46 protein-coding genes (2 of these 46 only partly in view) are annotated in these 57,671 nt (G+C 70.2%); 22 read left to right on the top strand and 24 right to left on the bottom strand.

Annotated elements, in window-relative coordinates; all coding sequences use genetic code 11:
* Positions 1-365: the 5' portion of an AIM24 family protein gene (locus tag OHS57_RS29555; protein ID WP_328583846.1), read on the bottom strand. 313 nt of this gene lie to the left of the window's left edge; 365 of the gene's 678 nt are visible here — the first part of the coding sequence; its start codon is at positions 363-365; its stop codon lies beyond the left edge, outside the window.
* 84 nt (positions 366-449) lie between these two features.
* On the opposite strand from OHS57_RS29555, the gene OHS57_RS29550 reads away from it, so the two are divergent.
* From OHS57_RS29550 to OHS57_RS29535, 4 genes are all read left to right on the top strand, one after another.
* The gene (locus OHS57_RS29550; RefSeq protein WP_328583845.1) at positions 450-1,184 is read left to right on the top strand and encodes a peptidyl-tRNA hydrolase; all 735 of its coding nucleotides are present in this window, start codon (positions 450-452) and stop codon (positions 1,182-1,184) included.
* Between the two features lie 112 nt (positions 1,185-1,296).
* Positions 1,297-2,106, top strand: coding sequence for a DUF4142 domain-containing protein (locus tag OHS57_RS29545; protein WP_198533430.1), 810 nt, complete (start codon positions 1,297-1,299; stop codon positions 2,104-2,106).
* A 135-nt stretch (positions 2,107-2,241) separates the two neighbouring features.
* Positions 2,242-3,558 carry a DUF692 domain-containing protein gene (locus tag OHS57_RS29540; protein ID WP_328583844.1) on the top strand — a complete coding sequence of 439 codons (1,317 nt, stop codon included), beginning with the start codon at positions 2,242-2,244 and terminating at the stop codon, positions 3,556-3,558.
* Positions 3,559-3,738: 180 nt separating this feature from the next.
* On the top strand, positions 3,739-5,397 hold the full coding sequence (locus OHS57_RS29535) for an alpha/beta hydrolase (protein ID WP_328583843.1): 1,659 nt from the start codon (positions 3,739-3,741) through the stop codon (positions 5,395-5,397).
* Between the two features lie 36 nt (positions 5,398-5,433).
* Here OHS57_RS29535 and hemQ read toward each other — a convergent pair whose 3' ends face one another.
* Positions 5,434-6,150, bottom strand: a complete 717-nt coding sequence (hemQ, locus tag OHS57_RS29530; RefSeq protein WP_041992062.1) for a hydrogen peroxide-dependent heme synthase — start codon at positions 6,148-6,150, stop codon at positions 5,434-5,436.
* Between the two features lie 4 nt (positions 6,151-6,154).
* The gene (hemG, locus tag OHS57_RS29525) at positions 6,155-7,609 is read right to left on the bottom strand and encodes a protoporphyrinogen oxidase (protein WP_328583842.1); all 1,455 of its coding nucleotides are present in this window, start codon (positions 7,607-7,609) and stop codon (positions 6,155-6,157) included.
* A 141-nt stretch (positions 7,610-7,750) separates the two neighbouring features.
* Here hemG and OHS57_RS29520 point away from each other — a divergent pair, with 141 nt between their 5' ends.
* Both OHS57_RS29520 and OHS57_RS29515 read left to right on the top strand, forming a co-directional pair.
* Positions 7,751-8,671, top strand: coding sequence for a DUF4349 domain-containing protein (locus tag OHS57_RS29520; protein WP_328583841.1), 921 nt, complete (start codon positions 7,751-7,753; stop codon positions 8,669-8,671).
* A gap of 51 nt (positions 8,672-8,722) precedes the next feature.
* The gene (locus tag OHS57_RS29515; RefSeq protein WP_328583840.1) at positions 8,723-10,102 is read left to right on the top strand and encodes an FAD-dependent oxidoreductase; all 1,380 of its coding nucleotides are present in this window, start codon (positions 8,723-8,725) and stop codon (positions 10,100-10,102) included.
* A gap of 7 nt (positions 10,103-10,109) precedes the next feature.
* Here OHS57_RS29515 and hemE read toward each other — a convergent pair whose 3' ends face one another.
* Positions 10,110-11,183 (bottom strand): uroporphyrinogen decarboxylase, encoded by a 1,074-nt coding sequence (hemE, locus tag OHS57_RS29510; RefSeq protein WP_328583839.1) that lies wholly within the window; start codon positions 11,181-11,183, stop codon positions 10,110-10,112.
* Positions 11,184-11,274: 91 nt separating this feature from the next.
* Between hemE and OHS57_RS29505 the strand changes: the two genes are divergently transcribed.
* The 5 genes from OHS57_RS29505 to OHS57_RS29485 all read left to right on the top strand — a co-directional run bounded on the left by OHS57_RS29505 (position 11,275) and on the right by OHS57_RS29485 (position 18,119).
* Positions 11,275-11,967, top strand: a complete 693-nt coding sequence (locus OHS57_RS29505; protein WP_041992051.1) for a DUF3000 domain-containing protein — start codon at positions 11,275-11,277, stop codon at positions 11,965-11,967.
* Between the two features lie 201 nt (positions 11,968-12,168).
* Positions 12,169-12,828, top strand: coding sequence for a response regulator transcription factor (locus tag OHS57_RS29500; protein ID WP_041992049.1), 660 nt, complete (start codon positions 12,169-12,171; stop codon positions 12,826-12,828).
* Positions 12,829-12,904: 76 nt separating this feature from the next.
* Positions 12,905-14,179, top strand: coding sequence for a ribonuclease D (locus tag OHS57_RS29495; protein ID WP_328583838.1), 1,275 nt, complete (start codon positions 12,905-12,907; stop codon positions 14,177-14,179).
* Positions 14,180-14,775: 596 nt separating this feature from the next.
* Entirely contained in the window at positions 14,776-15,996 is a 1,221-nt protein-coding gene (locus OHS57_RS29490) for a thiolase family protein (RefSeq protein WP_041992046.1), read from the top strand.
* Positions 15,993-18,119: a 3-hydroxyacyl-CoA dehydrogenase NAD-binding domain-containing protein gene (locus OHS57_RS29485; RefSeq protein ID WP_041992043.1), complete on the top strand. Its 2,127-nt coding sequence runs from the start codon at positions 15,993-15,995 to the stop codon at positions 18,117-18,119. Before OHS57_RS29490 ends, OHS57_RS29485 begins: the two co-directional genes overlap by 4 nt.
* Before the next feature lie 68 nt (positions 18,120-18,187).
* Here OHS57_RS29485 and OHS57_RS29480 read toward each other — a convergent pair whose 3' ends face one another.
* A complete protein-coding gene (locus tag OHS57_RS29480) occupies positions 18,188-19,294 on the bottom strand; it encodes a hypothetical protein (protein ID WP_041992040.1) in 1,107 nt (368 codons plus the stop codon).
* Positions 19,295-19,451: 157 nt separating this feature from the next.
* Here OHS57_RS29480 and OHS57_RS29475 point away from each other — a divergent pair, with 157 nt between their 5' ends.
* Entirely contained in the window at positions 19,452-19,835 is a 384-nt protein-coding gene (locus OHS57_RS29475; protein ID WP_107070121.1) for an NTP pyrophosphohydrolase, read from the top strand.
* Here OHS57_RS29475 and OHS57_RS29470 read toward each other — a convergent pair whose 3' ends face one another.
* The 9 genes from OHS57_RS29470 to ngcE form a co-directional block, all read right to left on the bottom strand.
* The gene (locus tag OHS57_RS29470) at positions 19,836-21,299 is read right to left on the bottom strand and encodes an amino acid permease (RefSeq protein ID WP_041992037.1); all 1,464 of its coding nucleotides are present in this window, start codon (positions 21,297-21,299) and stop codon (positions 19,836-19,838) included.
* Between the two features lie 203 nt (positions 21,300-21,502).
* A complete protein-coding gene (dxs, locus tag OHS57_RS29465) occupies positions 21,503-23,416 on the bottom strand; it encodes a 1-deoxy-D-xylulose-5-phosphate synthase (protein WP_041992034.1) in 1,914 nt (637 codons plus the stop codon).
* 345 nt (positions 23,417-23,761) lie between these two features.
* Complete coding sequence (locus tag OHS57_RS29460; RefSeq protein WP_041992030.1) at positions 23,762-25,051, bottom strand: sugar ABC transporter permease; 1,290 nt, start codon at positions 25,049-25,051, stop codon at positions 23,762-23,764.
* A complete protein-coding gene (locus OHS57_RS29455; RefSeq protein WP_041992027.1) occupies positions 25,048-25,836 on the bottom strand; it encodes an ATP-binding cassette domain-containing protein in 789 nt (262 codons plus the stop codon). The genes OHS57_RS29460 and OHS57_RS29455 overlap by 4 nt, the downstream gene beginning before the upstream one ends.
* Before the next feature lie 212 nt (positions 25,837-26,048).
* Entirely contained in the window at positions 26,049-27,155 is a 1,107-nt protein-coding gene (locus tag OHS57_RS29450; RefSeq protein ID WP_041996982.1) for an ABC transporter substrate-binding protein, read from the bottom strand.
* A gap of 134 nt (positions 27,156-27,289) precedes the next feature.
* Entirely contained in the window at positions 27,290-28,489 is a 1,200-nt protein-coding gene (locus OHS57_RS29445) for an ROK family transcriptional regulator (RefSeq protein WP_041992024.1), read from the bottom strand.
* 280 nt (positions 28,490-28,769) lie between these two features.
* Entirely contained in the window at positions 28,770-29,690 is a 921-nt protein-coding gene (locus OHS57_RS29440; protein ID WP_041992021.1) for a carbohydrate ABC transporter permease, read from the bottom strand.
* Complete coding sequence (locus OHS57_RS29435; RefSeq protein WP_041992018.1) at positions 29,690-30,613, bottom strand: carbohydrate ABC transporter permease; 924 nt, start codon at positions 30,611-30,613, stop codon at positions 29,690-29,692. The genes OHS57_RS29440 and OHS57_RS29435 overlap by 1 nt, the downstream gene beginning before the upstream one ends.
* A 90-nt stretch (positions 30,614-30,703) precedes the next feature.
* Positions 30,704-32,152 (bottom strand): N-acetylglucosamine/diacetylchitobiose ABC transporter substrate-binding protein, encoded by a 1,449-nt coding sequence (ngcE, locus tag OHS57_RS29430; RefSeq protein ID WP_041992015.1) that lies wholly within the window; start codon positions 32,150-32,152, stop codon positions 30,704-30,706.
* A 538-nt stretch (positions 32,153-32,690) separates the two neighbouring features.
* Between ngcE and OHS57_RS29425 the strand changes: the two genes are divergently transcribed.
* Entirely contained in the window at positions 32,691-36,548 is a 3,858-nt protein-coding gene (locus OHS57_RS29425; protein ID WP_328583837.1) for a GH92 family glycosyl hydrolase, read from the top strand.
* 86 nt (positions 36,549-36,634) lie between these two features.
* On the opposite strand, the gene OHS57_RS29420 is transcribed toward OHS57_RS29425, so the two are convergent.
* The 6 genes from OHS57_RS29420 to OHS57_RS29395 form a co-directional block, all read right to left on the bottom strand.
* Entirely contained in the window at positions 36,635-37,204 is a 570-nt protein-coding gene (locus OHS57_RS29420; RefSeq protein WP_052457161.1) for a TetR/AcrR family transcriptional regulator, read from the bottom strand.
* Positions 37,205-37,207: 3 nt separating this feature from the next.
* A complete protein-coding gene (locus OHS57_RS29415; protein WP_328583836.1) occupies positions 37,208-38,761 on the bottom strand; it encodes an MFS transporter in 1,554 nt (517 codons plus the stop codon).
* Between the two features lie 143 nt (positions 38,762-38,904).
* Positions 38,905-39,375, bottom strand: a complete 471-nt coding sequence (locus OHS57_RS29410; protein ID WP_328583835.1) for a hypothetical protein — start codon at positions 39,373-39,375, stop codon at positions 38,905-38,907.
* 58 nt (positions 39,376-39,433) lie between these two features.
* On the bottom strand, positions 39,434-40,789 hold the full coding sequence (locus OHS57_RS29405; protein WP_328583834.1) for a serine hydrolase domain-containing protein: 1,356 nt from the start codon (positions 40,787-40,789) through the stop codon (positions 39,434-39,436).
* 89 nt (positions 40,790-40,878) lie between these two features.
* Entirely contained in the window at positions 40,879-43,590 is a 2,712-nt protein-coding gene (acnA, locus tag OHS57_RS29400; RefSeq protein ID WP_041996967.1) for an aconitate hydratase AcnA, read from the bottom strand.
* A gap of 236 nt (positions 43,591-43,826) precedes the next feature.
* A complete protein-coding gene (locus OHS57_RS29395; RefSeq protein WP_328583833.1) occupies positions 43,827-44,252 on the bottom strand; it encodes a nuclear transport factor 2 family protein in 426 nt (141 codons plus the stop codon).
* Between the two features lie 87 nt (positions 44,253-44,339).
* Here OHS57_RS29395 and OHS57_RS29390 point away from each other — a divergent pair, with 87 nt between their 5' ends.
* Both OHS57_RS29390 and OHS57_RS29385 read left to right on the top strand, forming a co-directional pair.
* Positions 44,340-44,906: a TetR/AcrR family transcriptional regulator gene (locus OHS57_RS29390; RefSeq protein ID WP_328583832.1), complete on the top strand. Its 567-nt coding sequence runs from the start codon at positions 44,340-44,342 to the stop codon at positions 44,904-44,906.
* Positions 44,907-45,016: 110 nt separating this feature from the next.
* On the top strand, positions 45,017-45,649 hold the full coding sequence (locus tag OHS57_RS29385) for a hypothetical protein (RefSeq protein ID WP_328583831.1): 633 nt from the start codon (positions 45,017-45,019) through the stop codon (positions 45,647-45,649).
* Here the strand turns inward: OHS57_RS29385 and OHS57_RS29380 are convergent.
* The gene (locus tag OHS57_RS29380; protein WP_328583830.1) at positions 45,646-46,854 is read right to left on the bottom strand and encodes an MFS transporter; all 1,209 of its coding nucleotides are present in this window, start codon (positions 46,852-46,854) and stop codon (positions 45,646-45,648) included. The genes OHS57_RS29385 and OHS57_RS29380 overlap by 4 nt on opposite strands.
* Before the next feature lie 38 nt (positions 46,855-46,892).
* On the opposite strand from OHS57_RS29380, the gene OHS57_RS29375 reads away from it, so the two are divergent.
* Positions 46,893-47,465 (top strand): CGNR zinc finger domain-containing protein, encoded by a 573-nt coding sequence (locus OHS57_RS29375; RefSeq protein ID WP_328583829.1) that lies wholly within the window; start codon positions 46,893-46,895, stop codon positions 47,463-47,465.
* 86 nt (positions 47,466-47,551) lie between these two features.
* Positions 47,552-47,962 (top strand): PPOX class F420-dependent oxidoreductase, encoded by a 411-nt coding sequence (locus OHS57_RS29370; RefSeq protein WP_041991989.1) that lies wholly within the window; start codon positions 47,552-47,554, stop codon positions 47,960-47,962.
* A 78-nt stretch (positions 47,963-48,040) separates the two neighbouring features.
* On the opposite strand, the gene OHS57_RS29365 is transcribed toward OHS57_RS29370, so the two are convergent.
* On the bottom strand, positions 48,041-49,282 hold the full coding sequence (locus tag OHS57_RS29365) for a carbohydrate-binding protein (RefSeq protein WP_041991988.1): 1,242 nt from the start codon (positions 49,280-49,282) through the stop codon (positions 48,041-48,043).
* 291 nt (positions 49,283-49,573) lie between these two features.
* Here OHS57_RS29365 and OHS57_RS29360 point away from each other — a divergent pair, with 291 nt between their 5' ends.
* The 4 genes from OHS57_RS29360 (at position 49,574) to OHS57_RS29345 (ending at position 55,285) form a co-directional block, all read left to right on the top strand.
* Positions 49,574-51,577, top strand: a complete 2,004-nt coding sequence (locus tag OHS57_RS29360) for a hypothetical protein (RefSeq protein ID WP_328583828.1) — start codon at positions 49,574-49,576, stop codon at positions 51,575-51,577.
* A gap of 7 nt (positions 51,578-51,584) precedes the next feature.
* Positions 51,585-53,063 carry a branched-chain amino acid ABC transporter substrate-binding protein gene (locus OHS57_RS29355; protein WP_328583827.1) on the top strand — a complete coding sequence of 493 codons (1,479 nt, stop codon included), beginning with the start codon at positions 51,585-51,587 and terminating at the stop codon, positions 53,061-53,063.
* Positions 53,064-53,388: 325 nt separating this feature from the next.
* Complete coding sequence (locus tag OHS57_RS29350; protein ID WP_041991983.1) at positions 53,389-53,589, top strand: DUF4236 domain-containing protein; 201 nt, start codon at positions 53,389-53,391, stop codon at positions 53,587-53,589.
* A 166-nt stretch (positions 53,590-53,755) separates the two neighbouring features.
* Positions 53,756-55,285, top strand: coding sequence for a helix-turn-helix domain-containing protein (locus tag OHS57_RS29345; protein ID WP_041991981.1), 1,530 nt, complete (start codon positions 53,756-53,758; stop codon positions 55,283-55,285).
* 94 nt (positions 55,286-55,379) lie between these two features.
* Here the strand turns inward: OHS57_RS29345 and OHS57_RS29340 are convergent, their stop codons facing one another.
* Positions 55,380-56,033 carry a TetR/AcrR family transcriptional regulator gene (locus tag OHS57_RS29340; RefSeq protein ID WP_041991978.1) on the bottom strand — a complete coding sequence of 218 codons (654 nt, stop codon included), beginning with the start codon at positions 56,031-56,033 and terminating at the stop codon, positions 55,380-55,382.
* A gap of 155 nt (positions 56,034-56,188) precedes the next feature.
* Between OHS57_RS29340 and OHS57_RS29335 the strand changes: the two genes are divergently transcribed.
* The gene (locus OHS57_RS29335; protein WP_328583826.1) at positions 56,189-57,181 is read left to right on the top strand and encodes an alpha/beta hydrolase; all 993 of its coding nucleotides are present in this window, start codon (positions 56,189-56,191) and stop codon (positions 57,179-57,181) included.
* Positions 57,182-57,209: 28 nt separating this feature from the next.
* Here OHS57_RS29335 and OHS57_RS29330 read toward each other — a convergent pair whose 3' ends face one another.
* Positions 57,210-57,671: the 3' portion of a nuclear transport factor 2 family protein gene (locus OHS57_RS29330; RefSeq protein ID WP_328583825.1), read on the bottom strand. Its footprint extends 21 nt past the window's final position; the window shows 462 of its 483 coding nt (coding positions 22-483); its start codon lies beyond the right edge, outside the window — the gene reads right to left on this strand; it ends in the stop codon at positions 57,210-57,212.

The raw sequence follows: 57,671 nt of genomic DNA, 5'->3' as shown, positions 1-57,671 counted from the left end.
TTTATCTCGTACGACAGGGTCGGGTCGAAGCACAGCACGTTGCGGCCGTTGATGGTCAGCGCGTCGCCCTGCTCGATGTCGACGATGAAGCAGTTCTCGGCCTCGTGCGCGAACCACGCCTCGCCCTGGCCCTTGACCGCCATCAGCGGCAGCCCCTCGCCGGTGACGGCACGCTTCAGCATGCCGCCGATGCCCTGCCCCTTGCGTTCGAACTGCAGATTGCCGCGGAAGGCGATCATCGACCCCTGCCGCGCGTGCATCTCGCCGTTGACGGCGTATTTGACCGATTTGGCGTTCTGCAGGGTCATCCCTGGGACGCTCGCCTGCTGCGCCATGTTCTCTGTGGCAAAGAGATCGCTCTTCATGCCGTGCATCCTGGCCCGGAGGCACCCATTCCGCCAAGCCGTTCCGCCGGGAAGGTGCGCCGCGCCCCCTGCGAGACTGGTGGGGTGAGCAGCGACAGCACAGACAGCCCCTTCGAAGACGCGCGATCCGAGCGCGACGCGGCCCCGCAGTACGTACTGCCTCTGGTGGTCCACCTGGAGAAGCCCGCACCGCCGACCCGCACCGACGCCCTGGAGACGGCGGCCCGCGCGGTGCTCGCCATGCTCAGCGACGAGCGCGCGCTGGGCGAGGGCGAGTGGGCGCAGGCCGTACGGGACTGGCAGGACGCCAGGATCCGCAAGGTGGTACGGCGCGCTCGCGGCGCCGAGTGGCGGCGCGCCTCGGCGCTCCCGGGCCTCACCGTCACCGGACCCGACCGGACCGAGGAGGACCGCTCGGCGGCCGAGGTACGGGTCTTCCCGCCGGTCCCGCTGGACGGCTGGCCCAAGGAGCTGGCCAAGCTCCAGGTCTCCGGCACGGAGCTGGACGACCCGCGGCCGCCCCCGGCGCCCGACCTGACGGGTCCGGTGCTGTGGCTCAATCCGCAGCTGGACATGTCGGCGGGCAAGGCGATGGCCCAGGCCGGGCACGGCGCCCAACTCGCCTGGTGGGAACTGTCCGAGGCGGACCGCAAGGCCTGGCGGGAGGCGGGCTTCGCGCTCGCCGTCCGTACGGCGGACGTCCAGCAATGGCTCCGACTGACCGGCAGCGGGCTACCGTTGGTCCGCGATGCCGGTTTCACGGAGATCGCCGCGGGCTCGGCGACGGTGGTCGCCGACCATCCGGCGCTGCGCCGCTGAACATTCGCGCCGGGCGTTACGTATCTCCCAATGCCGTCAAGCAGGTTGACCGGCCGCGCGGTCGGCGGTTGATTCCACGGTGTCACATATCGGTTCGGGAGGCAGCACATTGTTGCGACGTATCAACGGCACGGCGCTCATCATCGCGGCACTCGTCGCCACGGTCGGGGCGCTGGCTTTCCCCGTGTGGTCCTACGCGGACCGTTCGGGGACCGGCCAGGCGAATGTCGCCGCATCGACCGTGCAGACCAAGTGGGGGCCGCTGACGGCGGCCGACCGTGACTTCCTGGTACGGGTCCGGCTCGCCGGACTGTGGGAGCTGCCGGCCGGGCAGCAGGCCATCCAGCGGGCGCCGAGTCAGGCCATCAAGGACTGCGGTGACCATCTCGTCGTCGGCCACACCGACCTCGACAAGCGGGCGCGCAGTGTCGCCGCCCAGCTCGGGGTCGAGCTGCCCAACCAGCCGAACCCGCAACAGCAGGGCTGGCTGCGGGAGTTGTCGGCGGCCAAGGGCGTGGACTACGAGCACAAGTTCGCCGACCTGCTGCGCAACGCGCACGGCAAGGTCTTCATGGTGATCGCGAGCATCAGGAACAGCACCAGGAACACCCTGATCCGCGACCTGGCGACCGATGCCAACCAGACCGTCCTCGACCACATCACGATGCTGGAGAAGACCGGTTTCGTGAACTTCGACTCCATCGCCGACGAGGCCGCGGGGCTGACGACCGCGAGCCCGACCGGGCCGCCGCCGCCCAACGGCGATCTGCCGCCCGCGCCGAAGCCCGCGACGCCGACCGGCGAGGACGAGTCGTTCACCTCCCGGCCCTCGCCGCAGCCCGGCGTACCGACGGCCGTCAACACCGACCGGCCCGCGCCGCAGGAGGCGTCCAGGAGGCCGATGGACATGCCGATGCCGTGACACTCCGGCTGACGCCGGGGCGGCGGCCGGCCCGGCGGGGCAAGCTCAAATCAACCTCTGAGCTTGCGCCGCCGCCGGTTCGGCGCCGCCCGGCCGGGCCATCACCCCAGGAGCACGCAAACGGGGGAGGAAAACATGAAAGGCACCCACGGCACACCGGAGCTGGGGATCGGCATCGGCTGGCGCCCGGAGATCGCGGACGCCGTCGAGGCACTGGACGGGGTCGACTGGGTCGAGGCGGTCGCCGAGAACCTCTGCGCCGACCATCTGCCGGACTCGCTCGTCCGACTGCGCGAGCGGGGCGTCACCGTCGTCCCGCACGGCGTCTCGCTCGGGCTCGGCGGCGCCGACCGGCCCGATCCTGGGCGGCTGGCCGATCTCGCCGAACGGGCGCGGGCGCTCGGCTCGCCGCTGGTCACCGAGCACATCGCGTTCGTCAGGGCCGGCGGCGCGCTGACCGCCTCGCCCGGCCTGGAGGCCGGTCATCTGCTGCCCGTACCGCGCACGAAGGACGCGCTGCGGGTGCTCTGCGAGAACGTGCGCATCGCCCAGGACTCGCTGCCGGTGCCGCTCGCAGTGGAGAACATCGCCGCGCTGATCTGCTGGCCCGACGAGGAGATGAGCGAGGGCCAGTTCCTCGCCGAACTGGTGGAGCGCACCGGCGTCCGGCTGCTGATCGACGTCGCCAATCTGCACACCAACCACGTCAACCGCGGTGAGGACCCGGCGACCGCGCTCGACGAACTGCCGGTCGAGGCCATCGCGTACGTCCATGTCGCCGGCGGTGTCGAGCGCGACGGGGTCTGGCACGACACCCACGCCCACCCCGTCACCCGGCCGGTGCTCGACGTACTGGCCGAGCTGCGCTCCCGTACCGCGCCGCCCGGCGTGCTGCTGGAGCGCGACGACGACTTCCCGCCGGCCGCGGAGCTGGCCGCCGAACTCGACACCATCCGCGAGACGGTCGCGGCAGGACCCACGCCCACGGGCGGTCGCGTACCGCCGCGCGTCACGGCGGCGTGGGCCGGCGGCACGGACGATGAGGGGGCCCGGCAGCGGCTCGCCCTGCGGCAGACCGCCCTGCTCTCCGCGCTGGTCGATGGCGGGCCCGTACCCGAGGGCTTCGACGCGCACCGGCTCGGTGTGCAGAGCCGCGCGCTCACCGCCAAACGCGCCGACGTCGTCGCCAAGATCGCCCCGGAGCTGCCGGAGATCCTGGGCGACGGCTACCGCCCCGCGTTCCTCGGGTACGGCGCACACCGCCCGCTGCGCGGCGGTTACCGGCGTGACGCGCTGGACTTCGCCGAGCATCTGCTCACCGAGGGCCTTCCGGCGGACGCGGCGGCGCGCCGCAGGCTCGACCTGTGGTGGCGGGAGCGCGCCGCTGCCCGCCCGCCGCGCCGGGCCACCCGGCTGGCACGCGCCGCCCGCGCGGCGCTGGTCAGGCACTGACCGCGCCGTCCCGGCACACCACGGCCCGTTCCGCATCCCGGGAGCGGCCCTTGGAGTGGTCCGGTGCCGCGTCGGGGTCACAGCGCCCGACACCTGGCACCGGTCCTTGGAAAGATCACTTCGGCCGCCCACGCTCGCCTTCCGCATGCACGCAGGACATGCACGCTCGAAGGGAAAGCGATGAGAGCAGCAGTCAAGTACGGGGCTCTGGCCACCCTCGGCTCCCTGGTCCTGTCGGCGCTCGTCGTCGCACCGGCGAGCAACGCGGCAGGCTCGGACACACGCGCCGCCGGTACGCACGGCGCGGGCACGGCGGCGGGCGCCGGTACGACGACCGCCGAGAGGTACGGCGTCGCGCTGGCGGCCGAGCGCGCCGCCGCCGCCGGGATCACGTTCGGCACCTGCCCCAAGAACGAGATGCTGCCCCCGCCCATCACCTGCGGCACGGTCAAGGTCCCGCTCGACTACGCGGCGCCCGATGGCCACACGATCGCGCTCACCGTCAGCCGGGTGCGCGCCTCGGGCAAGCCGCAGGACCGGCAGGGCGCCTTCGTCTTCAACCCCGGCGGGCCCGGCGCCTCCAGCATGTACTTCCCGATGGCGGCGGTCATGCCGGAGTGGAAGCGGATCGCCGCCGCGTACGACATCGTCGGCTACGCGCCGCGCGGCGTCGGCCACTCGGCCCCGCTGTCCTGCGAGGACCCCGCCGACTTCGCCAAGGCGCCGACCCAGTCGCCCCGGCATCCTTCGGAGTCGTACAAGCGGGAGCGGATCGCCGAGGCCAAGGCCTACGCCCAGGGCTGCGCCGACCGCGCGGGCGCCGCGCTGCCGTTCTACACGTCGCTGAACAACGCACGCGACCTCGATGTGCTGCGGGCCGCCCTCGGTGAGCAGAAGCTGACCTTCATGGGCTCCTCGTACGGGACGTACTTCGGCGCGCTCTACGCGACGCTCTTCCCGTCCCATGTCCGCCGTATGGTCTTCGACTCGGCGGTCGACCCGGACCCCCGGCAGATCTGGTACCGCAACAACCTCGACCAGTCGCGCGCCTTCGAGCAGCGCTGGGCCGACTTCCGCGCCTGGGTCGCCAAGCACGACAAGACGTACCACCTGGGCACGGACGCGGCGGCCGTGCAGAAGAGCTACGAGCAGGTGCGGGCCCGGGTGGCGCAGGAACCGGCCGGCGGGAAGGTCGGCCCCGGCCAGCTCCAGGCGGCGATGCTCGGGGCGGGTTACTACGACGACTACTGGGCGATGCGCGCCACGGCGCTCTCCGAGTTCGTCAAGGGCAACGAGCAGCCGCTGATCGAGCAGGCGAGTCCGCAGCCCGCGGCGGCCGTCGACAACGAGAACGGCAACGCGGTCTACACGGCGGTCGAGTGCAACGACGCGCCGTGGCCGACGGACTGGCACGTCTGGGACCGCGACAACACCGCGCTCGCGGCGCGGGCGCCGTTCGAGACGTGGGACAACGCGTGGATGAATCTGCCGTGCGCCTACTGGCCCGCTCCCCGGCAGCAGCCGGTCGACGTCCGCACCTGGCCGGGCCAGTTGCCGCCGACGCTGATCCTGGCGGCCGAGCGGGACGCGGCGACGCCGTACCCGGGCGCGCTCGAACTGCAGAAGCGGCTGGCGGGTTCCGTGCTGGTGACGGAGCGGAACGCGGGCACGCACGGCATCGCGGGCGGCAGCAACGCCTGCGTCAACACGTACGTGGAGGACTACCTGCTGACCGGACGGACGCCGGTGCGGCGCGCCGAATGCGCGCCGCACGCGGAACCGAACCCGGTGTCGCTGGACGGCCGGTCGGGCGGCCGGAAGCTGCCGCCGGTCGTCTGATCTTCCGGGAGTCGGACAGGTGGCCGGGCCGGCCGGTCAGGCCAGTCCCGCCACCAGGTCCGCCACCGACTTGCGGCGGCCCGTGAAGAACGGGATCTCCTCACGGACGTACTTACGGGTCTCGGAGCCCCGCAGATGGCGCATCAGGTCGACGATGCGGTACAGCTCGTCCGCCTCGAAGGCCAGGATCCACTCGTAGTCGCCGAGTGAGAACGACGCCACGGTGTTGGCCCGTACGTCGGGGTAGTCGCGGGCCATCTTGCCGTGCTCGGCGAGCAGCGCGCGGCGGTCGGCGTCCGGCAGCAGGTACCAGTCGTAGGAGCGCACGAACGGGTAGACGCTCACGTAGTCGCGGGGCTGCTCGTCGGCGAGGAACGCCGGGATGTGCGACTTGTTGAACTCGGCGGGGCGGTGCAGCGCCATGTTCGACCAGACCGGTTCGAGGGCGCGGCCCAGCTTGGTGCGGCGGAAGCGGTTGTACGCGTCCTGCAGCTCGTCCGAGGTCTCGGCGTGCCACCAGATCAGCACGTCGGCGTCGGCGCGCAGCGCGGACACGTCGTACGTGCCGCGCACGGTGACGTCCGCCTTCGCGAGCTGGTCGAACAGGGCCTGGACCTCGGCGGCGTGGTCGTCGCGGTCCTCGGGCAGCGCGTCGCGCAGCTTGAAGACGGACCACAGGGTGTAGCGGATGACCTCGTTGAGGTCCTTGGCCTTCTTGCCCGCGTTCGGGGACTTGTCCGGTGCAGCAGTCATGCGGCTATTCTCCCGTGCCCCGGCCGGTGCCCGGCGCCGGGGTGAGCGTGGCGATGATCTCGTCGGCGGCCCGGCGGGCGCTCGCGACACAGGCGGGGATACCGACGCCGTCGTAGGCCGCGCCCGCGACCCGCAGTCCGGGCAGCGCGCCGACCGCGGCACGCACCCGGGCGATCCTGGCCTGGTGTCCGACGGGGTACTGCGGCAGCCCGCCGGTCCACCGGGTCACCAGCGAGGCGACGGGTTTGACGGTGAGCCCGGTCGCCGCGCCGAGGTCGTGCACGGACAGGTCGACGAGTTCGGCGTCCTCGCGGTGCAGCTGCTCCTCCTCGCCGTAGCGCCCGACGGAGGTGCGCAGGACGAACAGGTCGGGGGCGGCCTCGGCGACCCAGCCCCATTTACGGGTGGAGAACGTGGCCGCCTTGATGGTGTGTCCGTCCACGGGCGGTACGAGAAAGCCGCTGCTGTCCGGCAGCGCGGCCAGGTCGGCGCGGCGGAAGGCCATGGTGACCAGCGCCATCGACGCGTACTCGATCGCGGCGAGTTCGGCCGACGCGGTGGGTGACGCGTCGGCGAGGAGCGCGGCGGCGGACCAGGCGGGGGTCGCCAGGACCACCCCGTCGGCGCTGAGCAGCTCCCGGTCGGTGCGCACCCGCCAGCCGTCGGCGGTGCGCGCGAGGCCGAGGACGGGGGTCTCCAGCAGGATCTCGCCGCCGGCTGCCCGTACGGCGTCGGCGACGGCGCCCGGCAGCCGGCCGATGCCGCCCCGGATGCCGGCGAAGACGGGGGCGCCGACCTGCTGGGGCCCTGCGGCGGCAGCGGCCTTGGCCTGGATGTCGCGTACGCCCGCGAGCAGCGAGTCGTGGTCCTGGACGGCGGCGAAGAGCTGTGGCACGGCGGCCTTCATCGAGATCCGGTACGCGTCGCCCGCGTAGACCCCGCCGAGCAGCGGCTCCACGAGCCGGTCGACGACCTCACGGCCGAGCCGCTCGGCGACGTAGTCACCGACGGAGACGTCGTCACCGACCTCGGTGCGCGGCAGCCCGGGTTCCGCCGCGATCCGGGCGAGTCCTTCGGCGGACAGCAGCCCGGCGAGCGCTTCGGGGTCCCCGGGGACGCCCATCACATGGCCCTTGGGCATCGGCCGCAGCTCGCCCCGGCTCCAGATGGCGGATCCGGCGGCGGTGGGCGGCTGGAGCAGGTCACCGAGCCCCACCTCGCGCGCGAGGCCGACGGCCTCCGGGCGGCGGGCCAGCATCGACTCGGCGCCGAGGTCGACGGGGGCGCCCTCGATCTCGCCGGCGCGCAGCTTTCCGCCGAGCCTGTCGGTGCCCTCCAGCAGCGTCACCCGTACCCCGGCGGTGACCAGCCGGTGCGCCGCCGCGAGCCCGGCGATGCCGCCGCCGGCCACCACGACATGCCTGGCGCGCTTACCAGGCTGCTCCGTTCCCGTGTCCATGGCCTCCACTCTCTCAAACCGCTCCGACATGCCGTGACCGAGTCCTGACCGTGACTGCTTCGAGACCGCGGAACGGCAACCCGCTCGGCGGTCCGTTACGTCGAACCGGCACGACGCACGATCGTTCACAGGGGGGCCGACATGCGCGCAACACCCGCTATCGCGGCAGTACTTCTCACCGCTTCACTCGCTCTCGCCGGTTGTTCGGCCGACGCGGACTCGGGCAGCGCCGACAAGGCGGCGAACAGCGCCGCCCGGCCTCGGGAGGGCGCGCCGGGCGCCGCGGCGCAGGCCGACGGCACACCGCGCGAGCAGCAGAAACAGCAGCAGGCGCCCGCGCGCTCCGCGACCTACGTCATCAGGACCGCGGAGCTGACCGTGCAGGTCGCGGACACGGAGAAGGCGCTCGCCACCGCCCGTACCACCGCCGTGGGGGCGGGCGGGCTCGTGCAGAACGAGTCCACCGAGCGGGACTCGACCAATCATGTGACCTCCACCATCGTGCTGCGGGTCCCGCAGGAGTCGTACGACGAGGTGCTGGACGAACTGGCCGGCACCGGGCGGCTGGTGGCGCGCAGCTCCGACGCGAAGGACGTCACCGACCAGGTGGTCGACGTCGATAGCCGGGTCTCCTCGCAGCGCGCCAGCGTGGCGCGGGTGCGGGAGTTGATGGACCGGGCCACGAAGCTCAGCGATGTGGTCGAGCTGGAAGGGCAGTTGAGCAGCCGTCAGGCCGATCTGGAGTCGCTGCTCTCCCAGCAGGCGTCGCTCAAGAACCGTACGAGCATGGCGACGATCTCGCTGAACCTGTCCCAGAAGCACGCGGTGGCGGCCAAGGAGAAGGCGGAGGACGATCCGGGCTTCCTGGACGCCCTGGGCGGCGGCTGGGACGCCTTCACCGGCACGCTGCGCTGGATCGGCGTCGTGATCGGCGCCGTGGCACCCTTCGCCGTCGCACTGGCGGTGCTGTACCTGCTGTGGCGGCTGGTGCGCGGCCGGCTGCCCCGCCGTACCGCGCCGGTCCCCGCCGCGCAGCCGCGGGAGGCCGCCGAACAGGAATGACGGCGTGAGCGCGTAGCGTTCGGTGGCAGACACCGGACGGAAGGAAACGGCATGGCGGCGGAGCGCTTGGTGGTCATCGGCGGTGACGCGGCGGGCATGTCCGCCGCGTCACAGGCCCGCCGGCTGAAGGGGCCGCAGGAGCTGGAGATCGTCGCCTTCGAGCGCGGCCACTTCACGTCGTACTCGGCGTGCGGGATCCCGTACTGGGTGAGCGGTGACGTCCGGGGTCCTGACGACCTGATCGCCCGTACGCCCGAGGAGCACCGCGAGCGGGACATCGATCTGCGGACCCGTACCGAGGTCACGGAGATCGACGTGGCGGGGCAGCGGGTCCGCTCCCGCGACCTGGACGGGGGCGGCGAGGGCTGGACGGGCTTCGACAAGCTGGTGATCGCGACGGGCGCCCGGCCGGTGCGGCCCGCGCTGCCGGGGATGGACGCGCCGGGCGTGCACGGCGTCCAGACGCTGGACGACGGCCAGGCGCTGCTGGACACGCTCGCCGGTTCCGGCGGCGGCCGCGCGGTCGTCGTCGGTGCGGGCTACATCGGCGTGGAAATGGCGGAGGCGCTGCTCAAGCGCGGGTACGAGGTCACCGTCGTGCACCGCGACGAGCAGCCGATGTCGACCCTCGACCCGGACATGGGGAAGCTGGTCCACTCGGCGATGGACGCGCTGGGGATCACCACGGTGGGCGGCGCGTCCGTCGCGGCGATCAGGACCGGCGACGACGGCCGGGTGCGCGCGGTGGCCACCGAGGACGCCGAGTACCCGGCGGACGTGGTGATCCTCGGTCTCGGCGTCGAACCGCGCACGGAACTGGCCCGCGAGGCCGGACTGCCCCTCGGGCCGAGCGGCGGGCTGCTCACCGATCTGGCGATGCGGGTGCGGGGGCACGACAACATCTGGTCGGGCGGCGACTGTGTGGAGGTGCTGGACCTGGTGTCGGGCACGACCCGGCACATCGCGCTGGGCACCCACGCCAACAAGCACGGCCAGATCATCGGGTCGAACGTGGGCGGCGGCTACGCCACCTTCCCCGGGGTGGTCGGCACGGCCGTCAGCAAGGTGTGCGACCTGGAGATCGCCCGCACCGGGCTGCGCGAGAAGGACGCCCGCGCGGTGGGGCTGCGGTTCGTGACGGCGACCGTGGAGTCCACCCACAGCGCCGGCTACTACCCGGGCGCGACGCTGATGACGGTGAAGATGCTCGCCGAACACCGCACCGGCCGGCTGCTCGGCACCCAGATCGTCGGCCACGAGGGCGCGGCGAAGCGGGTGGACATCGCGGCGGTCGCGCTGACCGCCGGGATGACCGTGGAGCGGATGACGACACTGGACCTCGGCTACGCGCCGCCGTTCTCCCCGGTCTGGGACCCGGTGCTGGTGGCGGCGCGCAAGGCGGTGACCAAGGTGCGCGAGGCGGGTATGTGACGTCCCGTCAGTGCGCGGTGCGCGTGTGGACGTATTCGGTGAGCCGGGTCAGCGCGTCCGGGTCCATCGTGGGCAGCACGCCGTGGCCGAGGTTGAAGACATGGCCTTCGAGCCCGGCCGCCGCTTCGAGCACCTCGCGGGTCTTCTCCTCCACCACCTCGGTGGGGGCGTAGAGCACGGTCGGGTCGAGGTTGCCCTGGAGCGCCTTGCCGGGCCCGACCCTGCGGGCGGCCTCGTCCAGGCTCACCCGCCAGTCGACACCGACGACGTCGGCGCCCGCGTCGCCCATCAGCTTGAGCAGTTCGCCCGTGCCGACGCCGAAGTGGATGCGCGGAACGCCGTACGGGGCGATCGTGTCGAAGACCTTCGCCGAGGCGGGCATCACATGGCGCTCGTAGTCGGCGGGGGCGAGGGCGCCGGCCCACGAGTCGAAGAGCTGGACGGCGCTCGCGCCGGCCTCGACCTGCACCTTCAGGAAGGCGCCCGTGATGTCGGCGAGCCGGTCCACGAGATCGGCCCACAGCTCGGGGTCGCCGTACATCATGGCCTTGGTGCGCTCGTACGTCCGCGAGGGGCCGCCCTCGATCAGATAGCTGGCGAGCGTGAACGGCGCACCCGCGAAGCCGATGAGCGGGGTCTCCCCCAGCTCGGCGGTGAGCATCCCGATGGCTTCGGTGACGTAACTGACGTCGTCCGGGGTGAGGTCACGCAGCCGGTCCAGGTCGGCGCGGCTGCGGATCGGGTCGGCGACGACGGGACCGACGCCGGGCTTGATGTCGAGGTCGAGGCCGATGGCCTTGAGGGGCACCACGATGTCGCTGTAGTAGACGGCCGCGTCGACCTTGTGGCGCCGTACGGGCTGCAGCGTGATCTCGGTGACCAGCTCGGGCCGCGTGCAGGACTCCAGCATCGGAATCCCCTCACGCACCTTCAGGTACTCGGGCAGCGACCGGCCGGCCTGCCGCATGAACCAGACCGGGGTGTGCGGCACCGGTTCCCGCCTGCACGCCCGCAAAAAGGGCGAATTGTGACTGACGGGGGGCTTTGTCGGCTGGCCCGAGGGGCGGTCGTTGACGCTCACGCCCAGAATCTTCGCATGTACGGGTAAGCGGCAGGGCCGGGCCGGGTGTCCCTCCCTGCGCGCGGCCCTGGTTCGGCCTAGTCTTCCCCGCATGGCTGCGGCTCAGGGACAGTTTTCCGATCATTCCAACGGCGCCGGTGACAACGGCAGTACGGACAGTACGGAGGGGAGTTCCGTGCCGCCCGCCTTCCGGCTCGCGGTCGAGGCGCTCCGGGGGGCGCGGTTGCGTCCCGAGATCGAGATCGACCCGACGAAACCGCCCCAGCGGCTCGCCCCGCACGCGTACGCGCTGGAGGCGGCGGTCGTGGACGGTGACGACGATCTGGCCGACGGCCGACTCGTCCTGCTGCACGACCCGGCGGGGCACGAGGCATGGCACGGCACGTTCCGCCTGGTGACGCTCGTACGGGCGGAGCTGGAGCCGGAGATGGCGGCCGATCCGCTGCTGCCCGAGGTGTGCTGGTCGTGGCTGACGGGCGCGCTGGAGGCGCGCGGCCTGTCGTACGGGGAGGCGAGCGGCACGGTGACCCGCGCGGGCTCGCACTACTTCGGCGGCCTCTCGGAGCGCAGGCCGGCGACGCAGATCGAGATCAGGGCGTCGTGGACACCGCGCGAGGGACACGGCGGGGTGCCGGACTCGGCGGCCCATCTGGCGGCCTGGTGCGATCTGTTGTGCCAGATCGCCGGACTGCCGCCGGCCGCGTCCGGCCCCGCGCCGGGCCAGCACGAGTCCGGGGCGGGCGTGGTGTCGCTGCCTCAGCGGCGCGGCCCACAGGCCCCCTGACATGCCCTCAGCGGGGGCGTCCGCTCGTAGGATGATCGATCACGCGTCCGAATTGCCCGAATTGTTACTCACCAAATCGTGATCTTTCTCTAAAGGCGGGCGCGATTGGTGCCGAAGAGGTCTATGACCCTTCAAACACGGTTCGCCCCGGCTTCACCCCCCAGAGGCCGGCTCGTCCCGCACCTTCCCCCAGGAGGCCTGGTGTCCGTTCTCCTTGAGCAGCCCGCAAGCCTGGTCGCCTACCGCCCGAACAAGCCGACGGCCATGGTCGTCGTGGCCGACCCACGCGTCCGCTCCACCGTCACCCGCCACCTGTGGGCCCTTGGAGTGCGTGACGTCATCGAGGCTTCGTCCATCGCGGAGGCCCGTCCCCGCGTCAGCAACCCGCGCGACATCTGCGTTGCCGACGTCCACCTGCCCGACGGTTCCGGGCTGACCCTGCTGTCCGAAACCCGGGCAGCGGGCTGGCCCAACGGCCTCGCCCTCTCGGCCGCCGACGACATCGGCGCGGTACGCAACGCGCTCGCCGGCGGCGTCAAGGGCTACGTCGTGACCGGTACGCGCAACAACATCGGCCACCCCACCCGTCCCGGCGCCGCACCCATCGGCGCAGGCCAGCGCATGCACCGCCGCCCCCCGGGGGCCCCGAGCCACCCGGGCGGCTACCGCGAGCTCTCCGGCCGTGAGGTCGAGGTGCTCAGACTCGTCGCCGAAGGTCAGTCGAACAAGGCGATCGGCGTCTCCATGGGCCTGTCGGCCCTGACCGTCAAGAGCCACCTCGCCCGTATCGCGCGCAAGCTCGGCACCGGCGACCGGGCGGGGATGGTCGCCGTGGCCCTCCGTACCGGAATCATCCACTGACCACTTCTCACCCCCTGCGCCCGCCGACAGAACGCATCGTCGGCGGGCGTAGTCCGTCGACAGATACCCTTGACAGGTGACCGACGCCCAAGAGACCGCAGCAGACGCAGCACTGCGAACCACCGGGGGCGCTCCTCCGGCCGACGTCGATTCGGCGCCGATCCCCTTGTTGGAGCCCCGCGAAGGCATTCCGCCGGTGGTCGCGACCGACGAGGCACTCGCGGAGGTGATCGCCGCGTTCGCCGCCGGTACGGGGCCGCTGGCCGTCGACGCGGAGCGCGCGTCCGGCTACCGCTACGGGCAGCGCGCCTACCTCGTCCAGCTGCGCCGCGCGGGCGCCGGCACCGCGCTGATCGACCCCATCGGCTGCCCCGACCTCTCCGCGCTCGGCGACGTACTCGCCGACACCGAGTGGATCCTGCACGCGGCCACCCAGGACCTGCCGTGCCTGCGCGAAATAGGCATGACGCCCACCCGGCTGTTCGACACCGAGCTGGCAGGCCGGCTGGCGGGCTTCCCACGAGTCGGCCTCGGGGCGATGGTCGAGAACGTCCTCGGCTTCGCCCTGGAGAAGGGCCACTCCGCCGTGGACTGGTCCACACGTCCGCTCCCCGAGCCCTGGCTGCGGTACGCCGCGCTCGACGTGGAGCTGCTCGTGGACCTGCGCGACGCGCTGGAGAAGGAGCTGGACCGCCAGGGCAAGCTCGACTGGGCGCTCCAGGAGTTCCACGCCATCGCATCGGCTCCGCCGCCGCCCCCGCGCAAGGACCCGTGGCGCCGGACGTCCGGCATGCACAAGGTGCGCCGGCGCCGGCAGATGGCCGTCCTGCGCGAGCTGTGGAACACCCGCGACCAGACGGCGCAGCGGCGCGACATCTCGCCGGGCAAGGTGCTGAGCGACGCGGCGATCGTCGAGGCGTCGCTGGCCCTGCCGGTCAACGTGCACGCGCTCACGGCGCTGCCCGGGTTCGGGCACCGGATGGGCCGGCGGCAGCTCGAACAGTGGCAGGCGGCGATCGACAGGGCACGCGCCCTGCCCGACGCGGAGCTGCCCCAGCCGGGCCAGCCGCTCCAGGGCCCGCCCCCGCCGCGCTCGTGGGCGGACAAGGACCCGGAGGCGGCGGCCCGCCTCTCAGCGGCGCGCGCGGCGGTCTCGGCGCTGGCCGAGCAGCTGAACATGCCGCAGGAGAACCTGATCACGCCGGACACGGTGCGACGGGTGTGCTGGGAGCCGCCGTCGGACCCGTCGGTCGCGACGGTCGCGGAAGCCCTGACCAGCCACGGCGCCCGCCGCTGGCAGGTGGAACAGGTGGCCCCACTGCTGTCGAAGGCACTCACCCCGGAGGCGTAGTCGCCGTCCGGCGGGGGTTGCGGGTTTTGGGCTGCGCCGCGCTTATCCGGTGGCGGGTTCCGGGTCCTGCGGAGGGGGGTGTCCGGACTGCTTGTCGCATGAGCTCCTTCGCTTTACGTCCGGACACCCCCCTCCTCCGGCCCCGGCCCCCTCCCCCCGGCGGTCAGCCACACCCGCCCGCATCAGCGCGGCCGAGCGGTGCCCTGCGGGCCGAGGGAACATCCCTGGCGTGAACGCCCGGCCGCCGGCCCTTGGTGGTCGCGGCGCAGCCGATTCGGGCGGCTGGGGTGAAGGGGGTCGTGCAGGGGTGGTGTCCGGAGCGTAGAGCGTGATTTGTGGCGCATCTCGGCGGTGGCTCCGCGTCACGGGAGTACGCGCCGTAAATCATGCAGCGCAGGACACGACCCCGGAACGGCCCCCGGCACCAACAGCAACCCAGACCCGCAACCACAAACCGCGCCGGACGGCGACACCGCAACCAAGACCCGGTCACCCCCAACGCTGGGCACCGCTGTTACCCGCGAGTAGCATGGGCCGGAGCGCGCCGCACGGCGCACGCGCGCCGCACGGCGCACCCGCATCCTGGAGGAGAGATCGTGCCTCGTACCGTCAGGGACGTCGTCTTCGTCGACGGCGTCCGCACCCCGTTCGGCAAGGCGGGCCCCAAGGGCATCTACCACGAGACCCGGGCCGACGATCTGGTCGTCAAGGCGATCCGCGAGCTGCTGCGCCGCAACCCGGACCTCGACCCCGCCCGGATCGACGAGGTCGCCGTCGCCGCGACCACGCAGATCGGTGACCAGGGGCTCACGCTCGGCCGTACCGCCGGGATCCTCGCCGGGCTGCCGCAGTCCGTGCCCGGCTACTCGATCGACCGCATGTGCGCGGGCGCGCTGACCGCGGTGACGACGACCGCCGGGTCCATCGCCTTCGGCGCGTACGACGTCGTCATCGCCGGCGGCGTCGAGCACATGGGGCGCCACCCCATGGGCGAGGCCGTCGACCCCAACCCGCGCTTCGTCTCCGAGAAGCTCGTGGACGACTCCGCGCTGTTCATGGGCATGACGGCGGAGAACCTGCACGACCGCTTCCCGCAGCTCACCAAGCAGCGCGCCGACGAGTACGCCGTGCGCTCGCAGGAGAAGGCGGCGAAGGCGTACGCGAACGGGAAGATCCAGCAGGACCTGGTGCCGATCTCGATCCGGCGGACCAACCCGGAGGCCGGTGAGACCGGCTGGGGGCTCGCGACCGCCGACGAGCCGATGCGTCCGGGCACCACGCTGGAAATGCTGGCCGGGCTGAAGACGCCGTTCCGGCCGCACGGCCGGGTCACGGCGGGCAACGCGGCGGGGCTCAACGACGGCGCGACCGCCTCGATCATCGCCGCCGAGGACTTCGCGCGCGAGCAGGGCCTGCCGGTCAGGATGCGGCTCGTCTCGTACGCGTTCGCCGGCGTCGAGCCCGAGGTCATGGGGTACGGCCCGATCCCCGCGACGGAGAAGGCGCTCGCCAAGGCGGGGCTCTCGATCTCCGACATCGGCCTGTTCGAGGTCAACGAGGCGTTCGCGGTGCAGGTCATCGCGCTGCTCGACCACTACGGCATCGCCGACGACGACGAGCGCGTCAACCAGTACGGGGGCGCCATCGCGTACGGCCACCCGCTGGCCTCCTCGGGCGTGCGGCTGATGACCCAGCTGGCCCGGCAGTTCGAGGAGCAGCCCCATGTGCGCTACGGCCTGACCACGATGTGCGTCGGCTTCGGCATGGGCGCGACGGTCATCTGGGAGAACCCGCACTTCGACGGAGGCACCAAGTGAGCACGACTGCTGAGCTGCTGAAGGGCGCGGCCGAGCTGTACCCCGACGAGGTCGTGACCCAGGCGCACGTGCGCCATCTCGATCTGCCCGGGGCCGGGCGCTTCGCGCTGATCACCCTCGACAACGGCTTCGACCACACGAAGCCGACGACGATCGGCCCGCAGTCGCTGGCCAATCTGGACGCGGCGCTCGACCAGGTCGAGCGGGAGGCGGCCGAGGGCACGATCGTCGGCGTCGGTATCACCGGCAAGCCGTTCATCTTCGCCGTGGGCGCGGACCTGAAGGGCGTGGAGCTGCTGAAGCGCCACGAGGACGCGCTGGCCATCGGCAAGGGCGGCCATGACGTCTTCAAGCGGATCGCCGCGCTGCCGGTGCCGACGTTCGCGTACTACAACGGCGCCTCGATGGGCGGCGGCGTCGAGATCGGGCTGCACTGCCAGTACCGTACGGTCTCCGCCTCGACCCCCGCCTTCTCGTTCCCCGAGGTGTTCCTCGGTCTGGTGCCCGGCTGGGGCGGCTGCACGATCCTGCCGAATCTGATCGGCGCCGACCGTGCGGTTTCGGTCATCATCGAGAACGCGCTCAACCAGAACAAACAGCTCAAAGGCGCCCAGGTCGTGGAGCTGGGGATCGCGGACGCGATCTTCGAGGGCGCCGACTTCCTGGAGCAGTCGCTGCTCTGGACGGCTTCGGTGCTCAAGGGTGAGCTGGCCGTCGTACGGCCCGAGGTCGACCGGGGCGAGGCGTGGGACCAGGCCGTGGAGCGCGGCCGGTTCATCGCCGACTCGAAGGTGCACGGCGCGGCTCCCGCCGCGTACCGCGCGCTCGACATCATCGCGGCGGTCAAGGACGGCGACCTGCAGGCGGGCTTCGACGCCGAGGACAGCGCGCTGGCCGATCTGATCATGAGCGGAGAGCTGCGCGCCGGGGTCTACGCCTTCAACCTGGTGCAGAAGCGCGGCAAGCGGCCGGTGGGCGCGCCGGACAAGGGCCTGGCCCGGCCGGTCACCAAGGTCGGGGTCGTCGGCGCGGGTCTGATGGCGTCGCAGTTGGCGCTGCTGTTCCTGCGCCGTCTTGAGGTGCCGGTCGTCCTCACGGACATCGACCAGGACCGGATCGACAAGGGCGTCGGCTATGTCCACGCCGAGATCGAGAAGCTGCTGGGCAAGGGCAGGATCAACCAGGACAAGGCCAACCGGCTCACCGCGCTGGTCACCGGGGTGCTGGACAAGGCCGACGGGTTCGCCGACGCCGACTTCGTCATCGAGGCCGTCTTCGAGGAGATGAGCGTCAAGCAGCAGGTGTTCGCCGAGGTGGAGGCGGTCGCTCCGGCGCATGCCGTCCTCGCGACGAACACCTCGTCGCTCTCGGTCTCCGAGATGGCGTCGAAGCTGAAGAACCCGGAGCGGGTCGTCGGTTTCCACTTCTTCAACCCGGTGGCGGTCCTGCCGCTGCTGGAGATCGTCCGCGGCGAGCAGACGGACGACGCTTCGCTGGCGACGGCGTTCGGCGTGGCGAAGAAGCTGCGGAAGACGGCGGTGCTGGTGAAGGACGCGCCGGCGTTCGTCGTCAACCGGGTGCTGACGCGGTTCATGGGCGAGATCCAGAACGTCATCGACGAGGGCACCCCGGTCGCCGTCGCCGAGCGCGCCGTGGAGCCGCTGGGGCTTCCGATGTCGCCGCTGGTGCTGCTGGAGCTGGTCGGTCCCGCGATCGGGCTGCATGTCTCCGAGACGCTGCACCGGGCGTTCCCCGACCGGTTCACCGTGTCGGAGAATCTGGCGGCCGTCGTGAAGGCCGGCAAGCGCGGCTTCTACACGTACGAGTCCGGCGCGCCGGTGCTCGACCCGGAGGTCGCGGCGCTGCTGAAGCAGGGCGACACGGTCCTGGACGAGACGCAGGTGCGGGCGCGGGTGCTGGACGCCGTGGCGCAGGAGATCGGGCTGATGCTGGACGAGGGCGTCGTCGCCGAGGCGCAGGACATCGACCTGTGCCTGATCACGGGCGCCGGCTGGCCGTTCCACCTGGGCGGGGTCACGCCGTATCTGGACCGCGAGGGCGTGTCGGAGCGGGTGAACGGCAAGCCGTTCCTGGCGCCGGGCGTCGCCAGCGTTCCCGCGTAATCCGTTCCCGCGTAATCCATAAAAAGGGGGCCCTGCGGCGACAAGCCGCAGGGCCCCCTTTCCGCACGCTAGAAGCGGGTCCAGGCGGCCAGCGCCAGCCCCTGCTCGGCCTTCTGCCGGGCCACCCGCAGGGTCCCGTCGAGACCGATGGCCGCCAGGACCACCCGGCCCTCGGCGTCCAGGGCGAGGGCGGGTGCGCCGACGCACGGTTCGCCGGTGGGGGTCCAGTTGAGGCCCACCGACTCCTCCTCGGTCGGGTAGGCGGCGATGGTGGGCCGTCCGTCCAGGCCGCGCTGGGCGAGGATCGTGCAGTCGAAGCCGTCCACGGGGGTGCGCAGCAGGGCGACCGGGCCCGTGCCGCGTCCCGCGAGCACGGCGGGCTCGGTGCCGGGCCGCCAGGCGCGGATCGCGCCGTCGCCCGCGTCGCGCCAGAAGTGGGTGAGCCCTTCGGCGCTGGTGCGCTCGACGGTGATGGTGCCGGGTACGACGTTCGCCGCCGGCTCGTCGGTGTCGCGGATGAGCGGCTTGTCGGCGGCGGGGCGGTGCCAGCGCAGCAGCGTCCCTTCGGCGGGTACGACCACGTCGACCGCGCCGTGTCCCGCCACGGCCGCCGCGGCCTCGCCGGTCGCCGGTGTCCCTTCGGCCAGCACCCGGCCCCAGCCGCGCCAGCCGCCGGTGGGGTTCTGTCTGCGGACGGAGAGGGCGCCGTCGGTGTTGCGGACGAACAGCTGCATGCCGCCGGTCGAGTCGAGGACCGCCGACGGCAGCCCGACCTGGACGGCCTTGGCGCGGTCCTTGCCGTGCGGGTTGCTCAGCGGCAGCCAGTCACGCAGCGGGCGGCCCGTCTGGAACTGGATGGCGTAGGCGAAGTCGATGTCGTCGGGGCCGTCGGTGCGGGGGCGTCTGCGGACGCCCATCAGGTGCACGTAGCCCTCGGCGCTCTGCGAGATGGAGAGGTACGGCAGCATGCCGCGCGCTTCCAGCCGGTCGGGTCCGGTCCATTCGGGTCCACCGGGCCTGGCCTCGGTCCACCGGAGCAGGGCCTGGTCGACGGGCGAGTAGGCGCTGAGCCTGCCGTCCTTGCCGCGCAGCAGCCAGCCGGTGGTCGCCGGGAGTGTGGCGTCGGCGGCCATGGGGGGCCTGCTCTTACGGTCGGAACCGGGAGCTTTACCCATGCCGTCCTCCGGCTGCTTCGACGTCCGTGCGGACCTCATTGCCATCGCCCAACGCCACCTTCCCGAGCGCAGGAACTCGGAGGAATCTCGACGGACTGATGATACTCGCACGCGCCGGCGCGGCATCTGGCGCGTCCCGCTGTGCCAGGCTGCTGAGGTGCGGATACTGCTGATCGTCGACGCGGCGAACGTGGTGGGCTCGGTGCCCGACGGCTGGTGGCGCGACCGCCACGGGGCTGCCGAGCGGCTGCGTGACTCCCTGGTGGCCGTGGCCAAGCACGGAGTGACCGGCTTTCCTGGCCCGCTGGAGGTCGTGCTCGTCACCGAGGGCGGCGCGCGCGGGGTGGCGTCCGTGCCGGGCGTACGGGTGGAGCCCGCACCCGGCAGTGGCGACGACCGGATCGTGGAGCTGGCAGCGGCAGCGGCGACGGCCGGCCGTCACTGTGTGGTCGTGACGGCCGACCGCGAGCTGCGCCGCCGGGTGGGCGAGCACGGCGCGCGGTGCGCCGGGCCCAGAACCGTACGGCCGGCGGCCCGGTGATCAGCGGCCGGTGCGGCCGAGGCGGCTGTGCCGCCGTCCGTAGACGAAGTACACGACGAGCCCCACGGCCATCCAGATGCCGAACCTGACCCAGGTCTCGGCGGGCAGGTTGACCATCAGCCACAGCGAGGCGAGCACCGACAGGATCGGCACGAGCGGCACCAGCGGCGTACGGAACGAGCGCTCCAGGTCGGGGCGCTGCTTGCGCAGGATGATCACGCCGATCGCGACCACGACGAAGGCGAACAGCGTGCCGATGTTGACCAGTTCGGCGAGGGTGTCGATGGAGGTGAACCCCGCGACGACCGCGACGATCAGACCGAGCAGGATGGTCGAGCGGTAGGGCGTCTTGAACTTGGGGTGGACGTGCGAGAAGGTCCGCGGCAGCAGTCCGTCGCGGCTCATCGCGAAGAACACCCGGGTCTGGCCGAGCAGCAGGATCAGACAGACCGAGGTGAGCCCGACGGCGGCGCCGAAGCTGATCAGACCGGCCCAGAAGGGGTGTCCGACGGATTTGAACGCGTCGGCCAGCGGGGCGTCCACGGTGAGTTTGGTGTAGTGCTCCATGCCGGTGACGACGATCGACACGGCGACGTAGAGCACGGTGCAGATGAACAGCGAGCCGAAGATCCCGCGCGGCACGTCGCGTTGGGGGTTGTTGGTCTCCTCGGCGGCGGTGGCGACGATGTCGAAGCCGATGAACGCGAAGAACACGACAGCGGCGGCGCTGAAGATGCCCATGATGCCGAAGTTGGACGGCGTGAAGCCCGCGATCAGCTGGATGAGCGGCGAGGTCAGGCCGTCGCCGCCCTTGACGTCCTGGGCGGGCGGCACGAACGGGTCGTAGTTGGCGCCGGTGATGAGGAAGGCGCCGACGATGATGACGATCAGGACGACGGTGACCTTGACCGCGACGATGACGTTCGTGACGCGCGAGGACAGCTTCATCCCGACGACGAGGATGCCGGTCAGCACGAGCACGAGCAGCACGGCGAGGATGTCGAAGCCGAAATGCCCGCCGTGGGTGCCGGACAGGCCTGCGGGCAGATGGAAGCCCGCCGTGTCGAGCAGTGAGCGGATGTAGCCGGACCAGCCGACCGCCACCACCGCACAGCCCAGGGCGAGTTCGAGGACGAGGTCCCAGCCGATGATCCAGGCGGGCAGTTCGCCGAGTGAGGCGTAGGAGAAGGTGTAGGCGGATCCGGCGACCGGCACCGTCGAGGCGAACTCCGCGTAGCAGAGCGCGGCGAGGCCGCAGACGACGCCGGCGACGACGAAGGCGAGCGCCGTGGACGGACCCGCGTTCTCCTTGGCCACTTTGCCGGTCAGGACGAAGATGCCGGTTCCGATGATGACGCCTACGCCGAAGACCGTCAGGTCGAGGGCGGTCAGCGACTTCTTGAGCGCGTATTCAGGATCTTTGGTGTCCTCAATCGACTGCTCGACCGATTTCGTGCGGAACATACCGTTCTTGGCTGGTTCCGTGTCCTGCTGGCTAGTCACCGGCGTACCTCCGAGCGCATGGTTACCGATCATGATCGAGAGACCTTGCGCACCCGGCTACCCGTATCGTCGCCCTTCACACGGATGGGCCTGCCGGACCACCCTTACGATCTGACTACGCAAGGGGATCCGGCAGGCCCGGGGTTCGTGTCCGCGGACGACCGTCAGTCGCGGGCGGCCTCGGCGGGCGCGTCGGCGAGCCGGCCGTCGATCCTGGCGACGAGCCCGGTGACCTGACGGGCGATGTCCGGCGCCGTCAGACCGATCTCGGCCATGACCTCCTTGCGCGCCGCGTGGTCGAGGAAGCGCGGCGGGATGCCGAAGTCCCGCAGCGGTACGTCGACCCCGGCGTCGCGCAGCGCCTGGGCGACGGCGGAGCCGACACCGCCGACCCTGCTGTTGTCCTCGACGGTGACGACGACCCGGTGCTGTTCGGCGAGCGGCGGCAGCGCCTCGTCCACGGGCTTGACCCAGCGCGGGTCGACGACCGTGGTCGAGATCCCCTGCTTGTCGAGGAGCGCGGCGATCTCCAGGCACATCGGCGCCAGCGCGCCGACGGAGACCAGCAGCACGTCGGCCGCCTCGCCCTCGGGCCTGCGCAGGACGTCCATGCCGCCGATCCGGCCGACGGCCGAGACGGCCGGGCCGACGGCGCCCTTCGAGTACCGCACCACGGTCGGCGCGTCCTCGACCTGGACCGCCTCGCGGAGCTGGGCGCGCACCTGGTCGGCGTCGCGCGGGGCGGCGATTCGCAGCCCCGGCACGCACTGGAGGATCGACATGTCCCACATGCCGTTGTGCGAGGCGCCGTCGGTGCCGGTGATGCCGGCCCGGTCGAGGACGAACGTCACACCGCAGCGGTGCAGGGCGACATCCATCAGCACCTGGTCGAAGGCGCGGTTGAGGAAGGTCGCGTAGACGGCGAAGACGGGGTGGAGCCCGCCGGTGGCCAGGCCGGCCGCCGACACGGCGCCGTGCTGCTCGGCGATGCCGACGTCGTACACCCGGTCGGGGAACGCCTTGGCGAACTTCTCCAGGCCGAGCGGCTGGAGCATGGCCGCGGTGATCGCGACGATGTCGGCGCGCTCGTGCCCGAGTTTGACCATCTCCTCGCCGAAGACCGAGGTCCAGTCCATGCCGGCGGCGGCGATGGGCAGTCCGGTGTCGGGGTGGATGGGGCCGATGCCGTGGAAGCGGTCGGCCTCGTCCTGCTCGGCGGGCTTGTAGCCGCGGCCCTTCTCCGTGATGCAGTGCACGATGACCGGGCCGCCGAAGCGCTTGGCGCGCAGCAGCGCCGACTCCAGGGCCTCGATGTCGTGGCCGTCGATGGGGCCGACGTACTTCAGGCCGAGGTCCTCGAACATGCCCTGCGGGGCGATGAAGTCCTTGAGGCCCTTCTTGGCGCCGTGCAGCGTCTCGTACAGGGGCTTGCCGACGACCGGGGTACGGCCGAGGAGGTCCTTGCCGCGGGCCAGGAAGCGCTCGTAGCCGTCGGTGGTCCGCAGGGTCGCCAGATGGTTGGCGAGGCCGCCGATGGTCGGCGCGTACGAGCGTTCGTTGTCGTTGACGACGATGACCAGCGGGCGGTCCTTGGCGGCCGCGATGTTGTTCAGCGCCTCCCAGGCCATCCCGCCGGTGAGCGCGCCGTCACCGATGACGGCGACCACGTGGTCGTCCTTCTTCAGGACCTCGTTGGCCTTGGCGAGGCCGTCGGCCCAGCCGAGGACCGTCGACGCGTGCGAGTTCTCGATGACGTCGTGGTCGGACTCGGCGCGTGACGGGTAGCCGGACAGGCCGCCCTTGCTCTTGAGCTTGGAGAAGTCCTGGCGTCCGGTGAGCAGTTTGTGCACGTACGACTGGTGACCCGTGTCGAAGAGGACTCTGTCCCTCGGCGAGTCGTAGACCCGGTGCAGCGCGATGGTCAGTTCGACGACGCCCAGGTTGGGGCCGAGGTGGCCGCCGGTCTTGGACACCGCGTCGACGAGAAAGGACCGGATCTCCCCGGCCAGCTGGTCCAGCTGCTCGGGACCGAGCCGGTCCAGATCACGCGGTCCCTTGATGTGGGTCAGCAACGGCACCCGTGCCTCCTAGCGTTCGAGCTGGTCGAGCTCTGCCGATCTCTACCGATCCGCAGAGTCTAATGTTCCCGAAGGGACGCCGTTCGTCAGGCGACGCGTTTGTATGTCACACCTTCGGCTGGGAACCACCCTTCTCTCTTGCGTCCCCGCGCCCGTTGTGCCAGGCCACGACCGGGCGGGCGGCTCCCGGTCCCGGGCGGTTCAGCGCCGAGGCGGCTCGTACCGTGCGGCTCGGCCTCGGCCTGCGCACCGGCGAGGCGGGCGGGGCCTGGAGCGGGTACCCCTGGACGCAGCCGTGCCCGGCACCCTGGTGAGGGCGCCGGGCACGACCCGCGGGAACCGCGGTCAGGCGCGACCCGCGGACTTCTGGGTCTTGCGGGTGACGGCGTCGATGACGACCGTCGCCAGCAGCACCGCGCCGGTGATCATGTACTGGATCGGCGAGGCGATGCCCTGGAGGTTGAGCCCGGCCTGGATCGAGAAGATCACCAGTACACCGAGCAGAGCGTTCCAGGTGCGGCCACGGCCACCGAAGAGGCTGGTACCACCGATGACCGCCGCGGCGATCGAGTTCATCAGGAGGTCACCACTACCGGCGCCCTGGTTGGCGGCGACGATCTTGGAGGCGATGAACAGACCGCCGAGGGCGGCGAAGGTACCGGCGATGGCGAAGACCGAGATCCGGACCATCGTGACGTTGATACCGGCACGCCGGGCGGCCTCGACGCTGCCGCCGAGTGCGAAGACCTTACGGCCGTACGAGGTGCGGCGCAGCAGGAAGTCCGTGCCGACCACGACGACGATGAACAGCACGAAGGCCAGCGGCAGGCCCTTGTACTGGTTGAACAGGATCGCGACCACGAAGGCGGCGACGGCGAGCAGGGCGGTGCGGACCACGATCTCGCTGTTCGGCCTGGACGGCATGCCGGCCCTGGCTCGCTTGCGGTTGTCCGTGAACGTCATCACGAAGAACAGCACGACGGCGGCGATCGCCAGGATGTAGGCGGCTGCCACGTCCGTGAAGTAGTACGAGGTCAGCTTGCCGACGACATCGTTGCCGTTGAGGTTGATCGTGCCGTCGTCGCCGAGCACCTGGAGCATGAGGCCGTTCCAGAACAGCAGACCGGCCAGGGTAACGGCGAAGGCGGGCACACCGATCCGGGCGAAGAAGAACCCGTGGATCACGCCGGCGACGGCGCCCGTGAGGATGGCGACGATGAACGCCAGCCAGGCGTTCATGCCGTGGGTGATGCCCAGCACACCGAAGACGGCGCTCGCCAGACCGCTGACCGAGCCGACCGAGAGGTCGATCTCACCGAGCAGCAGCACGAAGACGATACCGACGGCGATCATGCCGGTGCCGACCATGGTGACCGAGATGTTGCTGAAGTTCTCGGCGGACAGAAAGCGCGAGTTGAGGCTGGTGAAGATCGCCCAGATGATGATCAGGCCGATGACGACGGGCATGGAGCCCAGTTCGCCCGCCTTGATCTTGCGGCGGAACTCCGTTATGTAGCCACCGAAGCCCTGCTCGCGCACGAGCAGCCGGGGGTCGACCGCAGTCACGGCGCCCTCGGCGGCAGCCGGCGCGTCCACCGCCCTGTGGCGCGGTGAGGAGGTCTTGTCGATACTCACTTCTGAACCTCCACGTTGCGCGACGCACGGCGGGTCACGGCGTTGTCCGTGGCACCGGTGATGGCGGCGATGATCTCTTCCTGCGAAGTGGTCCTGACGTCGAAGACGCCGTTGTTGCCACCGAGCCTGAGCACGGCGACGCGGTCGGCGACGGCCTTGACGTCGGCCATGTTGTGGCTGACCAGCAGGACGGCCAGACCGCGCTCACGCAGCCGCTCGACGAGGTCGAGGACCTGCGCGGTCTGTTCCACACCGAGGGCCGCCGTCGGCTCGTCGAGGATGACGAGCTTGGGGTTGCCGAGCATGGAACGGGCGATCGCCACTGTCTGGCGCTGACCGCCGGAGAGGGAGGCGATGGGGATCCGGACGCTGGGGATACGGATCGACAGCGTGTCGAGCAGTTCGCGCGAACGGCGTTCCATCTCGACCTCGTTGAGGACACCCCAGCGGTGGAGTTCACGTCCGAGGTACAGGTTGCCGACGACATCGAGGTTGTCGGCGAGCGACAGGTCCTGGTAGACCGTCGCGACGCCCAGGTTCTGGGCGTCGTGCGGCCGGCTGATCGAAACCGGCCTGCCTTCCCATTCGATGACGCCGTCATCGATGGGGTTGACGCCGGCGATGGTCTTCACCAGCGTTGATTTTCCGGCTCCGTTGTCGCCCACAAGGGCGAGAACCTCACCGGGATGGACCTCAAGCTGAACATCGGTGAGCGCCTGGACGGCACCGAATCGCTTGGAGACCCCTCGCAACGCCAACACGGGCGTAGCGGTCACGTGAACCATCTCCTTCGCCGCCTGACCGGCGGGGATGCCGCGCCGGGGTGAGGCGCGGTGGGTCGAGCAGAAGAGAACATACGGAACCCGCCGCGTGAGCGACGGTTCGTTGTGAAGTGTTCCGTCCGGCGCCCCGCCCCTGCTTGCGGGGCTGTTGACGGGCGAGGCGCCGGACAGGCTTCACGGGGTGGAGCAGTCCACCGGGAGAACCCGGAGAGGGACTACTTCACACCGGCCGCGTCACAAGCGGCCTTGAACTGGGGGGTGCAGATCTTGTCGACGGGGTAGATGCCGTCCTTGATCACCGTGTCGTTGATGTTCGCCTTGGTCAGCGAGACGACGGGGACGATGGTGGTCGGGATGCCCTTGTTGGTGGGGCTGTCGACCGTGTCCTTGGCGATGGGGGCCAGGTCCTGGCCCTTCGCCAGCGCGACGGCCATCTGGCCGGCGACGGAGGCTTCCTGCGGGTAGGACTTGTAGACGCTCATGAACTGCTCACCCGCGAGGATGCGCTGCACACCGGCGAGCTCGGCGTCCTGGCCCGTGACCGGGGGAAGCTTCGAGAGACCGGCCTGCTTGAGGGCCTGGATGATACCGCCGGCCATACCGTCGTTGGCGGAGTAGACACCGACGATCTTGTTCTTGCCGATCGCCGTGATCGCCGCCTCCATGTTGGCGTTGGCGTTCTCCGGCTTCCACTCCTTGGTGTCGTACTCGCGGGCGATCTTCACCTTGCCGTCGAGGACGGAGTGGGCGCCCTTCTTGAACAGCGCGGCGTTCGGGTCGGTGCTCGCGCCGTTCATCATGACGATCTCGCTCGTCTTGGTGGCCTTCGAGCCGAGCTCCTTCAGGAGCGCGTTGCCCTGCACACGGCCGACCTCTTCGTTGTCGAACGAGGTGTACGCGTCGATCGGGCCCTCGGCGAGACGGTCGTACGCCACGACCGGGATACCGGCCTGCTTGGCCTTCGTGACCGAGCTGGCGATCGCCTTCGAGTCCACGGCGTCGACGATCAGCACGTCAACCTTGTTGGTGATCATGCTGTCCGCCTGCTGGTTCTGCAGCGAGGCGTCCTGCTTGGCGTTCTGGTAGATGACCTTGCCCTCACCGTTGGTGAGGTCGGAGATCCGCTTCTCGATGAGGGGCTTGTCCAGCGCCTCGTAACGCGCCGTCTGGTTCTCCGGGAGGAGCAGACCGACGGTTATGGCGTTCGAGTCGGACTTCTTCTTGGGAGCGTCGGCCTTGTCACCGGACTCCTTGGCGCTGCCACAGGCAGCGAGGGAAACAGCCATTGCGGTGGCTGCGACAGCCACGGCGGCACGACGCATGTTCGCGTTCACTTCGAAAAACCTCCCTGACGAGGCCGCGTCGTTGCGGCCGAGGTGGCTGGAAGTCAACTCGGGTCCGAGGGCGACGTCAAGGAGTAAATCCTTAACGAGATGACAACGGTGCCATTCGTTATCTAAGTGAAGGCAGGTGTATTCGCCGGCAGCGCGCTCTCCAAAAGGGTCGAATCGCCCATTTCGCTCAAGACGAGAGCCAGTGCGCCGAGCACCTCGGCCCGTCCGCCGAGAGCGCCTGGAAGCACCGAGAGCTGCCGTGCCGCGCTGGGAATCGCGTACCGCGAGACGGATTCGCGTATCGGCGCGAGCACCAGCTCCCCAGCCTCCGCCAAATCGCCGCCGAGCACCACCCGGCTGGGGTTCAAGAGGTTGCACAGATTGGCGACTCCGCTGCCGATGTGGCGTCCGACGTCCGCCACGACCCTGCGGCAGCCCGGGTCGCCCTCCCTGGCGAGCTGGACGACCCGCTCCATCGTCAGATCGACCCCGTGACTGGACTGCAGGAGGGGCAGGACGTACCGGGCGGCGGTGAACGTCTCCAGGCACCCCCGGTTCCCGCAGCGGCACACAGGGCCTGACTCGTCGAGCGTGATGTGCCCGATCTCGCCCGCCGTGCCGCCGGGCCCCCGGTAGATCTGGCTGTCTATGACCAGACCGGCGCCGACCCCGCTGGCGACCTTGATGTAGGCGAGGTCCTTGACCCCGCGACCGCTCCCCCACACCAGCTCGCCGAGCGCGCCGAGGTTGGCATCGTTGTCGACGTAGACCGGCACCCCGAGGCGGCCCGCCAGCTCGTCACTGGGGTTGATCCCCGTCCAGCCCGGCAGGATCGAGGTGGAGCCGAGGGTGCCCGACTCGACGTCGATGGGGCCGGGAACGCCCAGCCCGACGCCGATCACCTTCTGCCTGCTGACGCCGGTGGTCACGATCAGCCGCTCCACCAGCTCCTCGGCCCGGCCGAAGCCCTGCGCCGACGACGCGTCCACGTCGAGCGGTTCGGACTCCTCCGCGAGCACCTGGTGGGCGAGGTTGCCCACGGCGACCCGCAGATGGGTATGGCCGAAATCCACTCCTATGACGATGCCCGCGTCGGCGCTGAGAGCGACACTTCGCGCCCGGCGGCCCCCCGCCGACGTCGGCGTGACCTCCACGGTCCCGCTGTCCTTCAGCTCTCGGACGATATTGGAGACCGTGGCCGCCGACAGTCCGGTGCTCCGGGCGATCTCCGCCTGGGTGAGCGAGCCGGCCATGCGCACCGCGCGCACCACCCGCTCGAGGTTGGCCCGGTGCAGAGACGACTGCGACCCTGGAGTCTCCACGACTCATCCACTCCTGCCCTAGGCAGGCGGCACGACCACCGCCCCCGGCCGGGGTCGCGCCAATGAGACCCCGACGTATCTCCAACTTGTGAACCCTAAGCTCAGCCTTTCGGACAGCTCCCCGTCAAGACCTTGAGCGAGTGAGGCCACGCATGAGCGGTCTCCGGCCAGTTGACGACATCCCCCCAAACCACGACGAACCGCCCGCCGGCACCGTGACGGTGGGCGGGCGGTCCGTACCCGGGACCAGCCGGTCGGGCCTGGTCCCGTGCTCCGCTCGTTACTTCAGCGCTCCCGCGGTGAGCCCGGCGACCACCTGGCGCTGGAAGATGATGTACGCGCCGAGGACCGGCAGCATCGCCATGACCAGCCCGGCGAACAGTCCCGACCAGTCGCCCTTGTACCCCTGGCTGCTCGCCAGCTGCACGAGACCCTGGGTGAGCACCCTGCGGTCGGGGTCGGTGTTCAGCACCGTGGGCAGCAGGTACTGGTTCCACTGGCCGAGGAAGTTGAAGATCCCGACGCTGATCAGGCCGGGCTTCGCCATCGGCAGCATGACCTGGAAGAACGTACGGGTGTGTGAGGCCCCGTCGATGAGCGCCGCCTCCGCGACCGAGGTCGGCAGCGTTCTGAAGAACGAGGTGAGGAAGAAGACCGTGAACGGCAGCGAGTAGGCGATGTAGACCAGGATCAGGCCGTGGATGGTGTTCAGCAGCCCCAGGTTGCTCATCACGTAGAAGAGCGGAACGAGGGCGAGGATGATCGGGAAACTCATCCCGCCGACGAACAGGAAGTAGATGAACCGGTTCCCGGGGAATTCGAAGCGCGCCAGCACATAGGCGGCCATCGAGCCGAGCAGCAGCGTGCCGATGAGCGAACCCGCCACCACGACAATGGTGTTGAGGAAGTACTCGCTCATGTGCGCCTGGGTCCAGGCGCGTGACCAGTTGTCGAAGTGCAGCCGGTCGGGCAGCGCCCAGGGCGTGGTCAGGATGGAGTTGTCGTCCTTGAAGGACGTCATCACCGCCCACAGCAGCGGCAGGGCGACCAGGATCGCCCAGATGACGAGAACGCCGTGCGAGAAGACGTTGAGCGTCCCGCCGGTCTTGTCGCCCTTGGCGGCGGGTGCACCGGGGGCGGGCGCCGCCTGCCGCTTCTCGACGGCTTCGGCGGGCGGCGGCGGGGTGTCGGTGGTCTTCATCAGTACTCCAGCCGCTCTCGTCGGCCCACCCGCATCACGAGGCCGGCGAAGACCAGCGTCACGATGAGAAGGGCGACACCGATCGTGGTCGCATACGCCGCCTGACCGTCACGGAACGCCTTCTGGTAGACGTAGAGGATCAGCACGTTGGTGGAACTGGCGGGCCCGCCGGGGCCCACGGTCATGATCTGGACGACCGCGAAGGACTCGGCGCCCAGCGCCAGGATGCCCATGTACACCCAGCCGGACTGCACGGTGTCCCACAGCAGCGGCAGTGTGATGCGGAAGAACGTGGTGACGCGGTTGGCGCCGTCGAGCAGCGCGGCCTCGTAGAAGTCCTTGGGGATGGACGCCATGCCCGCCGAGAACAGGACCACGAAGAAACCGGTCTGGCTCCACACCAGAACGGCCATCACACACCACAGGGCGAATTTCGGGTCACCCAGCCAGTCCGGCTGGAAACTGCCGAGACCCACGCCTCTGAGCGCCCCGTTGAGCAGCCCGCTGTTCGGGTTGTACGCGAACTGGAACAGCAGCGCGACGATCGCGATCGACAGCACCTGCGGGAAGAAATAGACGATCTTGTAGAAGCCCGATCCCCGGACTCCCGCGATGGCGGCGCCCTTTCGGCGGCGGCCGCCGATGTTGACCATGAACGCGAAGAACAGCGCCAGCCCGAGAACCAGTACGGGCAGAATCAACGCGAAGGTCAGGCTGTGCTGGAACGACTTCCAGAACGTGTCGTCGTGCAGCATCCGTGTGTAGTTGCTGAAGCCGACCATCTTGAAGTCCGGGCTCAGCCCTGACCAGTCCGTGAACGAGTAGAAGATGGACTGGACGAACGGCCAGATCACAAAAATGGCGTACAGCGCCAGCGGGACGATCAAGAACCCCGCGATGAAACGGTACTTGCCGTGTTGCATGTCTCCAGACCCCGAATCTTGGGCGGGCACCGCCGTGCTGCCGTGAGGAGGAACCGGAAGCCCCGGCGGGGCTTCCGGTCACTGCCGCTCCTACGCCGGGTGCTTGTAGTGCTTGATGCTCGAGTCCTTGGCCGCCGCGTCGGCGAACTGCTGACACTTGGCGACGCATTCGGCCGGGGTCATCCGGCCGGCCATCATCTCGCCGAGCGCGCCCGTGCCGATCTTGTCCTTCTGGAGCTGGACGTACCAGTCCTGCAGCCGCGGGTTGAGCACGTTGTCACCGGCCTTGGCCAGCGAGTCGACGGCCGACTGCATGGCGGTCGACAGCGTGAGGCCGTCGGTGCCCCCGTTGAAGGCGCTGAGCGACTTCACCTTGGTGGTGAAGTTCTTGGAGGACGCCTCGCTGAGCATGATGCGCAGCTGCTCCATGCCGCCGGCGGGGTTGGCCGCCTTGGCGGGCACGATGAACGGCTCGCCGCCGCCCGCCCAGAGGGTGCCGAACGGCAGCTTGTCCGAGCTGTCCAGGCTGGACGGCGCTGCGACCTTCATCTGGAAGTCCTTGGGCGTCGTCTTCGCCGCCTCGTTCTCCACCCACGAACCGTTGGGGATGAAGAGGGCCTTGCCCTCGGTCCACGCGGTCTGCGACTGGATGTGGTCGATCCCCGGGGTGCCCTTGAGGATGTAGCCCTTCTTGAAGAGCTCGTAGTACGCCTCGAACGCGGACTTGACGGCCGGGTTCTTCCAGGCGTTCGGCTCCAGGTTGTCGATCGCGTCGAGTACCTCGCGGCCACCGATCTTGCCGATGAACGGGTAGAGCGAGAAGGGCAGGTAGTACGGGTACTTGCCCGCGTACGTCCAGCCGGCGATGCCCTTCTTCTTGGCCTTCTCGCAGAGGGCCAGCATCGCGTCCCAGTCCTCGGGGTACTCCGCGTCGAGCTTGTCCAGGGCGGTCTGCGAGTACCACACGCCGTACACGGTGTAGGCGTAATTCATGATCCAGAAGGGATCGCCGTCGTACTGGCCCATCTCCACGATGCCGGGGCGCAGGGTGTCGCGCACCTTCTTGGACGGGTCGTCGACGGACGGGGAGTCCAGCAGGGGTGTCATGTCGGTGAGCTGCTTCTGGCCGACGAGAACGCCCATGTCCATCTGTTCGGCGCCCGAGTTGTCGATCAGGTCGGGCGGCGTGCCGCCGTTGAAGCGCGGCTGCAGTGTGGACTGGATCTTCTGGGTGGAGCTGAACTTCACCTTCGCCTTCGGGTGGGCCTTGTTGTACAGCTTGACGGCGTCCGTGGCGTACTCGGTGCCGAAACCACCGTCGAACAGTACGAAGTCCAGCGGCGCCGTCTCGTTCACGCCGAGCGGGTTCTTCGCACTCGTCTTGCCCTTGTCGACCTTCTTGTCCGATCCGCTGTCGCTGCTCGCGCAGGCGGACAGGAAGCTCATCGTCGGCACCGCGATCACGCCGAGCGCGGCCGAGCGCTTGATGAGGTTGCGACGGTCAAGACCCTCGTTGTGCTGAGCGGAGGTGGATCCCATGCTCAAGTCCTCGCCTTCTTCAGGACTCAGGCGGTGTACCGGTCGCCCGTCCTTCTCTTCTGAGGCGAAGGGCCCCGCCACCGCGGTCAATTGAAGCTGGGTCGTACAGGAATGTCGTACCGATGTCGGACCGGCTTTCGCAGGAGGAACGGCCTGAAACGGCCGGTCGGGTACGAGCAGAGCCCTTCCCCCCGCCCCTGTCCCCCTCCGGGTCGTGTCCCCCTGGCCCGCCGCCACGGGATACGCGGGGCGGGTGCCGACAGGTATAGTCCACTTCCCGCCAGGTGAGCAAGATCGAAAGCAGGTTTGGGCGGCAGTCTTTCCCTAGTTGAGACCTCCCGGATATGTGAGCCGGTTGTGTACTCATTCGACCGGGTCGGTCCTGATGGAATGACCGGTTTACCACCCCCACCACGGCCAACACCCTTGACACCTCACGGCTCTTGTCCCCTACTGGTCCCTCGCGCACCACTCTGACAACGTTGTCCGACGTGGTTCCGGCCTGATTGGACGGGATCCTCGGGAGGAAAGGCTCGGTATGCAGCAGAAACCCGGACGCCGGCGCAGACAATGGCATACCGCCTCCCTGGTGGCGGCGGCCGCGCTCCTCGTGGTGAGCGCCCAGTCGGCGGCGCAGGCCCGTCCGCTGGGCCGGAGCGCGGCGGAAAACCGCACGCAGCAAAAGGAATTCAGCTCTTCGTTCGAGACGGACGAAGCCCAGCCGGACTGGCGGAACACCGTCGAAGTGGGACCCGACGGAAAGAAGCGGGCATCCGGTGTCGATGGTGCCTTCACCGCCGGAATTCCGGGCAATGTCACCGACCGGGTGACCGATGTGCGGGCCAGCGGCGAGAACACGGACGCGGGCGAGACCAAAGAGAATCTGGTCGATGTCCAGTCCGGCACCAAATGGCTGACGTTCGAGGCCACCGGCTGGGCGGAGTTCGACCTCGACGCCCCGGTCAAGGTCGCCACGTACGCGCTGACCTCGGCCAACGACCACGCCGAGCGTGACCCGAAGGACTGGAAGCTCCAGGGCTCGACCGACGGCAAGACATGGAAGGAGCTGGACGCCAAGACCGGCCAGACCTTCGCCGAACGGTTCCAGACGAAGTCCTACGACATCGCCGAGCCCGCCGAATACCAGCACTACCGCATCGACTTCACCGCCAACAACGGCTCCCCCGACGCCCTTCAACTGGCCGATGTGCAGTTCTCCGACGGCGACACCGCTCCCCCGGCGCCGCAGGACATGCGCACCCAGGTCGACCGGGGCCCCGCGGGCTCGCCGACCGCCAAGGCCAACGCGGGCTTCACCGGCACGAAGGCCCTGAAGTACGCGGGCACGCACAAGCCGGACGGCCGGGCGTACTCGTACAACAAGGTCTTCGACGTGAACACGGCCGTCGGCCGTGACACCGCGCTCTCCTACCGGATCTACCCCTCCATGACGGAGACGGACCTCAACTACCCGGCCACCAACGTGTCGGTGGACCTCGCCTTCACCGACGGCAGCTATCTCAGCGAGCTGGGGGCCGTCGACGCGCACGGCGGCGCACTCACCCCGCAGGGGCAGGGCGCGGCCAAGCGGCTCTACGTGAACCAGTGGAACCAGGTGGACGCGCGGATCGGCGCCGTCGCGGCAGGACGCACGGTCGACCGGATCCTGGTGGCGTACGACTCGCCCAAGGGCCCCGCCGCCTTCCAGGGCTGGATCGACGACATCAGCCTCGCGCCCGCGCCGCCCGAGAAGCCGCTCGCCCATCTGTCGGACTACGCGTCGACGGTGCGCGGCACCAACTCCAGCGGTTCGTTCTCGCGGGGCAACACCTTCCCGGCCACCGCGGTGCCCAACGGCTTCAACTTCTGGACGCCGGTGACCAACGCGGGCTCCAACAGCTGGCTTTACGAGTACGCGCACAACAACAACGCCGACAACCTCCCGACGCTCCAGGCGTTCAGCGCCAGCCACGAACCGAGCCCCTGGATGGGCGACCGGCAGACGTTCCAGCTGATGCCGTCGGTGGCCGCTGACACCCCCGACGCGGACCGTACGGCGCGTGCGCTGCCCTTCCGGCACGAGAACGAGGTGGCGAAGCCGCACTACTACGGTGTGACGTTCGAGAACGGCCTGAAGGCGGAGATGACGCCGACGGACCACGCGGCGGCGATGCGCTTCCGCTATCCCGGTGACGACGCCAGCATGGTCTTCGACAACATCTCCAACGACGGCGGGCTCACCCTCGACCCGGGCAGCCGGTCCTTCACCGGTTTCTCCGACGTCAAGAGCGGGCTCTCGGTCGGCGCCACCCGGCTGTTCGTGTACGGCGTCTTCGACGCGCCGGTCACCGCGAGCGGCAAGCTCACCGGTGGCGGCGGTGACGACGTCACGGGCTATCTGCGGTTCGACGCGGGCAAGGACCGCACGGTCAATCTGCGGCTCGCGACGTCCCTGATCAGCGTCGACCAGGCGAAGAAGAACCTCGCCGCCGAGATCCCGGCGGGCACCGGCTTCGGCCAGGTCGAGAAGAAGGCACAGCGGGCCTGGGACCAGCTGCTGGGGAAGGTGGAGGTCGAGGGTGCGAGCAAGGACCAGCTGACCTCGCTCTACTCCAGCCTCTACCGGCTGTACCTGTATCCCAACTCGGGCTTCGAGAACACCGGTTCGGCGTCCCGCCCGAAGCAGCAGTACGCCAGTCCGTTCTCCCCGATGCCGGAGCCCGACACCGCGACCCACACGGGCGCGAAGATCGTGGACGGCAAGGTGTATGTGAACAACGGCTTCTGGGACACCTACCGGACGACCTGGCCGGCGTACTCGCTCCTCACGCCCGACAAGGCGGGCGAGATGGTGGACGGGTTCGTCCAGCAGTACAAGGACGGCGGCTGGATCTCCCGTTGGTCGTCCCCCGGCTACGCCGACCTGATGACCGGCACCAGTTCGGACGTGGCGTTCGCCGACGCGTACGTGAAGGGCGTCGACTTCGACGCGACAGCCGCGTACGAGGCGGCGCTGAAGAACGCGACGGTGGCGCCGCCCAGTTCGGGTGTGGGCCGCAAGGGCATGGAGACGTCGCCGTTCCTCGGCTACACCTCCACCGACACGGGAGAGGGCCTTTCCTGGGCGCTTGAGGGGTATCTCAACGACTACGGCATCGCGCAGATGGGTCAGAAGCTCTACAAGAAGACGGGCAAGGAGCGGTACAAGGAGGAGTCGGCGTACTTCCTCAACCGCGCCCAGAACTACGTCTCGCTCTTCGACCACGACGCCGGCTTCTTCCAGGGCCGTGACCCGCAGGGCGCGTGGCGGGTGCCGTCCGCCGAGTACGACCCGAAGGTGTGGGGCTACGACTACACCGAGACCAACGGCTGGGGTTACGCGTTCACGGCCGTGCAGGACACCCGCGGGCTCGCCGATCTGTACGGCGGGAAGGCGGGCCTGGGCAAGAAGCTCGACACGTACTTCGCCACACCCGAGACGGCGTCACCCGACGTCGTCGGCTCGTACGGGAGCGTCATCCATGAGATGACCGAGGCGCGTGACGTGCGGATGGGCATGTACGGCCACTCCAACCAGGTGGCCCACCACGTCACTTACCTGTACGACGCGGCGGGCGAACCGTCGAAGACGCAGGAAAAGGTGCGCGAGGTCCTGTCGCGGCTGTACACCGGCAGCGAGATCGGGCAGGGCTACCACGGCGACGAGGACAACGGCGAGCAGTCGGCCTGGTACCTGTTCTCCTCGCTCGGCTTCTACCCGCTGGTCATGGGCAGCGGCGAATACGCCATCGGCTCACCGCAGTTCACGAAGGCGACGCTGCATCTGGGCAGCGGCCGCGACCTGGTCGTCAAGGCCCCGAAGAACAGCGCGAAGAACATCTACGTCCAGGGTCTGAAGGTCAACGGGAAGACGTGGAACTCCACGGCGCTCCCGCACGACCTGCTGGCGCGCGGCGGCACGCTGGACTTCGCGATGGGGCCGAAGCCGTCGGCCTGGGGCACGGGCAAGGACGCGGCGCCGGTGTCGATCACCAAGGGCGACAAGGCCCCGACGCCTCGCTCCGACGCGCTGACGGGGTCCGGTCCGCTGTTCGACAACACGTCGACGACGGAGGCGACGGTCAGTGAGCGGGTGGAGCTGCCGGTCGATTCGGCGACCCGCGCCGTGCAGTACACGCTGACGTCGGCCAAGGCGGCGGAGGCACCGGCCGGCTGGACGCTTGAGGGCTCGGCCGACGGCAAGCGGTGGACCACGGTGGACGCGCGGTCCGGGCAGAAGTTCGCCTGGGACCAGCAGACGCGGGTCTTCACGGTGGCCCACCCGGGCACCTACCGGCAGTACCGGCTCGTCCCGAAGGGTCAGTCGTCACTGGCGGAGGTGGAGTTGCTGCGCTGACGCGATGACATGGGTGCCGGCGCACCGTCGCGTGCGCCGGCACACCGACGCGCAGGTGAGAAGTGCCGTTCGGCGGCCGGGGCGAACTATCCCCGGCCGCCGAACAGTTCCTGGAGCAGCGGCAGCAACTCGTCCGTACCGGCGGCCGACAGATGCTCCAGCGTGCCGGCGCGGCGGCCGAGGATGACACCGATGAACGCCGCCGTGATCAGCTCGGCGCGCAGTGCGGCCTGTTCGTCGCCGTCCCGGGTGAAGTGCGCCCGCAGCGGGGCGACGATACGGCGGTCGAGCTCGACCGCCGCCGCCTCCTGGGCCGCCGGGTCGTCGTACGGCCGTACCGCCGCCTGCATGACGGGCCCGGGGCCCGAGCGGTCGAAGCGGTTGAGCAGACCGGCGAGCCGGTCGGGGTCGAACAGGTCGGCGAAGGTGTCCGAGGGGTTCTCGGCGCCCAGTACCGCCACGTAGAGCTGGGCCTTCCCGCCGAAGTAGCGGGCGATCATCGCCGGGTCGACGCCGGCGCGTTCGCCGATGTCACGTGCCGTGGTGCGGTCGAAGCCGCGCTCGGCGAACAGCTCTCCCGCTGCCCGCAGCAGCCGTTCGCGGCTCGCGGCCGAGTCGCGGCGGCGGGGGGACGCTGGGGACGCTTCCTTGGTCATGGATCAATCCTTACGGCCCGCGGAGGCCGTGTCACCCACCTCAGGGACATCGGCGACACCCTCCACCTCCAGCAGGTCCTCGGCCGCCCGGTCCACCCGCGTCGTGGCCCCGCCGCCGACGACCTTCGAAGAGCCGGCACCCGGCCCCGCGCCCGCGCCCCTGCGCAGTCGCGGCAGTACGAGACTGGCGAGGGCGGTGACGAGCCACATCCCGCAGCCGATGAGACCCGCGACGGTGTAGCCGCTGTTCGCCGGGAGGGCGTGGCCGGGGGCGGTGTGGGCTTCGAGCACGACGGCGCTGAGGGTGCTGCCGGTCGCGTAACCGACGTACCGGATCACCTGGTTGAAGCTGGTCGCGCTGCCGGTCTCGTGGGGCGGCACGGCGCCGACGACCAGGCCGGGCATCACGGCGAAGATCGCGCCGACGCCCAGGCCCGCGAGGGCCATGAGGACGAGGATCTCCCACATGGCGCCTCGTGCGTACGTGAGCATCACCATGGCGAACAGGACGACGACGGAGCCCATGGCCAGCGCGACGCCGGGCGCGACGCGCCGTACCAGCAGCCGGGTGATCCGGGTGGAGACGACGCTGGCGGCGGAGAACGGCAGCAGTGCCAGGCCCGCGACGGCCACGGAGGCGCCGAGGCCGTAGCCGCTGCTCCTCGGGGTCTGTACGAAGCGTGTGACCAGCGAGATCAGCAGATACATCCCGACGCCTGCCAGCAGCGCCGTGACGTCGGCGGTGAGCACGGCGGGCCTGCGCAGCAAGCGCAGATCGACCAGCGGGTGGGCGACGCGCAGTTCCAGGACCACCCAGCCGGCCAGGACGACGAGCGCGGCGACCAGGACGCCGATCAGCCGGGGCGAGGTCCAGCCCCAGCTCTCGCCCTCGCTGATGCCGAGCAGCAGCCCGGCCAGCGAAAGACCCAGGAGGACGGCGCCGAGGGAGTCGACGGGCCGGCGCGGACGGGGTCCGGGGGACGGTACGACGAGGACGGCGACGACCAGTCCGAGGGCGCTCATCACGGCGCCGAACCAGAAGGCGGCGTGCAGTCCGCCGTACTGGGCGACGAGGCCGGTGAGCGGGTAGCCGAGGCCGACACCGGCGACGGTGGTGACCGAGAGGATCGCGGCGGCCGGCCTGGCGCGCTCGGCGGGCAGGGCGTCGCGTACGACGGCTATCCCGAGCGGGGTGAGTCCGAGGCCGACGCCCTGGAGGCCCCGGCCGGCCAGCAGGAAGCCGAAGCCGAGCGGCAGGGCGGCCAGTACGGCGCCCACGGTCACGGTCGCGAGGCTCCCGATGATCACCCGCCGCCGGTGCGGGCCGTCGCCGAGCCGCCCCATGACGGGCGTCGCGAGGGCGCTGACCAGGAAGGTGACGGTGAGCGACCACTGGGCGTCGGTCAGCGATATGTGGTCGGTCTCGGCGATGGTGGGGATGAGCGGCGCGCCCAGGCTACTGACGATGGCGACGATCATGCCGATGAACACCAGGCCGGGCACGATCAGGCGATGGGGAGGCTGCTCGGCCTGCGGTGCCGGCGTCCGCTTGTCCATGTTCACGTCGGTGCTCGCTCCCACATGTCCGCAAATCCACAAGTCCACAAGCGATGTCATCGCATGATGTCTACATACGATGACATGGTTGCGCCGCCGGGTCAAAATGGGCTGAGGGGGGCGCTACGGCCTACTGAGGGGCGCTACGGCCTGGTGGGTGCGTGGGTGACCGGCAGCCCGCGCAGGGCCATGGGCAGCCGCACGGTGAACAGTCCGGTCATCCGCCGCATCGCGCACCGGGTCCCGGCCGCCGGCGGCCGTACGAGCAGCGCCAGCCGGGCGGCGGCGCCCTCGCGCACGGCACGGGCCCCCACGAGCCGGACGCAGCCACCGGTGTCGGCCGTCAGCCGCAGGGTGCCGTCGGGGGCGGTGCGGTGGTCGACCGATGCCCAGGGCAGTCCGGTCAGTCCTGCGGCCTTGTCGGCGGACAGCAGCGGCAGTGGGGCGGCGTGTGCGAAGCCGGGGGTCAGGGTGTGCACCTCGACGGGCCGGTGGGGCCGGTCGGCCGGCTCCGCCCGGTCACCCTGTACGTCGGCACCGCAGCCGCAGACCACGGGCAGCAGCACGACGGCGATCAGTAACGCGCCTGCCCGCGACCACTGTTGACGCCCCACGACACTCCCCCGCCCGACCTCCGTCCGTGCATCGGACGCGGGGAGTGCCGTTCTGGTTTCAGCGGCGCGTCAGTTCGCAGGAGTGCGAGAGGAAGTTGCCCATCAGCCCCTCGGCGTCGCCGTTCTTGTACGCGTACGCGACGCCCGTCAGCTCGCGCCCCGCGCCGTCGAGCCGTAGCGCGAGCCCCAGCCGGGGACCGCCCAGCCTGGCGTCGGCGGTGGGCAGTTGGAGCGGGAGGTCCGCCCGCAGGTCCCACTCGGCCGACGCGTCGGCGGGTCCGGTGACCCGCTCGCCGTCCACGCTCACCTCGACGCCGCCGTCCGGCAGTACGCGCACCTCCGTGGGGATGTCCCGCTCTGGCGCCACGATCCGGCCGCTCCACACACCGGGCGGCAGTTCGGCGGGGCGCGCCGCGTCCTGGGTCAGCGGCGAGATCAGCTCGGGCCGGTAGTCCGGTACGAGCGCGCTCATCACGTACTGGACGACCGCGTCGCGGGCCGCCTTGTTCGTGCTGTTGGTCAGCACGGCGACCGACAGCTCCCGGTCGGGCACCGTGACCAGCATCGCCGCCACTCCGCCCATACCGCCGCCGTGGCTGATCACCGACGGCCCGCCCCCGTACGACACACACCAGCCGAGCCCGTACCCGAGCTGCGCGTTGATCGGAACCCCGTCCCGCATGGCCGCGACCGTCGCGGGCTTCAGCAGCCGCGCGTACGACTGGCCGAAGAGCGCGAGTTCCGGCGCGGGCGCCCAGCCGAGGGTGGCTCCGGGGTGGCTGGTGCCCATGACACGGGGATACGGACGGCCGTCGACCGTGTACCGCACCGCCGACGGTGCGGGCCCCGGATAGGCGGGTGCCAGCAGGCAGTTGCGCAACCCGAGCGGCTCGAAGACCCGCTCCCGCACGAACGAGCCGAGCGGCTGCCCGCCGGCCTTCTCCAACAACCGCCCCAGCGCCCGGAATCCGAGGTTGGCGTACTCGTAGCCGGACCCCGGCGCACGCCGGAGCCGCGCGTAGCGCTCCGCGTCGACGGCGGGCTCGTCGGCGCCGTGGTGAAAGTCGTAGTGCATCCCGAACCCGCCCCGATGCCGCAGCAACTGACGCACCGTCGGCTCACCCCACGGCGAATCGCCCGCCACGGGCACAGGCTCGTCGAGACCGATCAGCCCCTCGTCGACGGCGACACACACGGCCGTCGCCGTGAACGGCTTGCTGATGGACGCCAACGCGTAAGCGGTCTGCGGCGAGGCGGCCCGCCCGGCAGCCACATCGGCGAACCCGAAAGCCTCGGCAAGCACCACCTCCCCACGCTCGGCGACGGCGACGGACACGGAAGGACACCCGTGCTCCCCCAACACACCAGCACACACCGCACCCAGCCCCGCCAGCACACTCCGCGCATCAGCCATGGTCACAGTCTCCCCCGCCCTTGGTCGGGCTCAGCATGAAGGGCCGCACCCCGGAGGATGCGGCCCTTCAATGTGTCTTACCTGCTGGGCTACTTGCTGATCAGGCTGCGCAGCACGTACTGCAGGATGCCGCCGTTGCGGTAGTAGTCCGCCTCGCCCGGGGTGTCGATGCGCAGGACCGCGTCGAACTCCACACCGGTGTCGGTGGTGACCTTGACCGTGCTCGGGATGGCGTCGTTCAGCGCGGTCACGCCGGAGAAGGAGAAGGTCTCCTCACCGGTCAGGCCCAGGGAGGCGGCGGTGACGCCCTCCGGGAACTGGAGCGGCAGTACGCCCATGCCGATCAGGTTCGAGCGGTGGATGCGCTCGTACGACTCGGCGATGACCGCCTTGACGCCGAGCAGCGCCGTGCCCTTGGCCGCCCAGTCGCGGGACGAGCCCGAGCCGTACTCCTTGCCCGCCAGGACGACCAGCGGGGTGCCGGCCTCCTGGTAGTTGACCGACGCGTCGTAGATGAAGGAGACGGGGCCGCCGTCCTTCGTGAAGTCGCGGGTGTAGCCGCCCTCGGTGCCCGGCGCGATCTGGTTGCGCAGGCGGATGTTGGCGAACGTGCCCCGGATCATGACCTCGTGGTTGCCGCGGCGCGAGCCGTACGAGTTGAAGTCGCGGCGCTCGATGCCGTGCTCCGTCAGGTACGTACCGGCCGGGGTGTCGGCCTTGATCGCGCCGGCCGGGGAGATGTGGTCGGTGGTGACCGAGTCACCCAGCTTGGCGAGGACGCGGGCGCCGGTGATGTCCTCGACCGGCGACGGGTCCTGCTGCATGCCCTCGAAGTACGGAGGCTTGCGCACGTAGGTGGACTGCGGGTCCCACTCGAAGGTGTTGCCCGTCGGGATGGACAGCGCCTGCCACTGCGCGTCGCCGGCGAAGACGTCCTTGTACGAGTCGTTGAACATGTCCTGGCCGATCGCGGAGGCCACGACCTCGTTGACCTCGGCCTCGGAGGGCCAGATGTCCTCCAGGTGGACCGGCTTGCCGTCCTGGTCGGTGCCGAGCGCGTCGCGGGTGATGTCCACCTTCATGGAGCCCGCGATGGCGTAGGCGACGACCAGCGGCGGCGACGCGAGGTAGTTCATCTTGACGTCGGGGTTGATCCGGCCCTCGAAGTTACGGTTGCCGGAGAGCACGGCGGTGACCGCGAGGTCGGCGTCGTTGACGGCCTTGGAGACCTCCTCGGGCAGCGGGCCCGAGTTGCCGATGCAGGTGGTGCAGCCGTAACCGACGAGGTTGAAGCCGAGCTTGTCGAGGTACGGGGTGAGGCCCGCGCGGTCGTAGTAGTCCATGACGACCTTGGACCCGGGGGCCAGCGTCGTCTTGACCCACGGCTTGCGGGTGAGGCCCTTCTCGACGGCCTTCTTCGCGACCAGCGCGGCGGCGACCATGACGGCCGGGTTCGAGGTGTTGGTGCAGGAGGTGATCGCGGCGACGGTGACGGCGCCGTGGTCGATCTCGTACGTCGAGCCGTCCGGGGCCGTGACGAGGGTGGGCCGGGTCGGCACACCGTTGTGGGCGGCCGGGGAGTCGGAGGCGGGGAAGGACTCCTTGCCGGACTCCTCGTCGTCCGTCACGTAGTTCCGTACGTCCTGGGCGAACTTCTGCTGGGCCTCGGCCAGGATGATGCGGTCCTGCGGGCGCTTGGGGCCCGCGATGGACGGGACGACCGTGGCGAGGTCGAGCTCCAGCTTCTCGGAGAAGTCGGGCTCGGCGGCCGGGTCGAGCCACAGCCCCTGCTCCTTGGCGTACGCCTCGACCAGCGCGATCTGCTGCTCGCTGCGGCCGGTGAGGGTGAGGTACTTGATCGTCTCGGCGTCGATCGGGAAGATCGCGGCCGTCGAGCCGAACTCCGGCGACATGTTGCCGATGGTGGCGCGGTTGGCGAGCGTGGTCGCGCCGACGCCCTCACCGTAGAACTCGACGAACTTGCCGACGACGCCGTGCTTGCGCAGCATCTCGGTGATGGTCAGCACGAGGTCGGTCGCGGTGGTGCCGGCGGGCAGCTCACCGGTCAGCTTGAAGCCGACGACGCGCGGGATGAGCATCGAGACGGGCTGTCCGAGCATCGCGGCCTCGGCCTCGATGCCGCCGACGCCCCAGCCCAGCACGCCGAGGCCGTTGACCATGGTGGTGTGCGAGTCGGTGCCGACGAGGGTGTCGGGGTACGCCTGGCCGTTCCTGACCATGACCGTACGGGCCAGGTGCTCGATGTTGACCTGGTGCACGATGCCGGTGCCCGGCGGGACGACCTTGAACTCGTCGAAGGCGGACTGGCCCCAGCGCAGGAACTGGTAACGCTCCTGGTTGCGGCCGTACTCCAGCTCCACGTTCTGCGCGAACGACTGCGGCGTACCGAACTTGTCGGCGATCACCGAGTGGTCGATGACCAGCTCGGCGGGGGCCAGCGGGTTGATCTTCGCCGGGTCGCCGCCCAGCTCCTTGACGGCCTCCCGCATGGTGGCCAGGTCCACGACACACGGCACACCGGTGAAGTCCTGCATGATCACGCGGGCCGGGGTGAACTGGATCTCCTGGCTCGGCTGCGCCTGGGAGTCCCAGCCGCCGATGGCCCGGATGTGGTCGGCGGTGATGTTCGCGCCGTCCTCGGTCCGCAGCAGGTTCTCCAGCAGCACCTTCAGGCTGTAAGGGAGGCGCGCTGAGCCCTCGACCTTGTCCAGCCGGAAGATCTCGTACGACTCGTCGCCCACACGCAGCGTGCTGCGGGCGTCGAAGCTGTTCGCCGACACGACAGTCTCCTTCATCAATGTGCGCGTACTACCGCATCCTGCCGCCTCGATCTGTCGCCCATCCGCTAAGGTATGGCTAAGTTAGGTGACCCTAACCGACTGACGGCTGCGGTACGCCTTCGGCAGATATCTCGATGTCGAGATAACTGTAGTACATGACCGCCGCCCGGTCATGCTCCGACCTCCCTGACCGCGCCCCGCGACGGGCCGGGTTCGAGCCGGGGCCGGAGCGGCATTCACTCTCCGGCACCGGCGACCCGCAGGCCGTCCATGTAGTCGCGGACGCGCGTGATCAGTCCGTTGTGGACGTGGAGCACCAGGAGACCGGGGACGGTGAAGGTGGTGCGACCGGTCGGCAGCGTTCCTACCACCACGTGCTCAGCGATGATCACTTCCGGATCGGCGGTCTCGTAAGCCGCGGTCTTCCTGATCTCCTCCACCTGGACGGGGCTGGCTCCCCACGCCGCCCGATATCCCGCACGCACCGCCTCGCGGCCCTCGTAACGCGCGGGAAAGCCGGGAGAGGTGAACGGGAACTCGTGCACCGCGTCCACGGCATACAGGTCGGCGAGATCGTCTGCGGACTTGTCGAGCATGGCCCGGTAGTAGCAGGCCAGCACCTCGCGAGGGGTGCGGACGGCAGGTGCCTCCAGGTCCGGCACAGGGATCACTCCATTCGCTCAACACGTGTTGACCAGGCCACCGTAAGAGTCGGCCGACGGTTGGGTCAACGGCTGTAGAGTGAATCGGTGTCTTCCCCTCACCGGTCCCGCGCCGACCGCCGCCGAGCCACCGAACTGCGCATCCTCAGCAGCGCCCGGGGGCTGTTCGCCGAGAAGGGATTCGATCGCACCACCATCCGCGCCGTGGCGACCGCGGCAGGCGTCGACCCGGCTCTCGTCATGCAGTACTTCGGCTCGAAGCGCGAGCTTTTCACCCACGCGGTGCAGGCGGTCCCCACACTGCCGGCGGCCACTGACACCGACGCGCTCGTCGATCAGCTGCTGGCCACGCTCGACCTCAAGCTCGGGGGTCTTCCCGAGGGCACGCTGGTGATGTTGCGCTCCATGCTCACCGACCCGACTGCGGCCGACCACGTCCGCGCCGCCCTCGACGGGCAGATCGACAGCGTCAGCGCTGCCCTGCCCGCAGCCGAAGACCCCCAGCTGCGCGCCGCCCTGGTCGTCGTCACCCTGCTGGGCGTCACCATCGGCCACCAGTTCCTCGACCTGGCCGCTCTTCGCGACACCCCACCCGACCGCATCGCCGGCCTGCTCCGCCCGGCGTTCAAGGCCCTGACAGATCCGGCGGGTTGAAACAAGGGCGTGAGGGTCTGGCCCCACTGTCCACGGTCATCCCTGACCGCCCCCCTGCCGCCGGAAGCCCGTCCGTCGGAAGCCCGCCGCCGGACGGCGACAATGGGCCTGTGCTGATCATGGATGCCGTCCTGGAAACCTATGATGCCGTCGACTTCGCCCTGTGGCCCACGGCCGCCCCGAGCGCGGACCGCCTGCTGGTCCTCTCCGGCCACCTGTCACCGCTGGAAGTCGGAACAGCGATGGCCGTCCTGACCAGCTACAACTCCGACGACCGGGCCTCGGACCCCGAAGTCGGGATCCGACGTATCGAGGAGCTGCTGGACGTCGATCTCGTCATAGCCCCGGGCGGCATCCTCCTGCAGGACACCGCGACCGGCGTCGTGATCGAGCCGGGGTGCTGCTTCGGTCTGGAGAACTGGCGCGACTGGCTCGGCCTCCTGCACGGCGAAGAGCTCTGGCTCGGCCACGACACCGCCGCGCACATCGAACAGCAGGAAACGCTCGTCAGGGTGTGGCCGGAGACGGACACACCGGCAGAGCGATTCATCGAGCTTCCCGTGGCCGAGTTGCCGGACCTTCTCCAGACCGTGCACAACAAGCTCAACGGTTTTCTCGCCCTCGCCGAACAATGGGCCTCCCGCTACGCGCCCGCATCGGCCCCCGCGCTGATTGCCAAGCTCGACGAAGGCCTGCACATCGGCACCCCGCTGGACAACTCCCGCGTCGGGGACCCTTCCTAGGCAGCAGGCCTGTCCGGTCCGCGTCCGGAGGCACGGCGGCGGGTTGGGTGGTAGCAGGCCGCGCACAGTGCTGCGAGGAGTTGGAGTGCGGCGGCTGTGAGGAGGGCGCCGGGGAGTGAACGGGCCGCTAGCGGGCCCGCTGTGGCCGCGCCGATGGCGAAGCCGGTGATCTTCAGGCTCGCGCCGGTGGTGAAGACCTGGCCGCGCAGTCGGCTGGGGGCTTCGCGGTGGCGGACCGCGAAGAGGGCTGTGAGCTGCGGGCCCTCGCCGATGCCGGCGATCAGCATCGCGGTGACGAGCAGGGCCGGCCGGCCTGTCGCGGCGAGGAGGAAAGCCGCCGCGAGGACGAGCGTGCTGCACCAGATGACGGTGTCCGGGCGCAGCAGCCGTGGGTGGCGGGCCAGTACCGCGTTGGCGGCGAGTGCCGAGGCGGCTGTCAGGGAGAGGAGGAGCGCTCCGCGATCGGCCGAGCCGAGGCTGCGCTGTCCGATCAGCGGGGTGCACGCGATCACCATGCCCTGGCCAGCGCAGGAGACCACCGACGTTACGGTCGCCCGGATCAGTGGCCGGTTGCCGGTGATGGCCCGCAGTCCGGCGGCGAGGTCGGTGGCGACCGAGGCGGCCGGCCGTTCTTGGGCCGGCGTCCGGGCCGGGGGCAGGGCGAGTGCCGAGGGCAGTGCGAGGCAGATCAGCGCGACGGCCACGATCACACCGGCGGACGCCCCGGCCAGGCCGGCGACGATCCCCGCCAGCGCCGGACCCGCCAGGCTCGCGAGGTTGAAGGTCATCGCGTCGAGCGCGTTGGCGCGGGGCAGGCTCTCCCGGGCGACGACGCCGGGCAGTTGCGAGGTCCACCCGCCGGACAGGGCAGGTCCCAGCAGCCCGGCGCACACCGCGATCAGGACCGTGTCGGCGACCGGACCGTGGCCCAGGGCGGCCAGGACGACCAGGAGCATCGCGGCGTAACCAATGAGGGCCCGGGCCAGCAGGCGGCCCGGTCTGGGCGACCTGTCGAGCACCACGCCGAAGACGGGTCCACCGATCGCCGCCGAGATCATGAGGCCCGCCAGGAGCGACGAAGCGGCGGACGCCGATCCGGTGACCGCGAGTCCTGCCAGCAGCAGGGCCGGACCCGACATCTCGTCCCCGGTACGGGCCGCGGCCGCCCCGGCGACATATCCCCACAGCGCGTAACGCTTTCCCATCCACAGCACGTTACGGAGGTAACTCAAAACTTCACAAGATGCGTTACATTCGTCGAGTGCCCCTCAGAGACGACGACTGGTCAACTCGGCATTCGGTGCAGGCGGTTGCCGGCCGGACCGCCGCCCTCGTCAACGCCCTGGCCTGCGAGAGCCCGACGGCCGACGCGGTCGCCGAAGTGCTGCGTGAGCACGGCGAGACCGGCTCCGTCGACCTCTCCCCGGCCGACGTCGCCGAGATGCGCGACGCCGCCGTGCTGCTGCGCGAGGTCTTCACCACGGACCAGGTCGACGTCGCGGCGACCCGGCTGAATCAGCTTCTCCGGCGCACTGTCGGCACCGTCCGTCTCTCCGCGCACGACGGTCTCTCGCCCTGGCACCCCCACCTCGACAGCGACGACGACGCGCCCTGGGGCGAGTGGTTCCTCGCCTCCTCCTGCCTGGCCCTGACGGTCCTCGTCTGGGACCACCAGCGGCCGCCCGGCGGCCTCTGCGCGTCGGCCAGTTGCCGGAACGTGTACCTCACGCAGGGAAGCGGCCCGCCACGCCGCTACTGCTCTCGCCGCTGCTCGACGCGGGAGCGGGTGGCGGCCCACCGCCGCTCGCGCGCCTGAGCCGGCGCGCACCTGAGCCGGCCCGCCTGGAGCGTGACGGCGCCCGCCCTGGAGTTTGACGGCATGCCGCCGATACGATCCACGGCATGTCTGCCCAGCTGAGCGAAGCCGCCCGCCAGATCCTCGACGACACCAACTACGCGATCCTCGCCACGGTCAGCCCGGACGGCAGTCCGCAGACGTCCGTCGTCTGGGTCGGCAGGGACGGCGACGACGTGGTCATCTCCACCGCCGCCGGGCGGCGCAAGGAGAAGAACCTGCGGCAGGAGCCGCGCGTCAGTCTGAGCGTCTTCGACAAGGACAACCCGCTCCGGTACATCGAGATCCGCGGCGCCGCGACCGTCACCGAGGACACCGGCCGCGCGCTGGCCGTCTCACTCGCCGAGAAGTACGCGGGGCCGGGCGCGGGCGAGGAGTTCCTGCAGCTGCCGCCGGAGGTCGTCCGGGTCGTGATCCGCATCACGCCCGACCGCGTCGTGGGCAACGCCGCCGCCTGAGGCGTGACGCGCGGGTGCCCCGGGGACCGGCGGGCCCTGGGGCGCGCGCCGGCCACCGGGGCACCCGGGGCGGTCAGTTCAGCAGGTGCCCTCGTCCTTCCAGGCACCCCACTCGCCGGTCGAGCCCGGCTTCTCGTTCTGGGTCCACCACTGCGCCTTCCACTTGTGGCCGCTGTACGAGACCTCCTCGCCGCCCGTGTACACGGTGGTGGCGCTCCACGGGGTCGTGGTGCAGGTCCCCGGCGGGTTGGTCGGCGGGTCGGTGGGCGGATCGGTCGGCGGGTTGGTGGGCGGCGTCGCCCCCGCGAACTTCACCGAGTACTTCGCGAAGTCCCAGGCGGCCTGCGGCACACTGCTGCAGGTGCCGGACGTCGCGCCGTTGTTGTCGGCCGGTGTGCACTGCCGGTCGCGGTTGAGCGACCAGAAGGTGAACCGGTCCATGCCGTGGCTGGTCGCGAAGTCGAGGACCGTCTGGAAGTCGGCCTGGCTGAAGTACTCGCCGGTGTCGCTGCGGCCGTTCATTCCGGAGAAGCCCTCGTGGGCGTAGGCGGTCGCCTCGCTCCAGCCGAAGGTGGAGCGGAGGATCGAGTTGAAGTTCGTCAGCGCGGAGGTCTGCGAGGCCGCGCCGTTGAACCCGCCGTCGAACGGCATGATGGAGAAGTTGTTCGGTGTGAAGCCCTGTGCCTTGGCCTCGTTCAGCATCTGGGTGCCGAACCAGCCGGTGCCCGCCGCCGTGCCGGCCGTGGTGACGGAGACATACAGGCCGGGGTTGTTCTGCTGGAGGATCTTGGCGGCGCCGATCTCGTGCGCGACGGCCGCGGTGTTCTCGTACTCCGGCTCTTCGAGGTCGAAGTCGATGGCCTTGAGCTGGTACTTGGTCACGACCTGCTGGTACGCGGCGGCCGTGGCCTCCGAAGTGGCGCACGCCTGGCCGAGTTTGGTACCGCCGTAGCCGCCGATGGAGACGGACACGTCTCCGCCCTTGGCCCGGATGGAGTTGATGACCCCCCCGACCGCCGTGTCGTTGGCGACGGGCGCCGTGCCGCCCCAGGTCGGGCTGCAGCCACCACCGTTGGGGGCGAGGATGAACGCGAGTTGGAACGCCTTCAGTCCGGTGGCGTCCATGATGGCGCCGGCGTTGGGCGGGTTGTTGTCGAGGGGCATCAGATAAGGCGCTGCGGCGTACCAGCGATTGCTGAGCGCTGCCGCGTCGGCGGACGCCGTCGCTCCGGCCGCCTGGCCGGTAGCGAAGGCGGCAAGGCCGGCCGTGGCGAGCGCGGCGGTCGCCGCGCCGCAGAGGAGAGCACGAAGACGCTTCATGTGCAGGTCTCCTGAAGGAGTGGAAGGGAGCCTTCAGAATTGAGCACCGCCAGGGACACGTCAATGACTTGGACTAGACCAATTCAAATCTGTTGTATCCCACAAGCTTTGGCGCGGACAGGCACGGACAGGCGCGGGACGGCGACGCGAACGGACACGGACGGGCCCGGGCGGACGCGGAACCAACCGGCGCGCCACCGGTGTCCCAAGCGGCGTGACGTAACGGGGATGGCCGCCTACGGTGGGTGGTCACAACAGGCCGGACCGGCCGTTGTCGAAGGGGGGAAGGGCGTGGTGGAGCCCGGGGCCGGCATAGGACTGCGCGGTCGCAGCGGCATTCTGTCGCTGGTCGAGGAGTGTCTGCGTTTACCGCCGGGGGCCGACCGCCCCGTCACGATGCTGCTCGGTCCGCGTGGCAGCGGCGCGAGTGAGGCGCACGGTGCGCTGATGGAGCGCTTCGGACCTGAACATCCCTTCGCCTACCTGGACTTCGGTGGCGCGCAGTCGTTGCTGCCGCGCTACGCGCTGGCCCTGCTGGCCCGCCAGCTGGAGCGGAAACTGCCCCGCTTCGGCCGGTCCAGATTCCCCCTGCTGAGCCTCGGACTCCTCGCGTCCGACCAGGAGTTGCACATCCGCAGCCTGCCCGAGGGCCGGCGTGCGGTGCAGCGGCAGCTCGACCGGTTCCAGGAGGCCAACGAGGCCCGGCACGGCGACTATCTGGCGGCCTTCTTCGAGGTCGGGATGGGCGCCGTCGGAGTGCCCGAGGGGGCGTCCGCCATCGCGCTCGCCGTCGCGTCCGACGCGCTGCGGCGCGGTCGTAACCGGCTGCCGGGCCGGGCGTTGGCGGGCCGGCTGACCGGTGGCGCGCAGTGGTTCGGCGCGCACCCGCTGATCCGCAGCGGCGACCGCTGGGAGGCCCTGGTCGAGCTCAACCTCTGGCGCCACGAAGGCGATGCGCAGGAACAGGAACGCCTGGACCGGGTGCTGTTCTCCGCGTTCCTGGAGGATCTGCGCCGTAACGCCGCCCGCTCCTTCATGCCCCGCTCGTACCTGGTGCTGCTGGACGAGTCGCACGCACCGTACGGACGCCGCTTCCTGGACCTGCTGCTGCGGGCCCGGCACGACGACGCGGTGGTGGCGGGCACCGACTGCGATCCGCTGACGGTCGTGGCGAGTTCCAACCGCTGGCTGCCCCGCTGGGGTCCCGCCACCGGCGACTCCTGGCCCTGGCAGCTCCGCGGCCCCGACCACGCCTCGCTCACGGACTGGAACGACTACCGGCCGACCAGGGACAGCGAGGACACCTGGTGGTACCCGCTGCGGCTGCGCGACCTCAGCCTCGACGAGGTGCGGATCCGGATCGAGTTGCAGCTGGGCGGCAACCCCGACCACGCGCCGTACACCCGGCTCACCCCGTTCGTGCACCGGCTGACCGGTGGTCTGCCGCGCGCGGTGCAGCAAGTCCTGGACGTACTAAGGCAGTCGAGCGACGTCCCGGCCGAGAGCGGTTCCGAGCAGGAGCGCTGGCTGCGCACACTGCCGGACCGGCCGCTGCTCGCCGGCGAGGTGACGAGGCCGCTGGCCGACACCGCGACCGACCATCTGCTGCACGGGCTGGACACGATCGAGCGCACCATGCTCGCCGAGGTCGCCGCCGCACGGGACCTTTCGGTGGGCGCGCAGGTGCTGGGACAGGGCGACGCCCTGTTCGGCGAGATGCGGTCGCGCTGGCTGCTGGCCGGGCCCGGCACCCTCGTACCCATGCTGCATCCGTGGCTGCGCAGGCTGCTGCTGTGGCAGCTGGCCCGGCGCCCCGACGACTGGGACATGGCGCACGAACTGCTCGCCGAGCACTACAGGGCCGAGGGCCGGCCGGTGCGGGAGATGTACCACCAACTGGCCACGGGACAGGTCGACGAGGTCGCCGAGCAGCTGAAGCGGCGCTTCCTCGACGTACCGGCCGCGCAGTGGATCAGCGAGTTCGGCGCGGTCACCGCGGCCCCCAACCGGCTGCCGTCCACCGGCGGGCCGCTGGAGGTGCTGGCCGGGCTGAGCGGCGACCAGCCGGGGACGGTCCAGGACGGCGGCCCGCAGTCGGTGATCCGCAGTCTCGTCGCCGCGCGCTGGGTCTGGAGCGATCCGCTCGGCGACCCGGGGATGCGGCTCGGCAACATGATCGCCGACGGGTTCGCGCAGCTCTCCAGGCTCCGCAGTTACGACATTGTGCCGCTGTTCAACGAGGCCGAGCGGTACCGCAGTTGGCGTCATCCGCAGACAACGTCCGGGGAGGCATGAGCCGGTGATGGTCAGAGTCGAATGGCCGCTGCACGTCGTTCGGCGGATCGTGTTCGGGGTGGTCACCGCCGCCGTACTCGCGGTGGGCGGCTGGTTCTTGGTCTCCTGGCTCCAGGAGTCGCAGGCCCGGTGCGGCGCGGGCGTGGTGAAGATGGGCGACGACGCCGAGTGCGTGGGGGTGACCGACGGCTCGTACACCTTCGCCGGTCATCTCGCGCCGGTCGAGAAGAAGATCCGGCAGGAGAACGCCAAGGTCGCGAAGGGCGAGGACAGTTATGTGAGCGTCGCCTACATGACCTCCTTCACCCTGAAGGACGACGACAGCAACTCGTCCGAGTCGGTGCGGCACGAGCTGGAGGGCGCCTATCTCGCGCAGTACCGCTACAACGAGGGCGATCTCGGCGGGAAGCCGAAGATCCGGCTGCTGCTCGCCAACACCGGCAGCAGATCGGCCCATTGGCGGCACACGGTCGGCGAACTGACCGCCCGCGCCGACGACAAGCGGGGCAGGCTCGTCGCCGTCACCGGCCTCGGCCCCAGCACGGACGAGAATCTGGCCGCCATCAGGGAGCTGTCCAAGAAGGGCATCGCGATGGTCGCCTCCACGATGACGGCCACCGACATCCAGGACATACACAACTTCGTGCGGGTGTCGCCCACCAACGTGGACGAGGCGTACGCGGCGGCCGGCTATCTCAAGCGGAACAAGTTCAAAACGGCGGTCGTGGTGCAGGACGCGGCGAAGGGAAACCTCTACGCCGGCACCCTGGGCCCCGCGTTCACCCGGGCCTTCCCCGACAAGGCCGGCCATCGGCTGGTGGCCGAGACGAAGACGTTCGACTCGTCGGTACGCAGCGCCTGGCAGACGGAACTGCGCTTCATGTCGGTGGAGTTGTGCGCCCAGAAACCTCAGGTGATCTACTTCGCCGGGCGCGGGATCCATCTCACGAGCTTCCTCGACTCGCTGGCCAACCGGAACTGCCAGTCGGAGCAGTTCACCGTGATCGCCGGTGACGACACCAGCAATCTCACGGCGGACAAGCTCGCCGACGCGGCGGCGACGAAGATCAACGTGCTGTACACCGGCCTCGCCCACCCCGACATGTACAAGAAGAACCCGGACGCGGTCTCGGCCCCCTCGGCCAAGTTCTTCGCCGAAGGCGCCGAGCTGGACCGGTGGTTCCCCAACGACAGCCGCGACGACGGCCAGGCCATCATGGCCCACGACGCCGTGCTGACGGCGGCGACCGGCGTACAGATGGCGGCCAGCTCGCAGGGCGAGGTCGTCGGGGACGCGGTGGCGCGGATGTTCCACCAGATGGACGGCGGTCAGCAGGTGGCCGGTGCGAGCGGTTTTCTGTCCTTCCAGAACAACGGCAACCCGCGCGACAAAGCGGTCCCGGTGCTGCGGCTGACCGCCCAGGGCAGGGCGGTGTTCGTCGAGGTGTCGGCGGCCAACGGCAGACCGCGGGAGAAGAACGGCTAGGGAGTGTCCGCGAAGTATCGTCGTCCGCCCTCGGGGCGGGGCTCGCGGGGGCTGGTGCGTGCGATCGCAAGGCGCCGATGTGCCCTTGTAGCGGAGCTACTTGGGCATGTCGGCAACGCCGCGAGCGTGCGTGCCAGCCCCCGCGAGCCAGACGAGACTTCGCGGACACGACCCAGGACCTGATCCGAACGACAGCCCCAGGGCCGGTCGATGCCCCCCGTCCAGCCGGCGGAGCACCGCTGCCACCTGCTCGAAATTCCGGCCAACCTGCCGGGCATGTATCGGCGTTGACGGGATATCCGTACCCCTGACAGAGGAGGCGCAGATGCCGATCACATTCCGCAAGAGTTTCCGGATCCTGCCGGGGGTGCGGCTCAACATCAACCGCCACTCCTGGTCCATCACGACAGGCGGCGGCAAGCACGGGCCGCGGCACACGTCAAGTTCGACAGGGCGGCAGACGACGTCGCAGGACCTGCCGGGCCCCTTCGGCTGGCGCAAGACGACGACGAAGCGCCGCGGTTAGGGCCTGTCCGGCGGCTCAGGGCCGGACAGTAACCCGAACGGCGGTATACGGATTGTCCATACGGCCCCACAGACCGATCATCGGACTGTGGGGCCGTACGGGTTGACCTCACGCGACAGACCCCCCTCGCGCGGCGCTTATCTCACACGTGAGATAGCCTTTCGCTATGGCAGACGACTACCTCGTACGCATCGGCAAGCTCATCCGTGACGCCCGACAGCACCGGGGCTGGACACAGACACAGCTCGCCGAGGCACTGGCCACCAGCCAGAGCGCCGTGAATCGCATTGAGCGCGGCAATCAGAACATCAGCCTTGAGATGATCGCCCGGATCGGCGAGGCACTCGACAGCGAGATCGTCTCGCTCGGCTACGCCGGGCCGATGCATCTGCGCGTGGTCGGCGGACGCCGGCTCTCCGGCGCCATCGACGTCAAGACGAGCAAGAACGCCTGTGTGGCGCTGCTCTGCGGCTCGCTGCTCAACAAGGGGCGTACGGTACTGCGCCGCGTCGCCCGGATCGAGGAGGTCTTCCGGCTCCTCGAAGTCCTCAACTCCATCGGTGTGCGCACCCGGTGGATCAACGACGGGGTCGACCTCGAAATCGTGCCGCCCGCCGAACTGGACATGGCGGCCATCGACGAGGACGCTGCCCGCCGCACCCGCTCCATCATCATGTTCCTCGGCCCGCTGCTGCACCGGATGGACAACTTCCGGCTGCCGTACGCCGGCGGTTGCGACCTCGGCACCCGTACCATCGAGCCGCACATGATCGCCCTGCGCCGGTTCGGCCTGGACATCGCGGCGACCGAGGGCATGTACCACGCGCAGGTCGACCACTCGGTCTCGCCCAGCCGCCCCATCGTCCTGACCGAGCGCGGCGACACGGTCACCGAGAACGCGCTCCTGGCGGCCGCCCGCCACGACGGCGCGACGGTCATCCGCAACGCCTCGTCCAACTACATGGTCCAGGACCTGTGCTTCTTCCTCGAAGCGCTGGGCGTACGGGTCGACGGCATCGGCACGACGACGCTGACCGTGCACGGCGTACCGTCCATCGACGCGGACGTGGACTACTCCCCCTCCGAGGACCCGGTCGAGGCGATGAGCCTGATCGCGGCGGCCGTGGTCACCGAGTCGCGGCTGACCATCCGCCGGGTCCCGATCGAGTTCCTGGAGATCGAACTCGCCGTACTGGAGGAGATGGGCCTCGACCACGACCTGACCAGCGAGTACGCGGCCGACAACGGCCGTACCCGGCTGGTGGACCTGACCGTACGGCCCTCCAAGCTGGAGGCGCCGATCGACAAGATCCACCCCATGCCGTTCCCCGGCCTGAACATCGACAACGTGCCGTTCTTCGCCGCTATCGCCGCCGTGGCGCAGGGCAAGACCCTCATCCACGACTGGGTCTACGACAACCGCGCCATCTACCTGACGGACCTCAACCGGCTGGGCGGCCGGCTCCAACTCCTCGACCCGCACCGGGTCCTGGTCGAGGGCCCCACCCGCTGGCGCGCCGCCGAAATGATGTGCCCCCCGGCGCTGCGCCCGGCCGTGGTGGTCCTGCTGGCCATGATGGCGGCGGAGGGCACATCGGTGCTGCGCAACGTGTACGTCATCAACCGCGGCTACGAGGACCTGGCGGAACGCCTCAACTCGGTGGGCGCGCAGATCGAAATCTTCCGCGACATCTGACCGAAGAACGTCGCCGCACGCCGACACACGCCGACGCACCCCGTCCGACCCGCCGCCAAACGGGTAGGACGGGGTGCGTCGGCGTTCCGGTACGTCAGGGGATCAGTGCCTCGATGCGGTCGAGTTGGGCCGCGAGGACGTCTTCGAACGCCGCGCTGCGGTCCGCTCCGAGGGGGCGGAGGTCGCGGGCGTAGTGGGCCAGGGCGGGGAATCGTTCGGGATCGGCGCCGAGCACCGCGACGCGGAACTGCTCCATGCCCTGCTCGTACTCCTCGGGCGTGATGGCGCTGATACCGGCCTCGGAGGCGATGAGCGCCGCGACGAGGATCACGGTGCGGTGGTATCGCACGGGGACTTCCTCGTCGGGCAGGCCTGACGCGCGCAGGGCCTGCAGCATTTCCTCCATGACCAGCCGGGATCCGGTGCCGCCGGACGCATGGCGTCCCCACACCGCGGCGAGCTGGGGCTGTTCGCCGAACGCCTCCCGCAGGCGCAGGGCCACTGCGGTGACGCGCTGCCGCCAGTTGCCCTCGGGCCGGTAGCCGTCCATGGCGGCCAGGAGGATCCGGTCGGCAACCGCGCGCAGCAGTTCGGTCTTGTTGCGGAAGTGCCGGTAGAGGCTGGAGGAGTCGGTCCCGAGCGCTGCGGCGAGTTTGCGCACGCTGAACGACTCGGCGTCGCTCGTGCGCAGCAGTTCCGCCGCCGTGTCCAGGATCTCGTCGGTCGACCATCGCCTTCGACCCGTCATCTCGCCCCTCTCGTCCGGACTCAGCCTAGCCCATGCGTTCATCGATGCACTCATTCATGCACTTGCCGATGCACGCGGTGCGTGCATAATGAGGACAACGGACCGTCCGGTCACCACGACGTACCCGGCATCCGGCCGGGAGGGAAGAAGGAGCCATGAGTGAGTTCACTGCCGGGACGCGGCCGGCGGAGCCCGACTTCGCGGCGATAACGACCGGGGAACTGCTCGCCTACCGCGAGGCGGAGAACCGTTTCCGGGCCTCCGGCGCGGCCCGGGCGTTCCTCGGGGAGCCGGATCCGGGCGCCGCGATCGACTGGCAGGAGATCGCGCTGCCCGGCCGCGACCTGCCGGTCCGGGTCTACCGGCCGGCGCCGACGGGGGACGAGGAGGCCGCAGCCTCCCCGACGGGGGACGAGGAGGCCGCAGCCCCGGCCGGCCTGCCCCTCGTGGTCCATGTCCACGGAGGCAGCTTCGTGGGCACGGCGGTGCAGTGCGACTGGACCAACAGCCGTCTCGCCGCGAGGCTGCCCGCCCTCGTCGTCTCCGTCGAGCACCGCCTCCTCACCCCGGACAGCCCGCTCGCGAACGCCGCCGACGACGGCTGGGACGTGTTCGACCACGTGGTGCGGCACGCGGCGCGGTGGGGTGTCGACCCCGCGCGCGTGGCCGTCTTCGGTGAGAGTTGCGGTGCTCTGATCAGCGCGCTGACGGCGATCCGGGCAAGGGAGGCGGACCTGGAGCTCACGGCGCAGGTGCTGGTCAACCCCGCGGTCGACGTGACCGGGACGATGTTCGACTATCCCTCGGTCGCCGAGTACGCGGACAGCCCGACCCTGGCCCTGCCGCAACTGCGGCTCTTCCAGCGGCTCGCCGCCTCGTCGGCGGCCGAGGCCCGCGCGGTCTCACCGCTGTACGCGGACGACCTGAGCGGGCTCGCCCCGGCGCTCGTGGTGGTACCCACCCAGGACCCGGCGGCCGACCACGGCCGGCGCTATGCCGAGCGACTGCGCACGGCGGGGACCTCGGTGCGGCTCACCGAATACCCGGGAGCGAAGCACGCGTTCCTCACACTGCCCGGCGTGGAACCACAGGCCGAGGCCGCCCGGGCGGAGATCCTCGCGTTCCTGCGCACCGCCTTGGCGAAGTGACGGAGGAACGGTCCGGGGCCTGCGCGGATCAGCTCTCCGGGAGCAGCACGGTCGGGTCGCCGGTGAACCATGCGCTGTCGATGGTGAGTCGGCGGATGCGCCAGGTCTCGCCGTCGCGTACGAGGTCGGCGTCGTAGCGGTTCATCATCAGCGCGTGACGGGTGCGGTCGGGCTTGGGTCCTTCGCCGGGCGGGAAGTGCTGGGCCATCGCGTAGCACTGGACGCTCGCGCTGTCGCCGTTCACGGTCGTGCGGATGTTGCTGATGACGTGGCTGGTGTCGAGGGGGCCGACGGCGGGGATCAGCGCGCCGACGACGACGTCCCGCGGGGCCAGCACCGGGAATTCCAGGCCGATCTTGGTGGTGGCGGGGGTCAGATCGACCGTGGCGTCCCCGGTGAGCGAGGACGTGAACAGTTCGGCGTCGCCGTGGTCGAGTCCGGCCGCGTAGCGGTGCAGTGTGTCGGCGACGGCGGCGCGGTCGGCCAGGAG

Origin of the sequence: Streptomyces sp. NBC_00370 (assembly GCF_036084755.1) — a bacterium.
Classification (GTDB): domain Bacteria; phylum Actinomycetota; class Actinomycetes; order Streptomycetales; family Streptomycetaceae; genus Streptomyces.
The sequence above is the reverse complement of the archived record's forward strand: the minus strand, read 5'-3'. Positions and strand labels throughout refer to the sequence as shown.

Excerpts from the sequence above, each read along its gene's own strand:
- OHS57_RS29455 (WP_041992027.1), bottom strand. The coding sequence starts at position 25,836 with ATGGTTCACGTGACCGCTACGCCCGTGTTGGCGTTGCGAGGGGTCTCC.
- OHS57_RS29370 (WP_041991989.1), top strand. The coding sequence starts at position 47,552 with ATGTCTGCCCAGCTGAGCGAAGCCGCCCGCCAGATCCTCGACGACACC.
- OHS57_RS29350 (WP_041991983.1), top strand. The coding sequence starts at position 53,389 with ATGCCGATCACATTCCGCAAGAGTTTCCGGATCCTGCCGGGGGTGCGG.
- OHS57_RS29515 (WP_328583840.1), top strand. The coding sequence starts at position 8,723 with ATGGCGGCGGAGCGCTTGGTGGTCATCGGCGGTGACGCGGCGGGCATG.
- OHS57_RS29365 (WP_041991988.1), bottom strand. The coding sequence starts at position 49,282 with ATGAAGCGTCTTCGTGCTCTCCTCTGCGGCGCGGCGACCGCCGCGCTC.
- OHS57_RS29375 (WP_328583829.1), top strand. The coding sequence starts at position 46,893 with ATGCGTTACATTCGTCGAGTGCCCCTCAGAGACGACGACTGGTCAACT.
- OHS57_RS29480 (WP_041992040.1), bottom strand. The coding sequence starts at position 19,294 with ATGGGTAAAGCTCCCGGTTCCGACCGTAAGAGCAGGCCCCCCATGGCC.
- OHS57_RS29415 (WP_328583836.1), bottom strand. The coding sequence starts at position 38,761 with ATGGACAAGCGGACGCCGGCACCGCAGGCCGAGCAGCCTCCCCATCGC.
- OHS57_RS29440 (WP_041992021.1), bottom strand. The coding sequence starts at position 29,690 with ATGAAGACCACCGACACCCCGCCGCCGCCCGCCGAAGCCGTCGAGAAG.
- OHS57_RS29335 (WP_328583826.1), top strand. The coding sequence starts at position 56,189 with ATGAGTGAGTTCACTGCCGGGACGCGGCCGGCGGAGCCCGACTTCGCG.
- OHS57_RS29345 (WP_041991981.1), top strand. The coding sequence starts at position 53,756 with ATGGCAGACGACTACCTCGTACGCATCGGCAAGCTCATCCGTGACGCC.
- OHS57_RS29340 (WP_041991978.1), bottom strand. The coding sequence starts at position 56,033 with ATGACGGGTCGAAGGCGATGGTCGACCGACGAGATCCTGGACACGGCG.
- OHS57_RS29520 (WP_328583841.1), top strand. The coding sequence starts at position 7,751 with ATGCGCGCAACACCCGCTATCGCGGCAGTACTTCTCACCGCTTCACTC.
- OHS57_RS29540 (WP_328583844.1), top strand. The coding sequence starts at position 2,242 with ATGAAAGGCACCCACGGCACACCGGAGCTGGGGATCGGCATCGGCTGG.
- OHS57_RS29435 (WP_041992018.1), bottom strand. The coding sequence starts at position 30,613 with ATGCAACACGGCAAGTACCGTTTCATCGCGGGGTTCTTGATCGTCCCG.
- OHS57_RS29405 (WP_328583834.1), bottom strand. The coding sequence starts at position 40,789 with ATGGCTGATGCGCGGAGTGTGCTGGCGGGGCTGGGTGCGGTGTGTGCT.
- OHS57_RS29380 (WP_328583830.1), bottom strand. The coding sequence starts at position 46,854 with ATGGGAAAGCGTTACGCGCTGTGGGGATATGTCGCCGGGGCGGCCGCG.
- OHS57_RS29535 (WP_328583843.1), top strand. The coding sequence starts at position 3,739 with ATGAGAGCAGCAGTCAAGTACGGGGCTCTGGCCACCCTCGGCTCCCTG.
- OHS57_RS29450 (WP_041996982.1), bottom strand. The coding sequence starts at position 27,155 with ATGCGTCGTGCCGCCGTGGCTGTCGCAGCCACCGCAATGGCTGTTTCC.
- hemQ (WP_041992062.1), bottom strand. The coding sequence starts at position 6,150 with ATGACTGCTGCACCGGACAAGTCCCCGAACGCGGGCAAGAAGGCCAAG.
- OHS57_RS29470 (WP_041992037.1), bottom strand. The coding sequence starts at position 21,299 with ATGTTCCGCACGAAATCGGTCGAGCAGTCGATTGAGGACACCAAAGAT.
- OHS57_RS29420 (WP_052457161.1), bottom strand. The coding sequence starts at position 37,204 with ATGACCAAGGAAGCGTCCCCAGCGTCCCCCCGCCGCCGCGACTCGGCC.
- hemG (WP_328583842.1), bottom strand. The coding sequence starts at position 7,609 with ATGGACACGGGAACGGAGCAGCCTGGTAAGCGCGCCAGGCATGTCGTG.
- OHS57_RS29505 (WP_041992051.1), top strand. The coding sequence starts at position 11,275 with ATGGCTGCGGCTCAGGGACAGTTTTCCGATCATTCCAACGGCGCCGGT.
- OHS57_RS29355 (WP_328583827.1), top strand. The coding sequence starts at position 51,585 with ATGGTCAGAGTCGAATGGCCGCTGCACGTCGTTCGGCGGATCGTGTTC.
- ngcE (WP_041992015.1), bottom strand. The coding sequence starts at position 32,152 with ATGGGATCCACCTCCGCTCAGCACAACGAGGGTCTTGACCGTCGCAAC.
- OHS57_RS29425 (WP_328583837.1), top strand. The coding sequence starts at position 32,691 with ATGCAGCAGAAACCCGGACGCCGGCGCAGACAATGGCATACCGCCTCC.